49 protein-coding genes and 1 tRNA gene (1 of these 50 cut by a window edge) are annotated in these 48277 nt (G+C 63.4%); 17 read left to right on the top strand and 33 right to left on the bottom strand.

Annotated elements, in window-relative coordinates; genetic code table 11:
* The 5 genes from J3474_RS03795 to J3474_RS03815 all read left to right on the top strand — a co-directional run.
* On the top strand, positions 1-292 hold the final stretch of the coding sequence (locus tag J3474_RS03795; RefSeq protein ID WP_207093143.1) for a DUF2163 domain-containing protein. It extends 533 nt beyond the left edge of the window; the window shows 292 of its 825 coding nt (coding positions 534-825); its start codon lies off the left edge, out of view; the stop codon is at positions 290-292.
* The gene (locus tag J3474_RS03800; protein ID WP_207093144.1) at positions 289-696 is read left to right on the top strand and encodes a hypothetical protein; all 408 of its coding nucleotides are present in this window, start codon (positions 289-291) and stop codon (positions 694-696) included. The genes J3474_RS03795 and J3474_RS03800 overlap by 4 nt, the downstream gene beginning before the upstream one ends.
* Positions 697-705: 9 nt before the next feature.
* Entirely contained in the window at positions 706-2901 is a 2196-nt protein-coding gene (locus J3474_RS03805) for a phage tail protein (RefSeq protein ID WP_207093145.1), read from the top strand.
* Positions 2902-2924: 23 nt separating this feature from the next.
* Positions 2925-3383, top strand: a complete 459-nt coding sequence (locus tag J3474_RS03810; RefSeq protein ID WP_207093146.1) for a DUF2793 domain-containing protein — start codon at positions 2925-2927, stop codon at positions 3381-3383.
* Between the two features lie 192 nt (positions 3384-3575).
* On the top strand, positions 3576-4583 hold the full coding sequence (locus J3474_RS03815) for an OmpA family protein (protein WP_207093147.1): 1008 nt from the start codon (positions 3576-3578) through the stop codon (positions 4581-4583).
* 162 nt (positions 4584-4745) lie between these two features.
* Here J3474_RS03815 and queC read toward each other — a convergent pair whose 3' ends face one another.
* The 6 genes from queC to J3474_RS22945 all read right to left on the bottom strand — a co-directional run bounded on the left by queC (position 4746) and on the right by J3474_RS22945 (position 9930).
* Positions 4746-5441 carry a 7-cyano-7-deazaguanine synthase QueC gene (gene queC / locus J3474_RS03820; RefSeq protein WP_013834433.1) on the bottom strand — a complete coding sequence of 232 codons (696 nt, stop codon included), beginning with the start codon at positions 5439-5441 and terminating at the stop codon, positions 4746-4748.
* A gap of 39 nt (positions 5442-5480) precedes the next feature.
* The gene (locus tag J3474_RS03825; RefSeq protein WP_013834434.1) at positions 5481-5882 is read right to left on the bottom strand and encodes a hypothetical protein; all 402 of its coding nucleotides are present in this window, start codon (positions 5880-5882) and stop codon (positions 5481-5483) included.
* 115 nt (positions 5883-5997) lie between these two features.
* Positions 5998-6888, bottom strand: a complete 891-nt coding sequence (locus J3474_RS03830; RefSeq protein ID WP_242528178.1) for an Hsp33 family molecular chaperone HslO — start codon at positions 6886-6888, stop codon at positions 5998-6000.
* A gap of 17 nt (positions 6889-6905) precedes the next feature.
* Positions 6906-7832 (bottom strand): ornithine carbamoyltransferase, encoded by a 927-nt coding sequence (gene argF, locus J3474_RS03835; RefSeq protein WP_207093149.1) that lies wholly within the window; start codon positions 7830-7832, stop codon positions 6906-6908.
* A complete protein-coding gene (locus J3474_RS03840; RefSeq protein WP_207093150.1) occupies positions 7832-9022 on the bottom strand; it encodes an aspartate aminotransferase family protein in 1191 nt (396 codons plus the stop codon). The genes argF and J3474_RS03840 overlap by 1 nt, the downstream gene beginning before the upstream one ends.
* A 140-nt stretch (positions 9023-9162) precedes the next feature.
* The gene (locus J3474_RS22945; RefSeq protein WP_207093151.1) at positions 9163-9930 is read right to left on the bottom strand and encodes a cold-shock protein; all 768 of its coding nucleotides are present in this window, start codon (positions 9928-9930) and stop codon (positions 9163-9165) included.
* A gap of 300 nt (positions 9931-10230) precedes the next feature.
* Here J3474_RS22945 and J3474_RS03850 point away from each other — a divergent pair, with 300 nt between their 5' ends.
* A complete protein-coding gene (locus J3474_RS03850) occupies positions 10231-10659 on the top strand; it encodes a TIGR01244 family sulfur transferase (RefSeq protein WP_013834439.1) in 429 nt (142 codons plus the stop codon).
* 21 nt (positions 10660-10680) lie between these two features.
* Here the strand turns inward: J3474_RS03850 and J3474_RS03855 are convergent, their stop codons facing one another.
* The 14 genes from J3474_RS03855 to hisN form a co-directional block, all read right to left on the bottom strand.
* Positions 10681-11019 (bottom strand): P-II family nitrogen regulator, encoded by a 339-nt coding sequence (locus J3474_RS03855; protein ID WP_007012850.1) that lies wholly within the window; start codon positions 11017-11019, stop codon positions 10681-10683.
* Positions 11020-11242: 223 nt separating this feature from the next.
* On the bottom strand, positions 11243-12565 hold the full coding sequence (locus tag J3474_RS03860; protein WP_013834440.1) for an ammonium transporter: 1323 nt from the start codon (positions 12563-12565) through the stop codon (positions 11243-11245).
* Between the two features lie 29 nt (positions 12566-12594).
* Positions 12595-12933, bottom strand: coding sequence for a P-II family nitrogen regulator (locus J3474_RS03865; protein ID WP_007012848.1), 339 nt, complete (start codon positions 12931-12933; stop codon positions 12595-12597).
* Positions 12934-13084: 151 nt separating this feature from the next.
* Positions 13085-13789 carry an endonuclease/exonuclease/phosphatase family protein gene (locus J3474_RS03870; protein ID WP_013834441.1) on the bottom strand — a complete coding sequence of 235 codons (705 nt, stop codon included), beginning with the start codon at positions 13787-13789 and terminating at the stop codon, positions 13085-13087.
* A 132-nt stretch (positions 13790-13921) separates the two neighbouring features.
* Positions 13922-15460 (bottom strand): peptide chain release factor 3, encoded by a 1539-nt coding sequence (locus J3474_RS03875; RefSeq protein ID WP_207093152.1) that lies wholly within the window; start codon positions 15458-15460, stop codon positions 13922-13924.
* 47 nt (positions 15461-15507) lie between these two features.
* Entirely contained in the window at positions 15508-16257 is a 750-nt protein-coding gene (locus tag J3474_RS03880) for an SDR family NAD(P)-dependent oxidoreductase (protein ID WP_207093153.1), read from the bottom strand.
* A gap of 11 nt (positions 16258-16268) precedes the next feature.
* Entirely contained in the window at positions 16269-17159 is an 891-nt protein-coding gene (locus J3474_RS03885) for an aldose 1-epimerase family protein (RefSeq protein WP_207093154.1), read from the bottom strand.
* 23 nt (positions 17160-17182) lie between these two features.
* Positions 17183-19597 carry a phenylalanine--tRNA ligase subunit beta gene (pheT, locus tag J3474_RS03890; RefSeq protein ID WP_207093155.1) on the bottom strand — a complete coding sequence of 805 codons (2415 nt, stop codon included), beginning with the start codon at positions 19595-19597 and terminating at the stop codon, positions 17183-17185.
* Positions 19598-19614: 17 nt separating this feature from the next.
* Positions 19615-20712 carry a phenylalanine--tRNA ligase subunit alpha gene (gene pheS / locus J3474_RS03895; protein WP_207093156.1) on the bottom strand — a complete coding sequence of 366 codons (1098 nt, stop codon included), beginning with the start codon at positions 20710-20712 and terminating at the stop codon, positions 19615-19617.
* A 106-nt stretch (positions 20713-20818) separates the two neighbouring features.
* Positions 20819-21688, bottom strand: coding sequence for an AraC family transcriptional regulator (locus J3474_RS03900; RefSeq protein WP_242528179.1), 870 nt, complete (start codon positions 21686-21688; stop codon positions 20819-20821).
* Between the two features lie 172 nt (positions 21689-21860).
* A complete protein-coding gene (gene rplT / locus J3474_RS03905; RefSeq protein WP_207093158.1) occupies positions 21861-22220 on the bottom strand; it encodes a 50S ribosomal protein L20 in 360 nt (119 codons plus the stop codon).
* A gap of 13 nt (positions 22221-22233) precedes the next feature.
* Entirely contained in the window at positions 22234-22437 is a 204-nt protein-coding gene (gene rpmI, locus J3474_RS03910) for a 50S ribosomal protein L35 (protein WP_007012839.1), read from the bottom strand.
* Between the two features lie 165 nt (positions 22438-22602).
* Positions 22603-23037: a gamma-glutamylcyclotransferase family protein gene (locus J3474_RS03915; RefSeq protein WP_242528180.1), complete on the bottom strand. Its 435-nt coding sequence runs from the start codon at positions 23035-23037 to the stop codon at positions 22603-22605.
* Between the two features lie 19 nt (positions 23038-23056).
* Positions 23057-23839, bottom strand: a complete 783-nt coding sequence (gene hisN / locus J3474_RS03920; protein ID WP_013834448.1) for a histidinol-phosphatase — start codon at positions 23837-23839, stop codon at positions 23057-23059.
* Positions 23840-24012: 173 nt separating this feature from the next.
* Here hisN and J3474_RS03925 point away from each other — a divergent pair, with 173 nt between their 5' ends.
* Positions 24013-24957, top strand: a complete 945-nt coding sequence (locus tag J3474_RS03925; RefSeq protein WP_013834449.1) for a helix-turn-helix domain-containing protein — start codon at positions 24013-24015, stop codon at positions 24955-24957.
* Between the two features lie 60 nt (positions 24958-25017).
* Here the strand turns inward: J3474_RS03925 and J3474_RS03930 are convergent, their stop codons facing one another.
* Positions 25018-25953, bottom strand: coding sequence for a ribose-phosphate pyrophosphokinase (locus J3474_RS03930; RefSeq protein ID WP_007012835.1), 936 nt, complete (start codon positions 25951-25953; stop codon positions 25018-25020).
* Positions 25954-26124: 171 nt separating this feature from the next.
* On the bottom strand, positions 26125-27105 hold the full coding sequence (gene glpX / locus J3474_RS03935; RefSeq protein WP_013834450.1) for a class II fructose-bisphosphatase: 981 nt from the start codon (positions 27103-27105) through the stop codon (positions 26125-26127).
* Between the two features lie 126 nt (positions 27106-27231).
* Here glpX and J3474_RS03940 point away from each other — a divergent pair, with 126 nt between their 5' ends.
* Positions 27232-27594, top strand: a complete 363-nt coding sequence (locus tag J3474_RS03940; protein ID WP_148275060.1) for a hypothetical protein — start codon at positions 27232-27234, stop codon at positions 27592-27594.
* 58 nt (positions 27595-27652) lie between these two features.
* Here J3474_RS03940 and J3474_RS03945 read toward each other — a convergent pair whose 3' ends face one another.
* Together J3474_RS03945 and J3474_RS03950 are read right to left on the bottom strand one after the other, a co-directional pair.
* Positions 27653-28960, bottom strand: coding sequence for a homoserine dehydrogenase (locus J3474_RS03945; protein WP_013834452.1), 1308 nt, complete (start codon positions 28958-28960; stop codon positions 27653-27655).
* 140 nt (positions 28961-29100) lie between these two features.
* Positions 29101-29955 carry a hypothetical protein gene (locus tag J3474_RS03950; protein ID WP_207093159.1) on the bottom strand — a complete coding sequence of 285 codons (855 nt, stop codon included), beginning with the start codon at positions 29953-29955 and terminating at the stop codon, positions 29101-29103.
* Between the two features lie 343 nt (positions 29956-30298).
* Here J3474_RS03950 and J3474_RS03955 point away from each other — a divergent pair, with 343 nt between their 5' ends.
* The 4 genes from J3474_RS03955 (at position 30299) to J3474_RS03970 (ending at position 32901) form a co-directional block, all read left to right on the top strand.
* The gene (locus tag J3474_RS03955; RefSeq protein WP_013834454.1) at positions 30299-30949 is read left to right on the top strand and encodes an energy transducer TonB; all 651 of its coding nucleotides are present in this window, start codon (positions 30299-30301) and stop codon (positions 30947-30949) included.
* Positions 30950-31017: 68 nt separating this feature from the next.
* On the top strand, positions 31018-31788 hold the full coding sequence (locus tag J3474_RS03960) for a MotA/TolQ/ExbB proton channel family protein (RefSeq protein ID WP_013834455.1): 771 nt from the start codon (positions 31018-31020) through the stop codon (positions 31786-31788).
* Between the two features lie 115 nt (positions 31789-31903).
* Positions 31904-32437 carry a biopolymer transporter ExbD gene (locus J3474_RS03965; RefSeq protein ID WP_173364740.1) on the top strand — a complete coding sequence of 178 codons (534 nt, stop codon included), beginning with the start codon at positions 31904-31906 and terminating at the stop codon, positions 32435-32437.
* A gap of 29 nt (positions 32438-32466) precedes the next feature.
* On the top strand, positions 32467-32901 hold the full coding sequence (locus J3474_RS03970; protein ID WP_007012827.1) for a biopolymer transporter ExbD: 435 nt from the start codon (positions 32467-32469) through the stop codon (positions 32899-32901).
* Positions 32902-33018: 117 nt separating this feature from the next.
* Here J3474_RS03970 and J3474_RS03975 read toward each other — a convergent pair whose 3' ends face one another.
* On the bottom strand, positions 33019-35472 hold the full coding sequence (locus J3474_RS03975; protein ID WP_207093160.1) for a ligase-associated DNA damage response DEXH box helicase: 2454 nt from the start codon (positions 35470-35472) through the stop codon (positions 33019-33021).
* Positions 35473-35623: 151 nt separating this feature from the next.
* Between J3474_RS03975 and J3474_RS03980 the strand changes: the two genes are divergently transcribed.
* Positions 35624-36895: an MgtC/SapB family protein gene (locus J3474_RS03980; RefSeq protein ID WP_207093161.1), complete on the top strand. Its 1272-nt coding sequence runs from the start codon at positions 35624-35626 to the stop codon at positions 36893-36895.
* Between the two features lie 66 nt (positions 36896-36961).
* On the opposite strand, the gene pgmG is transcribed toward J3474_RS03980, so the two are convergent.
* Genes pgmG through J3474_RS03995 form a run of 3 tightly spaced genes read right to left on the bottom strand, consistent with a single transcriptional unit; the run spans position 36962 to position 39452 of the window.
* On the bottom strand, positions 36962-38353 hold the full coding sequence (gene pgmG, locus J3474_RS03985; protein WP_207093162.1) for a phosphoglucomutase/phosphomannomutase PgmG: 1392 nt from the start codon (positions 38351-38353) through the stop codon (positions 36962-36964).
* On the bottom strand, positions 38350-38643 hold the full coding sequence (locus J3474_RS03990; RefSeq protein ID WP_207093163.1) for a J domain-containing protein: 294 nt from the start codon (positions 38641-38643) through the stop codon (positions 38350-38352). Before J3474_RS03990 ends, pgmG begins: the two co-directional genes overlap by 4 nt.
* Positions 38640-39452 carry a division plane positioning ATPase MipZ gene (locus J3474_RS03995; protein ID WP_013834460.1) on the bottom strand — a complete coding sequence of 271 codons (813 nt, stop codon included), beginning with the start codon at positions 39450-39452 and terminating at the stop codon, positions 38640-38642. Before J3474_RS03995 ends, J3474_RS03990 begins: the two co-directional genes overlap by 4 nt.
* Before the next feature lie 140 nt (positions 39453-39592).
* Here J3474_RS03995 and panC point away from each other — a divergent pair, with 140 nt between their 5' ends.
* Positions 39593-40450, top strand: a complete 858-nt coding sequence (gene panC, locus J3474_RS04000; protein WP_207093164.1) for a pantoate--beta-alanine ligase — start codon at positions 39593-39595, stop codon at positions 40448-40450.
* A gap of 121 nt (positions 40451-40571) precedes the next feature.
* Positions 40572-41342: a CsgG/HfaB family protein gene (locus J3474_RS04005; protein ID WP_013834462.1), complete on the top strand. Its 771-nt coding sequence runs from the start codon at positions 40572-40574 to the stop codon at positions 41340-41342.
* Here J3474_RS04005 and J3474_RS04010 read toward each other — a convergent pair.
* Positions 41336-41566 carry a hypothetical protein gene (locus tag J3474_RS04010; RefSeq protein ID WP_207093165.1) on the bottom strand — a complete coding sequence of 77 codons (231 nt, stop codon included), beginning with the start codon at positions 41564-41566 and terminating at the stop codon, positions 41336-41338. The genes J3474_RS04005 and J3474_RS04010 overlap by 7 nt on opposite strands.
* A 327-nt stretch (positions 41567-41893) precedes the next feature.
* Between J3474_RS04010 and J3474_RS04015 the strand changes: the two genes are divergently transcribed.
* Positions 41894-43216 (top strand): FAD-binding oxidoreductase, encoded by a 1323-nt coding sequence (locus J3474_RS04015; RefSeq protein ID WP_207093166.1) that lies wholly within the window; start codon positions 41894-41896, stop codon positions 43214-43216.
* 376 nt (positions 43217-43592) lie between these two features.
* Here the strand turns inward: J3474_RS04015 and J3474_RS04020 are convergent, their stop codons facing one another.
* From J3474_RS04020 to J3474_RS04030, 3 genes are all read right to left on the bottom strand, one after another.
* Positions 43593-44798, bottom strand: a complete 1206-nt coding sequence (locus J3474_RS04020) for a DUF1624 domain-containing protein (RefSeq protein ID WP_207093176.1) — start codon at positions 44796-44798, stop codon at positions 43593-43595.
* A 225-nt stretch (positions 44799-45023) separates the two neighbouring features.
* Positions 45024-45422: a RidA family protein gene (locus J3474_RS04025; protein ID WP_207093167.1), complete on the bottom strand. Its 399-nt coding sequence runs from the start codon at positions 45420-45422 to the stop codon at positions 45024-45026.
* Entirely contained in the window at positions 45422-46603 is a 1182-nt protein-coding gene (locus J3474_RS04030) for a DSD1 family PLP-dependent enzyme (protein ID WP_242528181.1), read from the bottom strand. The genes J3474_RS04025 and J3474_RS04030 overlap by 1 nt, the downstream gene beginning before the upstream one ends.
* A gap of 341 nt (positions 46604-46944) precedes the next feature.
* Here J3474_RS04030 and J3474_RS04035 point away from each other — a divergent pair, with 341 nt between their 5' ends.
* Positions 46945-47856: a LysR family transcriptional regulator gene (locus J3474_RS04035; RefSeq protein WP_207093168.1), complete on the top strand. Its 912-nt coding sequence runs from the start codon at positions 46945-46947 to the stop codon at positions 47854-47856.
* A gap of 213 nt (positions 47857-48069) precedes the next feature.
* Here J3474_RS04035 and J3474_RS04040 read toward each other — a convergent pair.
* Positions 48070-48146: transfer RNA gene (locus J3474_RS04040), tRNA-Met, on the bottom strand.
* Positions 48147-48277: the final 131 nt, after the last annotated feature.

Raw genomic sequence — 48277 nt, forward strand, 5'->3', positions numbered from 1 at the left:
CGAGACGGACGTCGATGCCGCGCTCTATGTTGGCGGCGAACTGCGCTGGGTCGACGGCCCCCGGGCCGGGATCGCGATGACGATCATGTCGGCAGACCCGGCGGGCGGCCTCGTGCTCGATGCGCCACTGGACGAAGCGACCCCGCCCGGCAGCGCAGCGGTGCTGCGGGAAGGCTGCGACCGCACGCTGGAAACATGCGCGGCCCGCTTCGGCAATGCCGTCAACTTCCGCGGCGAGCCGTTCCTGCCCGGCAACGACATGCTCACGCGCTATCCCTCCCCCATACAATGACCGGCGATGAACTGGCGCGTGCCGCTCTGGAACTGGTCGGCACGCACTGGAAACTGCATGGGCGCGATCCTCGCCACGGCCTGGATTGCGTCGGCGTCCTCGCAGTCGCTGCGGCATCTTGCGGTCAACGGGGCCCGCTTCCCAACGGCTACTCCCTGCGAGCGCGCAGGATACCCGGCCTTGACGGCATCGCACGGCAGCTCTCGCTTCGACCGGCAGGCGGGTCCTGCCTGCCCGGTGACGTCCTGCTGCTGAGGCCCGGTCCCTGCCAGCATCATCTGGCCATAGCCATCGGCCCGGACCGCTTCGTCCACGCCCACGGCGGTCTGCGCAAGGTCGTCTGCGGCGCATTGCCCGAAGGCTGGGCGACACTCGGGCATTGGCGCCCAAATTCTTGCGACTGAGGACATGATATGGCGACGCTAATATTCAGCACTGTCGGCACGGCATTTGGCGGCCCGATCGGCGGAATGATCGGCAGCCTCGTCGGCCAGGGCGTCGACACCGCGATCTTCGGTTCCGATCGCCGCGAAGGACCGAGACTGCAGGAACTGCAGGTCACGGCCTCGACATACGGTCAGCCGCTCCCGCGCCATTTCGGCGCCATGCGGGTGGCCGGTTCGATCATCTGGGCCACCGACCTCATCGAACACAGCGAGACACAGGGCGGCGGCAAGGGGGCCCCCGCCGTCACGACATACAGCTATACCGCCAATCTGGCCGTGGCCCTCGCCAGTCGCCCGATCCTGGGCATCGGGCGCATCTGGGCGGATGGCAAGCTGCTTCGCGGCGCCGAGGGCGATCTGAAAGTCGGTGGCACCATGCGGCTGTATACCGGTGAGGGCGACCAGCCGCCTGATCCGCTCATCGCCGCCAGCGAAGGCGCTTCGCTTTGCCCGGCCTATCGCGGCCTCGCTTACGTAGTGTTCGAAGACCTCGATCTTTCCGAATATTACAATCGTCTTCCCGCCATGACCTTCGAGGTCCTTGCCGACGAGAGTTTCAATCTTCAGGACGTGGTCGGTGAACTGGTCGATGCCATCGACGCGCAGGTCCCGCTCGACGGCATTACCGGCTACACCGCTGACGGTCCGGTGGCGCAAAGCATCGAGACGTTCGATCTCGTGATCCCGCTGAGCGTCTCGGGAAACGGCGAAGCCCTTGCGATCAGTCATGAGAGCCGCGGGGAAAGCCCGGTGCCGTTGCCGGCCGCCGCGATCTCTGTCGAGGATGGCGATTTCGGAGGGCCTCTGGGCTTTGCCCGCCATCGCCTGCCGGCATCGCAGCATCCGGTGCGATGCCTGCGCTATTTCGATGCGGCGCGGGACTACCTGCCTGGAATACAGTACGCGTCCGGCTCGCCTCCGCCGGGGCAACCGCGCAGCATCGAACTTCCAGCAGCACTGGATGCGGAAAAGGCGCGGACCCTGATCGAGAGAGCCTCGCGCCGGATCGACTGGACACGCGAACGCATGGCCTGGCGCTCCTGCGAACTCGATCCTGCCATCGTGCCGGGATCGACCGTTTCGGTACCCGGCGTGGCGGGGGCATGGCGCGTGGCCGAATGGGAATGGCGTGCAAGCGGCGTCGAACTCTCGCTGGAGCGCCTGCCACCGCCAGGTGCGATCGGCACCCCCGGTCTGAAGGCCGACAGTGGCCGCGCGAACTTGCCCGCGGACCTCCCGACGGCATCGACGGAATTGGTCGCTTTCGAACTCCCGCTGGGCACGGCGAACGGCAATGCGGACACACCCCATGCCTTTGCGGCCGTATCGGCGGGTTCGTCGAACTGGAGCGGGGCTGCGCTTTATGCCGACAGGGGCGATGGCGAGATGCTGCCGCTCGGTCCCAGTGGACGGACGCGCAGCACGATCGGGACGGCCGCCACGAGACTGGAACCTGGGCACCCTCTGCTGTTCGATCGGGAGCGCAGCGTAGAAGTCACTCTCGTCGATCCGGCAATGTCCCTCAGTCCCGCCTCGCTCCGGCAGATGGCACAAGGTGCGAATCTGGCCCTGCTCGGCGAGGAAATCGTCCAATTCGCCAAGGCCCTGCCGCTTGGAGAAGGCCGATGGGAATTGAGCGGATTCCTGCGAGGGCGGGGCGGAACCGAAAGGGCCATGGCCGATCATGCGGTCGGCGAAAGATTCGTCCTGCTCGATTCCCGACTTGTCGCGCTCGACGCCTCGACGCTCGGCGCAAGCGATAGTCGGCAGGTTCTCGCCATCGGCCGCGGCGACAGCGAACCGGCCCCAGCCTCGATTCTGCTCGCCGGCATCACGCTGCGGCCTCTTGCACCGGTTCATCCGCGCCACGCGATCCGAAGCGATGGGAGCCTGCATCTCGCGTGGACACGCCGCGCGCGCGGCGCATGGCCCTGGCAGGACGGCGTCGATGTCCCGCTAGTCGAGGAAGCCGAGCGTTATCTCGTCACCCTCGGCCCCCTCGATGCTCCAGCCGCGAGCTGGCACACCCAGACGCCAGAACTCGCGATCGCGCCCAACGTGCTGGCGCAGCTGTCCGCCGCCTACCCGGCGCAACCGCTCCACGTTCGCCAGCAAGGCACGCATGCCCTGTCCGCGCCGCTGCTTCTGCGCCCTGTTTCCTGATCCGTGATGCAAAGGACCTCCAGATGAGCGATCCCGTTATATTCGAAAGCAACAGCCCGCGTTTGGCCCTGCCCCTGCTGTATTCCGGACAGGCCGGGAAAGAGATCCTCGTCAACGAGGCCTTTGCGCGGATCGATGCTGCCGTGCACTGCACAATTCTAGGGGAAAACCCAGAGCCGCCCGAAAATCCTGCCGAAGGAGACAGCTGGCTGGTCAGCGCCGATTCCCAAGGCGAATGGGCAGGCCACGAACACGAGATTGCCTCAAGGCAGGGAGGTAACTGGATCTTTCTCCAACCGCCCGACGGCATGCGGATCTTTGATCGGTCCAGCGGGCAGGAACGGCTATTTTTCGGTTTCTGGAGAAAAGGTTCCCTTGTTGAGGAACCAGTTGGAGGTTCGATCGTTGATGTGGAGGCTCGGGCCTCGATCAATGAGATAATCGCGGTCCTGCAAGCCTTGGGTATCTCTCCCTCGGCGTAACCGGAAACGATGAACAGGGGTTCAGCAGGTGATTTTCAACGCTCAGTACAGCGTCGTCGCACAGCGCCAACCCCCCGAAAACGCGACATTTCTGCAACAGTCGCCGTCATTGTGCGCTTGCACCCGGTTTGTTGAAGGGTTAGACACTCCACCCACTCGGTGGCTCCAAATCTCTATCAGTAGGGGAAACGTATGAGGAAACTCGTCATTGGACTGGCGCTGGCTTCTACAGCTATCGCCACGCCCGCGTTCGCGCGCGACGACAGCTGGTATCTGGAACTCGACTTCGGCGGCATGATCGTCGAAGACGCTGACTTCGATATTGATGGCGTCAACAACGCTGCAACTCTTGACACGCACACCGGTTATGACGGCGGTGCAGCAATCGGTTACGATTTCGGTGGCTTCCGCCTCGAAACCGAAGCCAGCTATCGTCGTGCAGAAAACGACACAGTGAGCGACATTGACCTGGGTACGTTCAGCGACCGCGGTCACAGCTCGATGCTCTCGTTCATGGTCAATGGCCTGCTCGACTTCGGCCCCGATGACGGCATCCAGGGCTTCGTCGGCGGTGGCGTCGGCGTCGGTCGCGTCGACTATCGCTTCGAAGGCGTCGGCAGCGACTCCGACACCGGCTTCGCCTGGCAGGCACTCGCAGGTGTTCGCGCTCCGATCACCAAGCATTGGGACGCAGGCCTCAAGTACCGCTTCATGAACGTCGACAACGTCGATGTGGTTCTGGGCGGTAGCGATGCCAGCACCCGCTGGCGCTCGCACTCGCTGATGGCGACCCTGGGCTACAACTTCGGTGGCGAAGAAGCGGCTCCGCCGCCCCCGCCGCCGGTGGTCTGCAACAAGGGCCCGTACATCGTGTTCTTCGACTGGGACAAGTCGGACATCACGCCGGAAGCCGCGACCATTCTCGACAGCGCTGTCAGTGCCTATGGCAACTGCGACAACGTGCCGATCATGCTCGCCGGTTACACCGACCGTTCGGGTACCGTGAAGTACAACATGGGCCTCTCCGAGCGTCGTAACGCTTCGGTCCGTTCGTACCTCACCAGCCACGGCATCCCCGACGGTGCGATCTCGAGCGAAGCGTTCGGTGAAGCCAACCCGCGCGTTCCCACCGCAGACGGTGTGCGCGAGCTGCAGAACCGCCGCGTCGAGATCACTTACGGTCCGGGCTCGGGCATGTAAGCGAACCGGCAACGGTGACAAGATCGGGGGGACGGAGCAATCCGTCCCCCTTTTCTTTTGCCCCAAACAGGCCACCGCTTTGCCTACCGGTCACGCACACATGAAACGGGCGTGACCTTGCGATCACGCCCGTTGGTTCATTACCGCTGACTGTTGACGGCTTTACGCCGCGTAGTCGGTATTATCCACCAGGCCCGCCTGCTCGAAGCCCGCTTTGCGCAGGCGGCAGCTATCGCACAGGCCACATGCCCGGCCATCAGGCTGCGGATCGTAGCAGGACCAGCTCATCCCGGCATCGAGGCCAAGCCGATGTGCCTCGCTCGCGATTTCCGCCTTGCTCATGTACTGCAACGGCGCATGGATGGTGAAAGCGTTGCCCTGCGCACCCACCTTGGTCGCGAGGGTAGCGATATTTTCGAAGGCCGCTATGAATTCCGGCCGGCAGTCGGGATATCCCGAATAATCGAGCGCATTCACGCCAATGTAGATGTCCTTGGCGCCGACCGTCTCGGCCCAGGCCAGCGTCAGCGACAGGAAGACGAGATTGCGCGCGGGAACATATGTCACCGGGATATCCGGGCCGACGCCGTCCTTGGGTACATCGATATCGTCGGTCAACGCCGACCCGCCGAATCGGCGCAAATCCAACGGCAAGACGACATGGCGCTCCGCACGAAGTTCCTCCGCAATCCTGCGCGCCGCATCAATCTCGCGGCGATGCCGCTGGTTGTAGTCAATGGTCAGCGCATTGACGGCGAAACCGGCCTCCTTGGCCAGACCGGCCGAGACCATGGAATCGAGCCCACCGGAAAGCAGGACAACGGCTTGCCGGGGCTGGTTGGAAGAATGATCCTGCATGGCGCCCGCGCTAGGCCTGCATTACCGCGTTGACAACCTTCAGCTGCGGCAATTGCCAATACGCCGCGCCTCGGCCGCGTAGACGAAGGGCCTGCCATTCACGATACCCTGGGTGTCGATCTGGACGAGGCTGTCGGTCTCACGCCGGATATGCGTACGACCGTAGCCTTGCCCACGACAGGTATACTGAACCGTCACCTCATTGGGCGTGTCCTCGACGACCACGGAACTGCAATTCAGCCCCGGATGGCGCAATTGGATCAATTTGCGACCACTATCGAGGCAAATGTTGCTTTGCCCGGCACCGTCCCTCTGGCGCAGCTCCCAGTCGCCGCTCTCGAGATGATCGAGCATCGACAGGGAGTTTCGCTCCCCGTAAGCCGGCAGGGCCACGGCAAGCGAGGCACCACCAAACAGCATTGCCAACGCAAGTTTGCTCATCTTTCCAGTCGTCATCCTTGAGGCATGACTACAAGAGTCTTCGCCAATTCAGTCATTCCGTGTCAATATCGGCAATCCGGACATGAAAAACAAGGACCCGGCAGCCAAGCCGCCGTTAAACCGGGATTTGCAATACTTTCGAACAGAAGGCGCAGTCGACCGGAATCGTCCCGTCGTCATCGCGCATCTCCGCCAGTTCTTTTTCCTCGAAGCGGGAAAGAATCGACTGGTAATGTTCGACCGTACAACGGCAACCGCGTCGGAGATGGCCGAGTTGCTCGACGCGAACTTCGCTTTCCTCATGGAACAGGCGCCAGACGAGCTGCTCGAGATTGAGGACTGGATCGACCAGCTCCTCAGGCTTGGTGCTGCCTGCCATAATCGAAACATGGGCCCAGTCGGGATGATCTTCCTGGGCATGGAGCCGTGCCTTGCCCTCTTCCCCTTCGGGAAGGTGCTGGACCAGCAGGCCACCGGCCACGCAGCGCGGATCATTCGACCGAACGGCCACGCGGATCAGCGTCGGCACCTGCTCGGACTGCGCGAAATACGATTCACAGGCCTGTGCAAGGGATTCCCCCTCAAGCGGAACCACGCCCTGGTACCGCTCCTTGGTGACGGCCAGATCGAACGTAATGGCGAAATAGCCCTTGCCGAAGAGCGCTTCCAGCGACGTCTCATCTTCACTGAGCTGCGCCAGCAGATCGTCGTCATGACGAACATAGCCGCGAATTTCACCGTCTCGGTAATCGCAGACAAGCAGGTCGATCGGGCCGCCGTCTGCCTGTGCCTGGACCGTCAGCTGCGACCCGTTCTCCTTGAGGAGCGAGCCCATGAGTGCTGTCAGTACCAGCGCCTCGGCTAGCAGGTGCTTGACCTTCTTGGGATAGTCGTGAGCCGAAAGGACCGTCTCGAGTGCAGGACCAAGACGCACGAGGCGCCCGCGGGCGTGCCGATCGGGAACCGTGAAAGCGAGGACCCGGTCGAAACCAGTTTCCTCGTTCACGATCAGATAGTCCTCGCTCACAGCTTGCCCAACGCCCACAACAGGACCGACTTCTGAGCATGAAGGCGGTTCTCCGCCTCATCCCAAACGGCAGACTGCGGTCCGTCGATCACTTCGTTGGTCACTTCCTCCTCGCGGTGCGCGGGCAGGCAGTGCAGGAACATCGCACGAGGATCCGCCCGCGCCATGAGCGCGGTGTTGACCTGATAGGGCTGCATCGCCGCAACGTGCTTCTCCCCGCCCGGCTGGCCCATCGACACCCAGGTATCGGTTACGACGACTTGCGCACCCTTGACCGCTTCGGTCGGGTCCTGGGTGAGAATCACCTCTCCACCGGCAGCGCGCGCCTGCTCGATGAAGCCGGCGTTCGGCTCGTAGCCGGCAGGCCCGCCGATACGCACGGTGAACTTCATCTGCCCCGCCGCCTCGATCAGCGAATTGGCGACATTGTTGCCGTCCCCGAGCCACGCGACCTGAAGACCGGGCAGCGCGAACCCGCGTTCGACGACGGTCAGCAGGTCCGCGACGATCTGGCACGGGTGCGACAGGTCGGTCAGGCCGTTGATCACCGGAACCTCGGCATAATGCGCCAGCTCCTCGATCTTGGCGTGATCGTCGGTACGGATCATGATCGCGTCGACCATGCGGCTGAGCACGCGTGCGGTGTCGGCCACAGTCTCGCCGCGGCCGAGTTGCGTGCTTCCTGCCTCCATGATGAGCGCGCTGCCGCCAAGCTGGCGCATCGCCATGTCGAAGGATACGCGGGTGCGGGTCGAATTCTTCTCGAAGATCATCGCCAGAACGTGGCCTGCCAAGGGCCCGTCCGCATCGACGCGAGCCTTGGGCCAATCCTTGCGCGCCGCCTTGCGATCGATTGCATCGTTCAGCATCGCGGCGAGCGTGTCACCGCCTGCATCCGACAGGCTCAGGAAATGCCGGGTCATCAGGATACCTCTTCGGGATTGTAGCTGGCCGCTGCGGCGGACAGCTTTTCCATGAATTCGTCGATGTGGCTGTCATCGATCACGAGCGGCGGCAGCACGCGCACCACGTTGTCGCCGGCCGAAACTGCCAGCACCTGGTGATTGTCGCGCATGTGCGCCACGAAGGGACGTGGCTCGACCTTCATCTTGAGCCCGATGAACAGGCCGCGACCACGGACCAATTCGAAGAGATCCGGATAGTTGCCGATGAACTGTTCGAGACGCGCCTTCAGTCGCTCACCCGTCGCGCGCACGCCTTCAAGGAACTCATCGTCGGCGATCACGTCGAGCACTGCACCAATCGCGGCCATTGCGAAAGGGTTGCCGCCGTAGGTCGAACCGTGTGTTCCTGCGACCATGCCGCGGGCAGCCTTTTCGGTGGCAAGGCAGGCGCCAACCGGGAAGCCGCCGCCGATGCCCTTGGCCGTCGCCATGATGTCCGGCTCGATACCGTACTGTTCGTAGGCATAGAGCGTGCCCGAACGGCCCACACCGCTCTGGACTTCGTCGAGTACGAGCATGAGGTCATGTTCGTCGCAAAGCTGACGCAGGCCCTGCAGGAAAGCCTCGTCGGCGATGCGGATGCCGCCTTCGCCCTGGATCGGCTCTACCAGGAATCCGGCCGTGTTCGGCCCGATCGCGGCTTTTGCGGCTTCAAGATCGTTGAAATCGACGTACTTGAAGCCGGGCAGCAGGGGCAGAAAACCCTTGTGCATCTTTTCCTGGCTGGACGCGCTGATCGTCGCCATCGTGCGGCCGTGGAAGGCATTGTTGAAGGTGATGAGTTCATATTTCCCATCGTTGCCGACCGACTGGTGATAGGCACGCGCCGTCTTTATCGCGCATTCGACCGCCTCGGCGCCCGAATTGGTGAAGAACACCGTATCGGCGAAGGTCAGGTCCACCAGCCGCTGCGCAATGGCTTCGCCCTGGGGGCTGCCATAGAGGTTCGAGACATGCATCAGCGTCTCTGCCTGCTTCTGCAGCGCTCCGATCAGGCCCTTGTGCGAATGACCGAGGGCATTGACCGCGATGCCGCTGGCGAAATCGAGGAATCGCCGACCATCTTCGCTGATCAGATGGCAGTGTTCGCCGCGAACGGGCCGAACTCCGCACCGGGGGTATACGGGCATCAGCGGGGTGATCGACATGTCGGTAATCCTCGAAACGGAACAATGAGACGAAATGGTGAATCGCAAACGACAAATGGCGGCCCTATCCGGACCGCCATCTGCGCGCTTTTATGCTGTTGCAATGCCCCGGTCAAACGACCGGGATCAAAGCAGGCTGATCAACCCTGAAGCGGCGACAGGTTGACCGCCGAGTACTTGCCTCGTCGATCGACCTCAATGTCGAACTCCACGCGATCGCCCTCGTTCAGGGCGCTGAGGCCCGAACGTTCGACAGCGCTGATGTGAACGAAAGCATCGGGCTGCCCATCGTCACGAGTGATGAAGCCGAAACCCTTCATCGAGTTGAAGAACTTCACCGTGCCGGTGGCCTTCTCGCCGGTAAGCTGACGTTGCGGCGCAACTTCACGCTTCTGGACGGGAATGACGTCACCGACGACCACGAGGTCGCTGGCCGAAACCTTACCGCCGCGATCGACGAGCTGGAATTCCAGCTGCTGTCCCTCGGCCAGGCCTTCAAGACCCGCGCGTTCGACCGCGCTGATGTGTACGAACACATCGTCGCCGCCTTCATCCCGCTGGATGAAGCCGAAGCCCTTTGCCGAGTTGAAAAACTTTACGACGCCGCGGCCCTGTCCAACGACTTGGGCCGGCATGCCACCGCCACGAGGAGCGCCACCGCCGCCACCGCCGCCGAAGCCGCGACCACCGCCGCCGCCACCGAAGCCGCCGCGCTGGCCACCGCCACCACGGTCGTCGCCGCCGCCGCCGCCGAAGCGATCACCGCCTCCGCCGAAACGGTCGCCACCACCGAAGCGATCACCGCCTCCAAATCGATCCTGTCCGGCGAAGAACGGATCGAAATCGTCCTCTCCAAACCGATCCCGCTTGTCGCGTCCCCTTCCGCGACGACCTCTGTCAAAACCCATCTTTACGAACGTACCTTCGATGCGCCCCACAAGCATTCACTCGGACGCGTGGACGATCCGCGCCGAACGTCAGAAAACTTACCGGACATGCGCCCGGATCTTTTCTGCGGTCACGGTTCATACACTAGTCTCAAGCCCATGGCGAACAGAATTACGTACCTTTTTCGTTGAACTGCGCGGAATTGGACCATCCGGATCGTCGATTTGGCTTGCCAGTTGCTTCAAGAGCGCCTCTTGATCGCGCCGCCCTGAAGGTGCCATGCGTCTTCGCCGAGGCCGCCAATTCGGAGAAACACGATCATGTTCCGCCAGATTACCGACACCGTTTTTGCCAGCCCGCAGATTGGCCTCGACGCCATTGCGACCGCAAAAGAGATGGGAATCGTGCGGATTATCAACAATCGCCCCGAAGGTGAGAGCGACGATCAAACCTCGGGAGCGGAGATCGAAGCTGCCGCGAAAGCCGCCGGAATGGACTATGTCTCGATCCCCGTAACGCACGCCGGTTTCAGCGAAGCCCAGGTCGACGCGATGTACGATGCACTGGAGAATGCGGGCGGCCCGGTGCTGGCCTATTGCCGTTCGGGAACCCGTTCGACCCTGCTCTGGGCCCTCGCGCGGGCAAAGGCAGGCGACAATCCGACCGTCATTGCCTCCAAGGCGGCGGCCGCAGGCTATGACGTATCTCCGATTCGCCAGCTGATTGAAATGCTCGCTGCGCAGAGCTGAACCGGCCGACCGGGCGCGCGATCAGAGCGCCAGTTCGCCCTGCTCTCCGGTCCGGATGCGCCGGGCATCGGCAAGCTCGTAAACGAAGATCTTGCCGTCGCCGATCTCGTCATTGCACGCGGTGCGGCGAATGACTTCCACGATCGATTCGGCAAGGCCGTCCGGAACCGCGATCTCGAGCTTGATCTTGGGCAACATGGCCGAGGTATATTCCGCGCCGCGGTAAACCTCGGTCTGCCCTCTCTGGCGCCCGAAACCGCTGACCTCGGAAACCGTCATGCCGGAAATCCCGGCCGATCCGAGTGCGTCCTTCACTTCCGTGAACTTGAAGGGTTTGATGATAGCCGTGATGTATTTCATCGCGCACCCCGCCCGCTAGCGCGTTTGTTCCGGCCCGTGCCGAAACCGCGATGCAGCATCCCACATTGCAGCCGCGAAACATAGGAAAATGGCGAGAGCATGAAAAATGGGCCGGAGCGGCTGGCTCCGGCCCTTACAGTTTGTGTTCGCAGGAGGAACACCGTTAGGCGGCGACGGATGGGAGGAGAGGAGGAAGTACCCGCCGCCGCCAAACTCTAGGAACTTAGTTGTAGGCGCGCTCGCCGTGCTCGCCGATGTCGAGGCCTTCCTGCTCGACTTCGGGAGTGACGCGCAGGCCGGTGATCAGCTTGGCGATGAAGATCGCGATGACGGTGCCGACGGCGGCCCATGCGATCGAGACGAGAACCGCCTGGATCTGGATCCACACCTGGGCGCCCATCGCGGTCGAACCGTCGCCCGGTCCGCCAAGGCCCGGCTGATAGACAAAGCCCGTGCCGATGGCGCCGACGATGCCGCCGATGCCGTGGACGCCGAAAGCGTCGAGCGAGTCATCGTAGCCGAGGGCCGGCTTCACCTTCGAAACCATGATGAAGCAGATGATCGAAGCGATGGCGCCAAGCACGATCGCGCCGAACGGGCCCGAGTTGCCAGCCGCCGGGGTGACGGCGACGAGGCCAGCGACGATGCCCGAGCAGAAACCCAGTGCCGAACCCTTGTGACCCGAGAAACGCTCGGCAAGCATCCAGAACAGGCCGGCCGAAGCGGTGGCGACGAAAGTGTTGATCATGGCGAGACCGGCGGTGCCGTCAGCCTCGAGTTCGGAACCGGCGTTGAAGCCGAACCAACCCACCCACAGCAGGCCGGTGCCGACCATGGTCAGCGTCAGCGAGTGCGGCGGCATCGGTTCGCTCGGGTAGCCCTTGCGCTTGCCGAGGATCAGCGCGGCAACGAGAGCCGAGACACCGGCGTTGATGTGAACGACCGTACCACCGGCGAAGTCGAGAGCGCCCATCTCGAAGAGAAGGCCGCCGCCCGCCCACACCATGTGCGCGATCGGGAAATAGACGATGGTGAGCCACACAGCGGTGAAAGCCATCACTGCCGAGAACTTCATGCGCTCAACCGTAGCGCCCAGGACGAGGGCGGCGGTGATCGCGGCGAAGGTCATCTGGAAGCAGATGAAGACGTATTCGCTGATGACTTCATCAGAGAACGTGGCGGCCGTGCTGTCCGGCGTGGTCTTCGCCAGGAACGCGTTGCCCCAGCTGAAGAAGGCGTTGCCTTCGGGGCCGAAAGCGGTCGAGTAACCATAGACCACCCAGATGATCATGGCGAGCGCAGCCGCCGCGCCGATCTGGGTCATGGTCGAAAGCATGTTCTTCGAGCGGGTCAGGCCGCCGTAGAACAGGGCAAGGCCGGGCAGGATCATGAGCAGGACCAGGACGGTCGAGGTCATCATCCAGGCATTGTTACCGGGATTGGGCACCGGAGCGGCCGCAGCGGCGGCTTCCTGGGCCCAGGCGGGCATGGCAGCGAACATGGACGCACCGAGTACGCCAGCGCCGCAAATCATCTTGCGGATCATCGTGGATTCCCTCCTGTCGGAAGCGCCTGTCAAAGCGCGGTGTCGCCGGATTCGCCGGTGCGGATGCGCACAGCCGCAGCAAGGTCGAGGACAAAGATCTTGCCGTCGCCGATTGCTTCGGTGCTTGCTACCTGCTGGATCGTTTCCACGATCTTGGCGGCCAGATCGTCGGTCGCGGCGACCTCGATCTTCACCTTCGGCAACATGTTGGTCGAATACTCGGCCCCACGATAGATTTCCGTCTGGCCCTTCTGGCGCCCGAATCCCTTCACTTCGGACACGGTCATGCCTGCGACACCGATCGCACCCAGCGCTTCTCGAACTTCGTCGAGTTTGAAGGGCTTGATGATGGCTATGATGAACTTCATGCCTATCCCCTGTCTGCCACCGGCCCAGCGCCGGCTGCAGACATGATAAGCAAGCAGCGTGCCAATTTACGGAATGGCAAGATTCAAGGCGGACTCGAACGCGCCTGCCTCAAGTCAGGCACAGGTCAACGCCCGATTCCTGAGCAGTTGCCTATTTTTTAGGCAACTCTAGCGAGGCATGGACGGGCAAGTGGTCCGAACCGACCGCCGAAAGCGGACTGTGATGGACCTTCGCTTCGTGCACTTGCCATTGTCGCGACACGATAATGCGATCCAATCGGGCAATCGGCCTGCGTGCAGGGAAGCTTTGCCCTGGTGCCAGGACCCGCCAACTCGCGTCGAATTCGCGAAAACAGCCGCCGTGGACGGCCCATTCGTTGAGATCGCCCATCAGGACCGTGGGGCAATCGTGATCGCACTCGGCCACGTGGGTGAGGACGCTGCGGACCTGGTGACGCCGGCGCAGCCCTGAAAGGTCGAGATGCATCCCCACGACCCGGAACCGCTGCCCTTCCACCATGAGATCGGCCCGCACCGCCCCGCGCGGCTCCAGGACCGGCAAGGGTACGGGCGCCGCTTCGACAATGTCTATGCCCTTGCGCACGAGGATCGCGTTCCCGTGCCAGCCCAGACTGTCGGGTTTCATCGACATCGGGACCGGACGATAATCCGTTGCATCGTGGATCGCGTCGAGGGGCAGCGCTGTCATCCGCCTGCCGAAGCGGCGGTCGACTTCCTGCAGAGCCACGATATCGGCATCGACTTCGCGCAGGATCCGCAGGATGCGCTCATGGTCGCGCCGGCGATCGAGACCGACCGCCTTGTGGATGTTGTAGCTGGCGAACCTGATCTTCACGCGCGAAACCGCTCCTGCCGGCCCCGACCGGGCCGCCCTTGCAGCAGAGTATCTCCGACGATCCGGAGCTGCCAAGGTCTGTACAGGATCAATCCGCGAGAGAGGGGCAGAGTTCCCTGCTCAGCGGCCAGATCAACGCTCCTTGGTAGCGCTGAAGGTCAGATCGGGATTGCGTTCCTGCTGATAGCTGACGTCCCAGGCGGACTTGGCCATGAACACCGGATCGCCGTCGCGGTCCTTGGCGAGGTTCATCTTGTTGAAATCCGTAAAGTCCCGGAGCGCCTTGTCGTCGCCCTTGATCCAGCGCGCCGTATCGAAGGGCGAAGCCTCGAGCACCGCCTCGACCTTGTACTCGGCCTCCAGCCGCGAGATCAGCACGTCGAGCTGGAGCTGGCCGACGACGCCGACGATCCACTGCGAGCCGATCTCCGGATAGAAGACCTGGATCACGCCCTCTTCGGAGAGGTCGTCGAGCGCCTTGCGCAGCTGCTTGGTCTTGGTCGGATCCCTGAGCGCGACGCGCCGCAGGATTTCGGGCGCGAAGTTGGGCAGGCCGGTGAAGCGGATCTGGTTCTTCTCGGACAGGGTATCGCCGACGCGCAAGGTGCCGTGGTTGGGGATTCCGATGATATCGCCAGGCTCGGCGCTGTCCGCGATCTCGCGGTCTTGCGCGAAGAAGAGGATCGGCGAGTGCACCGCGATCGGCTTGCCCAGCCCCGACGGCGTCAGCTTCATCCCGCGCTTGAAGGTGCCCGAGACCAGCCGCATGAAGGCGATGCGGTCGCGGTGCATCGGGTCCATGTTGGCCTGGACCTTGAAGATGAAGCCAGTGACTTCCTTGTGCTCGGGATCGACCGGCCCTGCCTCGGTCGGCTGCGGGCGCGGCGGCGGCGCGAAGTTGGCGATCGCCTCGATCAGTTCGACCACGCCGAAGTTCTTGAGCGCGGAACCGAAGAACACCGGAGTCAGGTCGCCCCCGCGATAGGCCTCGATGTCGAATTCGGGATAGCCGGCCTGGGCCAGCTCGATTTCCTCCGCGACTTCCTCGGGCAGTTCGACGTTTTCGTCGACCTTGCCGAGGAATTCCTTGCTGCCGCCTTCCGGACGGCTGACCTTGCCGCTCTTGAGATCGAGAATGCCCTGGAAGAGGCCACCCATGCCGACCGGCCACGACATCGGGCAGACATCGAGCGCAAGCATGTCGGCCACTTCGTCGAGCAGGTCGAAACAGGCCCGGCCTTCGCGGTCGACCTTGTTGACGAAAGTGATGATCGGCACCGACCGCAGACGACAGACCTCGAACAGCTTGCGGGTCTGCGGCTCGATGCCCTTGGCCGCGTCAATGACCATGATCGCCGAATCGACCGCGGTGAGCGTGCGGTAGGTGTCCTCGGAGAAGTCCTCGTGGCCCGGCGTGTCGAGCAGGTTGAACGTGATCGTGTTGCCATCGGCATCGGTACGCTCGAAAGTCATTACCGAGCTGGTCACCGAGATGCCGCGCTGCTGTTCGATCTTCATCCAGTCCGAGCGCGCGCGGCGCGCCTGGCCGCGCGCCTTGACCTGTCCGGCAAGGTGAATCGCCCCGCCCTGAAGCAGGAGCTTCTCGGTCAGGGTCGTCTTGCCCGCGTCAGGATGCGAGATAATGGCGAAGGTGCGGCGCGATGCAGTCATGGGCGCGCCTTTAGTGGGGCGCGCGCCTTACCGCAACTTTCGCGCGCCTATCCTTCGCGGGCAACCTGGAAACCGGCGAAGGACTGGTTGACCGGCATGAGCTCAAGAGCATTGATATTGACGTGCGGCGGCTGGCTGGCGACCCACAGCACGACATCGGCGATATCCGCCCCCGTCAATGGGTTCACCCCGGCATAGAGGCGGTCAGAGGCCTCCCTGTCGCCGCCGGTGCGGATGACGGTAAACTCGGTCTCGACCATGCCCGGCTCGATCGAGGTCACGCGCACGCCGGTGCCCGACAGGTCCGAGCGCAGGCCCAGCGAGAACTGGCGCACGAAGGCCTTGGTTCCGCCATAGACGTTGCCGCCGGTGTAGGGGTAGGTCGCCGCAACCGAGGAAAGGTTCACGATCGCCGCCTTGCGTTCGATCAGCGCCGGCAAGAGCTTGTGGGTGAGCGAGACCAGCGACGTCACGTTGGTCTCGATCATCGTCTTCCATTCGGCGAGATCGGACTTTTGCGCCGGCTGGGTGCCGAGCGCGAGCCCGGCATTGTTCACGAGGCAATCGATCTGCGCAAAATCTTCGGGAAGCGCGGCCAATGCAGCGTCGCGGGCTGCTTCATCGCGCACGTCGAATACGCAAGGATGGACCTTGTCCGCCCCCAGATCGCTTGCCAGAGCCTCGAGCCGCTCCGCCCGGCGGCCGGTAGCCACCACGCGCCAACCCGCTTTCACGAAAGCGCAGGCACAGGCTTCGCCGATACCGGACGTGGCACCGGTGACGAGAACGGTCTTCATATTGATCTCCTTCAATCGGCCGTCAGGACGGTCACGTCCATGCGGAACGAACGGCTGGCGCCGGGTTCGAGTTCGACGATCCCCGGCTTCCTGCGGAACTCTCCGGCGAATCCCACCGGATCGGCATGGCCCTGCCAGGGCTCGATGCACAAGTAGCGTGCGCCGGGTTTCTGCCAGATGCCCAGCATCGGCGTATCGGGAAAGGCGATGGCAAGCTGCGAGCCGCCGGGCGTCCCGAAAGTCAGCGAACGGCTCGTCGGCGCGTCCCAGATTATCGCATCCGGCTCGAACAGCGCGGCATCGAGTTCCAGATGATGCCCCTCGACCGGGGATTCGAAGACTTCGGAAAGCAGCAGGCCGCTTGGCGGATCGATTCGCCGGATCGGCTGCGGCTCGGGCTCGGCGAAGGCAATGACGTGATCGGCCTTTTCCGACCCGCCGGGCAGCGGCCAGGCAAAGGCGGGATGATAGCCGAAGCTGAAAGGCAACTGCGCTTCGCCGGTGTTGCGGACCGTCGCCGTCATGTGCAGCGTCATGCCCTCCAGGCGGAACTCCACCTCCAGCGCGAAGGCGAAGGGATAGACCGCGCGCGTCGCCTCACTGTCCGTCAGCCGAAAGCAGGCGCGGCTCTCTTCTGCTGCGATTGTTTCGAACAGGGAATTGCGGGCAAAGCCGTGCTTGGGCAGTGCGTATTCCAGCCCCTCGAGCAGGTACCTGTCACCATTGAGCGCGCCGACGATGGGGAACAGCAGCGGAGCATGGCCGCCCCAGAATGCCGGATCGGCATCGGTCATGAACTCGCGCCCGAGGGCATCGGTCAGCGACCACAACTCGGCCCCGAAAGGGTTGATCCGGGCAGTCAGATCGCCGGAACCGATAGTCAGCAATTCCACTTCCGGCACCGGCGATCTCCTGTCCGTGTCTGTCAGCCGCGAAGAACGGCCCCGAGCTTGGCGGCCGCGGCGGTTACCTTGTCGGCAATCGCCTTGAGGTCTTCTTCCTTGTAACTCTTCTCCTGCGGCTGGAGCGTTACTTCAAGGGCCAGCGACTTCTGTCCCTCGGGAACGCCCGTGCCGCGGAAATCGTCGAAGAGCCGGGCCGAGACGATGTTGGCCTTGTCCGCACCCTGCACCAGCCGCACGAGATCGCCTGCGGGCGTTTCGGCCGGCACGAGGAAGGCGAAGTCGCGCGTGATCGCCTGGAGCGCAGGCGGCGCATACTTGATGCGGGCGAAACTGGCCGCGCCCTTCTTCGCCGGGATGGCGTCGAGATAGATCTCAGCCAGGGCCACCGGCCCGTCGATGTCGAACTGCTTAGCTACCCGGGGATGGATCATGCCGAACCGGGCCAGCACGTTCTTGGGCCCAAGCCGCAGCGTGGCCGATTGGCCGGGATGGAACTGCGGCCCGGCCTCACCCATGACCTGGAGCTTGTCGGCAGGGGCACCTGCTTCGGCAAGCAGGGCCAGCACTTCGCCCTTGGCGTCGAAGGCGTCGAAGGCAGTCGCCTTGCCCGATGCCCAGCCGCGCGGCGTCTTCTCGCCTGCAAGCACCACGCCGAGGGTCAGGCGCTCGTCGCTCATGCCCGCCTTGCCGCGCAGATAGCGGCGGCCAATCTCGAACAGGCGCAGACTGGCGGCGCCGCGGTCCAGATTGCGGCGAGCGGCGGAAAGCAGGCCCGGCAGCAGCGAAGGGCGCATGACTTTCATGTCCTCGCTGATCGGGTTGGACAAGGTCCAAAGGGGGCCCTCGCCATCGGCAAAGGCTGCCGCTTCCGCTTCGGGAAGGAACGACCAGGTCACCGCCTCATGCATCCCGCGCGCTGCGGCAGCGCGGCGAACGCGGCGTTCGAGCTTCTGCATGGCCGTGGCGGTCGGCAGGGCGACACCGTCGGCACGCGGCAGGGCCACGCTCTCCACCTTGTCGAGCCCGTGAATGCGCACCACTTCCTCGACGATGTCGGGCGCGCCGTCGATATCCGGACGCCAGCCCGGGACAGTCACGGCCCAGGCCTTGTCGAAATTCGCTTCCTCGACGACCACCGAGAAGCCCAGCGCCTCGAGGATTCGCTGCTGCTCCTCCGGCTTCACCACAACGCCGCCGAGCTGCTCGGTCAGGCCAGGCTCGAAATGGACGATCCTGGGCGTAGCCGGCGCCGCACCGGCGCGAACCACGTGCGAAGCCTCACCGCCGCAGATCATCTGGATCAACGTCGTCAGGTAATCGAGACCGGTATCGAGGAACTGCGGATCGATGCCGCGCTCGAAGCGGCTGCGCGCATCCGAGGTGAGATTGAGCTTGCGCCCCGTCTTGGCGATGCGGACCGGATCGAAATAGGCGATCTCGAGCAGGACGTCGGTCGTCTCGTCCGAACAGCCCGAATGCTCGCCGCCCATGATGCCGGCAATGTCATGCACGCCGCTGTCGTCGGCGATCACGGTCATCTCGCCATCGAGCGTGTAGCTCTTCTCGTTCAGCGCAACGACGGTCTCTCCATCGCGGGCGCGGCGGGCGACCACGGGACCGGAAAGCCTGGCCAGATCGTAGGCATGGGCCGGGCGGCCGTGGCCAAGCATGAGATAATTGGTGATGTCGACCAGCGCCGAAATCGGACGCTGACCTGCCGAGAGCAGCTGGTCCTGCAGCCACTGCGGTGACGGGCCGTTCTTCACGCCCTTGATGACGCGGCCGTAGAAGGCTGGACAGCCTTCCGGATCGTCGGTGCGGATCTCGACCGGGCACGGGAACGTGCCTTCGACAGGCTCCACCTTCATCGGCTTGAGCGTGCCGAGACCGGCCGCGGCCAGATCGCGGGCAATGCCGAAGAGGCCCATGCAGTCGGGCCGGTTGGGCGTGATCGCCACTTCGATGATCGGGCTGGCGCCGTGATAGGCGGCGAAATCGGTGCCGACCGGCGCATCTTCGGGCAGTTCGATGATGCCGTCGTGGTCATCGCCCAGCTCCAGCTCGCGCGTGGAGCACATCATCCCGTTCGATTCGACGCCGCGCACGGCGGCAACCTTGAGCACCATGCCGTTGGCCGGAACCGTCGCGCCGGGCAGGCCCAGTACGCCGACGAGGCCGGCCCGCGCATTGGGCGCGCCGCAGACCACCTGAAGCGGATCGCCGTCTCCGGTATCGACCGTGAGCACCTGCAGCTTGTCTGCATCGGGATGACGCGCAGCGGTCAGGACCCTGGCGACGCGGAAGCCGGCGAGCCTGGCGGCCGGGTCTTCGATGGCTTCGACTTCAAGGCCGATGGCATTGAGCGTTGCCGCCACTTCCTCGACGGTCGCTTCGGTTTCGATGTAGCGCTTGAGCCAGGCGAGCGAGAATTTCATGTGTTCTTTCCTTCCGCTCAGGCCGGCGTACCGACGCCGCCCGAGAGGGTCGGCACGTCGAGGGCGGAGAATCCGTAGTGAGAGAGCCAGCGAACGTCGCCATCGAAGAAGGCGCGCAAGTCGTCCATGCCGTATTTCAGCATGGCAAGTCGATCGACGCCGGTACCGAAGGCAAAGCCTTGCCATTCGTCGGGATCGAGCCCACCGGCCTCGATGACGCGGCGATTGATCATGCCCGAACCGAGCACTTCCATCCAGGCGTGCCCCGGCGCATCGCCCGATCCGCCCACGACGCGGCGGCCGCCTTCATAGGCATAGCCCACGTCGACTTCGACCGAAGGCTCAGTGAAGGGGAAGTAGCTGGGACGCAGGCGCAGGACGATGTCGTCACGCTCGAAGAAGGCCTTGAGGAAAGTTTCGAGCGTCCACTTGAGGTGTCCCAGGTGGATGCCCTTGTCGATCACGAGGCCTTCGATCTGGTGGAACATGGGCGTATGGGTGGCATCGCTGTCCGAGCGATAGACACGGCCCGGCGCGATCACCCGCAGCGGCGCACCTTGTGCGATCATCGAACGGATCTGCACCGGCGAAGTATGCGTGCGCAGCAGCATCTCGCGCCCGTCCTCGTTGTGATCGGGGAAATAGAAAGTGTCGTGCATCGCACGCGCCGGATGGCTCTCGGGCATGTTGAGCGCGGTGAAGTTGTGCCAGTCGTCCTCGATTTCGGGGCCAGTGGCAACGGCAAAGCCCATGTCGGCGAAGACTTCGGCCAGTTCGTCCATGACCTGCGAAACCGGGTGCACCGATCCGCGCGGCTGGTCGGGCGCGGGCAGCGAGAGATCGATGGTCTCCGAAGCGAGGCGGGCGTCGAGGGCGGCGGTTTCGAGCGCTTCCTTGCGCGAGGTCAACGCCTCGGTCACGCTTTCGCGCAAGCCGTGGATCTTGGGACCTTCGGTCTTGCGTTCATCCGGGCTCATCTTGCCCAGGGTCTTGAGCAGGCCGGAGATCGAGCCCTGCTTGCCCAGAAACTCGACGCGCAGCGCCTCCAGCGTATCGAGATCGGATGCCCCCGCTATCCGCGAGAGCGCCTCCTGGCCGGTTGCTGCGTAGTCCACGTGTCGTCTGCCTGCTGCGTTGCTGGTATCGAGCCGCGGTCCTTAGGCAGGTCAGCCGCGAATCGCAACGAAAGAGCAGGATAGCGCGGCGCGAAGGCGCAATTCTTCACAAGTCGGGCTTGATCCCGTGCCAGCTCGCACCTTCCTTCAACTCGCGTGCGACTTCGCGGGCATAGCGCGTGCGTTCACGGATGACCGGCTCGACGACCGGCTTGGACAATTGCCCGTATTCCGAGGGGGTCATGCCCATGAATTCCCGGAAGTCGCGCACGAACTGCGCCTGGTCATGATAGGCCGCGTCCATTGCCCCCATCCACTTCAGGGTCGGGTCGACGGTGAAGTCGGTAAGGCTGCGCAGGAAACGCTGCCGGCGCAGCAAGGTCTTGGGGGAGAAGCCGAAGGCCCGTTGGCACAGGCGCTCCAGCGTGCGGCGGCTGACGCCCGACCGCTCTACCAGCTCCGGCACCGTATCGATCTCCGGATCATACAGCGCCTCATAGACTTCGGCGATGCTGCGGGCAGAAGGGTCGCGAAGCGGCTCGAGCCCGTCGAAAAAGCCGGTGAGGCGGTCAAGTTCGCCTTGCCTGTCCGGCTCGGGACCGAACAGTGCTTCGGCCAGGGGCCTGAACTTTGCGAATGCGGGATCGGTCATGCCATCGGCCAGCCGATTGGCATATTCGTGCGCGGGTGCCCCGACCAGCAGGGCCCAGCCAAGCGGATGAAGCAGGACGCCCCACTGGCGAATGGTCCCCGTCCGCAGGTACGCCTCCTGCGTGCGCGGCCCGGAGACGGAGAAAGTCGCCTTGCCCAGGGCCTGTCCGCCGCGCGTGGCGCCGCCGACCAGCGGCACGTGATTGAAGCGCAGGGTGGCCCAGTCAGGGAACATGAAATCTTCGATGAAGCCGTCCCCTTCGACTTCGATCTCGATGAGGAACACACCCGCGAAATAGCGCTGCAACCTCGGAGAGGTACTCATGTATTCCGCAGTTACCTTGCAGGACGGGGGCATCCTTTCAAGCTCCTCGCTGAACCGGCAAACCTAAAGCAAAGATGTCAACACGCAAGAAAATGGGCGCGGATTCATGCATCCACGCCCATTATCCAAATCTCGGTCCGGGCCAATGGCCCGGGTGGAAAGCGATTTCCGATCAGGCCGGAAGCGCTTCCTTCGCCTGCTTGATCACCGCCGAGAAAACCGAGCCCTCGTTCATGGCGAGGTCGGCCATCGACTTGCGGTCGAGTTCGATACCGGCGAGCTTGGCGCCGTGAATGAACTGCGAGTAGGTCAGGCCTTCGGCGCGGACGGCAGCGTTGATACGCTGGATCCAGAGCGCGCGGAAAGTCCGCTTCTTAACCTTGCGGTCGCGATAGGCGTACTGGCCGGCCTTTTCGACGGCCTGGCGAGCGACGCGGATCGTATTCTTGCGGCGACCGCGGTAGCCCTTGGCCTGGTCCAGAATACGCTTGTGCTTGGCGCGGGTGGTAACACCCCTCTTGATACGGCTCATCGGTCAGTACTCCTCAGTTGAGCCCGTAGGGCGCCCACTTCTTGATCGTCTTGGCATCGGCGTCGGAAATGACCTCGGTGCCGCGATTCTGGCGGATGTACTTGCCGTTATGGCTGATCAGGCGGTGACGCTTGCCGGCAACGCCGTGCTTCACCTTGCCGGTGGCGGTGAGCTTGAAGCGCTTCTTGACGCCGCTCTTCGTCTTCAACTTGGGCATTTTCGACTCCTTTTCAGGGACACGTCGCACCAGCCGTGGCAGCCCTTCATGGCCAGACCAGCACGCCGAATCCCCGTCGCGGAGATTCGACCGTGTCGATTGAAGGTCGCGCCCTTAGTGGGAAGATCGCGGCAAGGCAAGCGCGAAGACGCCGCCGAGTGGTGCTCAGGCCCCGCCACGCAACGTGGTGAAGGCACTCAACCGGCTTTCCTCCAACCACGCAAGGTAATCGCCGCCAGCTATCGGGCGGGCATGAACAGGAAGCGATATCCGCCAGAGATAGACCTGTGCCGCGACCCGCGCGCCATTGCCGAGACGCACCGGCAGTGCGGCGCGGCGGTACTCGGCGCCTTCATAGCGGTCGAGCAGCGAAAGTTCACCGGGCGCAAGTTCGAGCTCACACAAGGTACCGCGCACGCGCTGCGCCGAGGCAGCCGGGACCAGCGCGGGAAACCAGCCGTTGCTGCCGCGGATCGCATGGATCTGTCCCGGGAGGCTCGCTACTGCGCTGGCATGGCAGCGCGCGGCGATCCACGCGCCCATTCGGGTTCCCGCTTGGGGTTGAAGCGTGCCGTAAACGAAGAGCCTCAGCCGCGTCACTTTCGCGCGCCGCAACCGATCAGTGATGGCAGGCCATGGCCTCGACCACGTCTTCCAGCCGCGCCGGATCGCCAATGGCCAGGACATGGCCTTCGGACTGCGCATGGAGCGGTTCACCGTTCCAGTCGCACATCGTTCCGCCTGCACCTTCGACCACAGGCACAAGTGCAGCCCAGTCGTGCAGCTTGAGTCCGGCCTCGCAGACGAGATCGATCTGCCCAGAGGCAAGAAGGCCGTAGTTGTAGCAGTCACCACCCATCATCATGCGCTTGTGATCGGTACGGGCGGCCAGCGCCATGAAGTGCTCGCCCTGGTGGTCATCGAAGTACTGGGGGCCGGTCGTGGCAAGCATGGCATCGGAAAGTTCCCGGCACGGACGCGTGCGCACCTCGCGACCGTTGAAAGTCGTCGCCAGCCCGCTTGCACCGACCCAGCGTTCGCGCAGGATCGGCTGGTCGATCACCCCGAGAACAGGCCAGCCGTCGACCAACAGCGCGATCAGGGTGCCAAAGATCGGGCGCCCCGCGATAAACGAGACTGTGCCATCAATCGGGTCGAGCACCCAGGTCCGGCCCGAGGACCCGGCTTCGGTGCCGAATTCCTCGCCGACGATCTCGTCGCGTGGCACTTCCGCCTTGAGGATCCGGCGCATGGCCTCTTCGGCGGCGCGGTCGGCCACCGTAACCGGCGAGGCATCGGCCTTGCGCTCGGCATCGAGCCTGGAGCGGAAATGCGGACGGATGGCATCTCCGGCGGCATCTGCCAGCCGCAGGGCAAGGGCGAGGTCCTGATCGATCTTCATGGACATCCTGTGCCCGCAGCTTTCCGGACTGGTCAAGCGACAATGTCTTAACTTCAGCACCTGTAAGAAAATTGCAGGTCGGTTAGAAGGAATGTATAGATTTCCTCCATTGCGGGACTTGGAGCAGCATCGTATTTCATGGTTAAGGGGTTTTAACTTAACGAAAGAGGGGCATGCATCGCAAGAAACGTCCGGCCGTGGATACATCCATAGCGCCGGAACAGGGGGTGACCAGCGGAGGCCAGCCCCTTTCCTATAACCGAGCTCCCGCGCCGGACCTGGCTCCGTGGGTGGGTCGTCTCTATGTGACAAAAGTTACGGCTCCCGAGGACTATCAGTTGTCCTGCGGGCTGTTCAACGACACCGCTTGCGTGCGAATCCAGCTTGCCGGCGACTGGAAGGCGGTGACGGCTACCGGCCCCGAACAATACGGCAAGGCCGCACTGTTCTTCGGCCCTCAGTCCCGGCGCATGCCCGTCACGGTGACCGGCAGCTTCACGAGCGTCGGCCTGATCCTGCGCCCGGGCGCCTGCCTCACGCTGCAGGGCCTTCACGTCCGCGAGTTCGTGGACCGCCTGGTCCTGACCGACGAGGTCAAAACGCCCTCGGCCAAGATCCTCTCCCGCATCGACCCCGACGGGAGCCCTGAAGACTGGCTGCAGCAACTGGAAGAGATGGTCCGGCAACGGATCGAGCAGATCGATGCGAAGCAGCCCGACCCTATCATTTCCCGATTCGAGGAACTGGCGTTCAGCAACCCCAACATCGCAGTCGCGCAGGCAGCGCGCGATTGCGGTGTCGAGCGCCGCAAGCTTGAACGCATGGTCAGCCGCGACTTCGGCATGTCACCCAAGCAAGTGCTGCGGCGCGCCCGCGCGCTCGACATGGCCAGCCATTTGCGCGGGGTGGCGGACCGGAACGAAGGCGACGAGATCGCGCTGCGCTATTACGACGAGAGCCACCTCATCCACGAGTTCACCGAACTGTTCGGAATGTCGCCCCGCCAGTTCCAGAGCACGCCGCAGCCGATCCTGACCCTGGCGCTGGAATCGCGACAGGCTCGCAGGCTGGAAGCGCTAAAGCGGCTCCAACCCGGAGAAGACAGGCCCTGGGCCTGACCGGACTGCGCCGCTTCCGCAGCGCCAGCCCTTCATCATGCGATCACAAGCGGATCGGCCTCAGTCGAAGAGGCTGGAAACCGAGCTTTCGTCGGCGATACGGCGAATCGCCTCACCGATCAGCGGGGCGATGGTCAGGATGCGGATGCGATCCGATTCGCGCGCTGCATCGGTAGCCTGGATCGAATCGGTGATTACCAGTTCCTTGAGCGCGGAATTGTTCACGCGCGAAACCGCCGCGCCCGAAAGCACGCCGTGGGTAATGTAGGCCGTCACGCTGACCGCGCCCTCGTCCATCAGCGCCTGCGCCGCATTGCACAGAGTGCCGCCCGAATCGATGATGTCGTCGATCAGGATGCAGGCGCGGCCCTTGACGTCGCCGATGATGTTCATGACTTCCGACTGGCCCGGACGATCGCGGCGCTTGTCGACTATGGCCAGCGGCGCATTGTCGAGACGCTTGGCCAGCGCGCGGGCGCGAACCACGCCGCCGACGTCGGGCGAGACCACCATAAGCGACTGGTCGCCGTAGCGGGCCTGGATGTCGGCCGCCATGACCGGCGCTGCGAAGAGGTTGTCGGTCGGGATATCGAAGAAGCCCTGGATCTGCCCGGCGTGCAGGTCGACCGAGAGAACGCGGTCGGCCCCGGCCTCGGTGATCAGATTGGCAACGAGCTTCGCCGAGATCGGCGTGCGAGGTCCCGGCTTACGGTCCTGGCGGGCATAGCCGAAGTAGGGAACGACCGCGGTAATCCGCTTGGCCGAAGCACGGCGCAGCGCATCGATGCCGATCAGCAGTTCCATCAGATTGTCGTTAGCCGGAAAGCTCGTCGGCTGGACGACGAAGACGTCTTCGCCGCGCACGTTCTCATGGATTTCGACGAAGATTTCCTCGTCGGCGAAACGCCGGACGCTGGCATCGGTTAGCGGCAACTCCAGATAGCCCGCGATAGCGCGTGCAAGCGGAAGGTTGCTGTTGCCGGACATGATCTTCATCGCGAATCCCCGAGACGGCCGATAGTTTTTGGGCTGATGGCGCAGGCCTCTAGCCATGCGTCATGCGATTGCAATAGAGCGCGGCAGGTTTTTCTCCCCCGCCACAAGCAGCAAGGCCGGACCCGCGCCAACGGACCCGGCCTAACTGCCTGAATCGTCTGGACGACGCGATCAGTGGCGGTGTTCGCCCTTGATCCAGCGAACCGTCCCTGAACTTGCGCGCATGACGACGCTTTCAGTGGTCATCTTGCCGCCCTTGAGGCGCTTCACACCATCGAGCAGCGACCCGCTGGTCACGCCGGTCGCCGCGAAGATGCAATCCCCCTTGGCCAGTTCGCCGAGCGTGTAGATCTTGTTCAGGTCCTCGATACCCCACTTGCGCGCACGCGCCCGCTCATCGTCGTTGCGGAACAGCAGGCGGCCCTGCATCTGCCCACCCACGCAGCGAAGCGCAGCGGCGGCGAGGACGCCCTCGGGCGCGCCGCCCGAGCCCATGTAAACGTCGATGGTGGTCGTCTCGTCGGTAACCGCGATCACGCCGGCAACGTCGCCATCGGGAATGAGCTGGATGCCGCAGCCGATGGCGCGCAGCTCCTCGATCAGGTCTGCATGGCGAGGACGGTCGAGCACGCACACGATGATCTCGTGCGGATCGACGCCCTTTGCCGCAGCGATCGACTTGATGTTCTCGGTCGGCGTCTTGTCGAGGTCGATCACGCCCTCGGGATAGCCCGGCCCCACGGCAAGCTTTTCCATGTAGACATCCGGCGCGTTGAGCAGGCCGCCTTCTTCGGCGGCAGCCAGGACGGCCAGCGCATTCGGTCCGGCCTTGGCCGTGATCGTGGTGCCCTCAAGCGGATCGAGGGCGATGTCGATCTTCGGCCCACGATCTGGAGCGCCGCCGACCTTCTCGCCGATGAATAGCATGGGAGCCTCGTCACGCTCTCCCTCGCCGATCACGACAGTCCCGTCGATATAAAGTTCGTCAAAAGCCTTGCGCATGGCCTCAACGGCGGCATGATCGGCGGCTTTCTCATCACCGCGACCAATGAGTTCGGAAGCGGCAATGGCTGCCGCCTCAGTAACGCGCACCATTTCGAGAACGAGAACGCGATCGAGAACTTTACTTGCAGGAGTTTTCTTGTCGGACATGTTCACTCCGGATTAATCCGAGGAGGAAAGGTTCGGCCCGCTTAGACAGAGGAATTGAAATTGTCGAGAAGTTGGCCGTTCGTTTTCGTGCTGTTTGCATGTGCACCCATCCCGGCAACTGCACAGGTGAGCGAAGCCGACCGGGAACTGGCGGAAAGAATGATGGCACGCGGCCGGATAACGCAGGACAAGCTGACCAATCGCTGCTCGACGCCGGAACGACGCGGCGACATCGTCGTCTGCGCTCCCAAGCAGGACGAGTTTCGCATGCCGTCCACCGCCGACAGCGATCCCAATTCCAAGGAAGCGCTCGACGATGGGCAGCTTCGCGCGCCCGATGTTGCCGGGAACGGCATCTTCAAGGGCAAGGCGACGATGGGTTTCGGCAGCGTAACCCAGCCCTATATCATCGATCTTTCGTCGATCCCGAAGGCCCCGGAAGGCTCCGACGCTGACAAGATCGCCAAGGGCGAAATGCGCGCCAACTGAAGACATGACGAAGAATCGGCGCGCTAGACTGCGCCCGAAACCCCGATCCGCCGCGCAATCAGTTGGCGATGATCTGCATTACCAGCGGCTGGCCCGCCAGGCTGTCCGAGCCATCGAGAATGCGCATTGCCTCGGTAACGGCCGACTCCGGACCTTCATGGGTGACAACGGCGATGATCACTTCGCCGGCGTCGTCCGACGGCGCCTTCTGGATCAGGCTCTCGATCGAGACGCCGGCATCGCGCATGGCGGCGGTGATCTCGGCAAGCACGCCCGGACGGTCATGGACGATGAAGCGCAGGTAGGATCGGCCGAACCGATGGCCGGTCGGCGCCGGTGCAATGTCCTCAAGCTCGCTTGCGGGCATCGAGAAAGCCGCGCCCTTTTCGCCGCGGGCGATGTCGATAATGTCGGCAACCACGGCGCTGGCCGTCGGTCCGTCGCCAGCACCGGCCCCCTGGAACAGCAGGCGCCCCATGAAATTGCCTTCGGCGACGACGGCATTGGTAGCCCCGTCGACATGCGCGAGCGGGTGGTCGATCGGGACCAGATGCGGCCGCACCCTCTGGAACAGGCCGACCCCGCCATCGAGCCGGTCGATCTCGGCCATGCCGATCAGGCGGATGACGTAACCCAGCGAGCGGGCCTGCTCGATGTCAGCAGCCTTGACCGGCGAAACGCCCATGGTTTCGACGGCATCGAAACGCAGGCGCGAACCGAAGGCGATGGCGGCGAGGATCGACAGCTTGTGCGCGGCGTCGATGCCTTCGATGTCGAAGGTCGGATCGGCCTCGGCATAACCCAGGCGCTGCGCTTCCTCGAGAACGTCGGTGAAATCGCGGCCCGTATCCTCCATCGTGGAGAGGATGTAATTGCAGGTTCCGTTGAGAATGCCATAGACGCGCTCGATCTTGTTCGCAGCGGCGCCTTCGCTCAGGCCCTTGATCACCGGAATACCGCCCGCGACCGCGGCTTCGAACTTGAGGGCGACGCCGGCACCCTCTGCCGCCGAGGCCAGCTCAAGGCCGTGGTGCGCGATCATCGCCTTGTTGGCGGTGACCAACCCCTTGCCATTGCCGATCGCCTTGCGAGCGAGGGACAGCGCCGGACCATCGGAGCCGCCGACCAGTTCCACGACGACATCGACGTCCTCGCGCGCGGCAAGCGCGGCCGGATCGTCTTCCCAGGTGTACTGCGTCAGGTCGACGCCGCGATCCTTGGTACGGTCGCGCGCGCTCACCGCGGCAATGCGAATCGGACGCCCTGCACGGCGGGCAATGAGCTCCGCATTGGTCTCGATGAGACGGACGACGCCGGTACCGACGGTACCCAGACCTGCAAGCGCGATATTGAGCGGTTCTACCATGGACTTCCCTTTCGGGAGCGCGCCCTAGGCGAGGCGGGGCGGAATTGCCAGTACCTTCCCGCTACTATGCTCAATCTTGGCCTACCCGCAACCTTGGCGCAGACAGACGATACCTGCGCCATTCGGAAGCGGCGGCGCCCTCAGCCGCCCTGACCCAGCGTGCGGCGGCACACCCCCAATTCGCCCAGCACCATGCGGTAATCGGATTCGGCCTGGCGCCGGGCCGCGAAACCTTCGGATACGTTGGCCTTCGGCGGCAGGGTGTTGGGCAGGAAGCAGGCGAGGCGGTACCATTCGAGCGTATCGCGCCTGGGCGGATTGCCGACATCGGCGATCAGTTCGGAAAAGGAAGCTCCCCAGATCGGCGGCTGCCCCGGCTCATGGCGCACGGTGATCGACGCTGCGGAACCGTCCTTGGTCGACAGGAATATCTGGGTTTCCCCCTGCCCGGCCAGCGTTCCGGGCACGTACAGGATCTCGCGGACCCCGGCCACCTTCGCCGGAGCATCCGGCGAGACGAGAGCCTGGAGCACCCGGCGCACTTCGGCGTCGGCCTGCGGCGTCCAGAGCTGTTGCGCCTCGGGCGCGACAAGCTGGATCTCGCCGGGCCGCCCCTCTACCGCACGTGCGAAAAGAAGGACGTCCTGCTTCTTCAGATTGGGAGCCTTGCCACGCGCATCGAGCGGCAGGTCGACGAGATAGGCAACCGATTCGCCGAGCGGCGTCGAGCCGGTCAGCAAAGCCTTGGTATCGGCCTGAACGTAGAAACGGGCCAGGCCGGGCTTGAGGCCGGGAGCCCTTTCGTCGGCCACCCGCACCATCTTTCGAATCTGCGCGTGGATCACCAGACCTGACGAATCAGCTAGGTCGGCGATGTCGGCGTAAGTCACGCCGGCAGGCGCAGCTGCGCTTTCCTGCGCGATCGCGGGAAGAGCTTGCGAAGCGAGCAATATCCCTGCGACGCCAGTCGCAAGTACGCGCAATTTGGATGACATGAGACGATATCTCCGTAGAAAGAACGGCCTGTATAGGCTTGTCGATTGACAGGCTCAAAATCGCTTGGCGATAATTTCATCTGAATGGGGCTGAATTGACGGTTAACCTCTGCCACGCTCATAAGACATTGCGTAGGGGGGGCTTCACCGCTAAGGAAGCTCGCAAAACGGGGCAAAAATAAAAAATAGCCCCTCGGCCCGGACCCCCGTTGCACCGTCTGCGGGTTAAGGGTTGTCAGCCGTCAGGGTGGGTAATTTAAGTTTCGTCATGGGTTTCGCAACTGCGAAGGCCATGGTCGCCCTTGGATTCGTCCGGGGCTTGGTAATGGAGTGATGCGTCTGAATGGCTTACGCTGACCAGCAAATGAGCGGTAATAAGATTACCGCGCTTGTCATTGTCGCGCTGATCCACGTCTTCGTCGGCTATGCGCTAGTCACGGGCCTCGCCTACGAGGCGGCGAAGAAGGTCATCAACAAGGTGACCACCGTGGACATCAAGGAAGAGAAACCCAAGGAGGAAGAGCCGCCACCGCCGCCTCCGAAACAGGAAAATGTGCCGCCGCCGCCCATTGTGGCGCCGCCGCCGCCGATCAACATCGCTCCGGCCCCGCCGCCGGTGCAGACTGTGATCACCCCGCCGCCGCCGCCGCCGGTGGTCATCCAGACCGCAGCGCCGCCGCCGCCGCCGCCGCCATCCAAGTCCAAGGGCGCCACGCCCAAGGGCATGAACAGCTGGGCAGCCCGCATTCAGGCCAACTATCCGACCCGCGCCGCTCGTGAAGAGCGTGAAGGTCGCGTTGGCGTGCGAGTGTCCATCAACGCGGACGGCAGGGTGTCCTCCTGCTCGGTCACGAGCTCGAGTGGCAGCCCGGACCTGGACGAAGCAGCATGTGACGGCATGACCCGTTACGCTCGTTTCAACCCGGCCCTCGACACCGCGGGTAATCCGACGACGGATACGTATTCGACCGCGATCGTCTACAAGCTCAACTAACTCCTGTACGGCAGGGTCCCATGCGGACCCAGGCCAACTCCTGCATTCTTCTTGAGAGGTAAAATCGCATGCTTATCGTTGACATCCTCGCCGCTGCCGGCGAAGCCGCCGCGCCTCAGAACAAATTCGGTTTCGCAGAAGCCCTCGAGCAGGGCGGCTTCATCGCCTACGCGACCGTGATCATTCTCGGCATTATGTCCTTCGGTTCGTTCTACATCCTGTTCACCAAGTGGTTCGAACAGTCGAAGATCCTGCGCCAGTTCAACACTGTCCGCACCAGCTTCTGGAAGGCCCCCACCCTGCGTGAAGGCGCCGCCAAGCTCGAAAAGAACAGCGCATGGCGCCAGCTCGTCGACGACGGCATCGCCGCTGAAGACCAGCACGCCAAGATGACCGATTCGCTCGAAGCCCACGACTGGCTGCACGGCTCGCTCGCTCGCTCGGAATCGACCATCAACGCACGTCTCGCTTCGGGTCTGCCGTTCCTCGCCACCGTCGGCGCAACTGCACCGTTCATCGGTCTGTTCGGTACCGTCGTCGGCATCTACCGCGCTCTGATTGCCATCGGCATCGCCGGTTCGGCCTCGATCGACAAGGTCGCCGGTCCGGTCGGTGAAGCTCTGATCATGACCGCGCTGGGTCTGCTCGTCGCCGTTCCCGCCGTTCTCGCCTACAACTACCTGCAGAGCCGCAACAAGCGCATTGCGGAAATGCTGACCGGCTTCTCGAACGACGTTCTCGCGAACATCAACTCGAAGGGTGCCGTCAAGCCCGCCATGGCCACTGCTCCGGCGAAGGCTGCTCCGGCCAAGCCGGCCGCCGCTCCGGCCAAGTCGTAAGACGCTAGGAACGCGGCAGGTACTCAAGCTGCCGCGTTTTCGGGGCCCAAGGCGACGGAGCGATGCATGCGTGTCCGTCGCCTCCCCAGGGCAACGCTAGGATTAGGATAAGACTATGGCGATATCCACGGGCGGAGGCGGTGCAGACTCACCGATGTCCGACATCAACACGACGCCGCTCGTCGACGTCATGCTGGTGCTTCTGATCATCTTCCTGATCGCGGTTCCGGTCGCGATCCAGACGATCGAAAAACTGCACATTCCGATCATCAAGTCGGTCGAATCGAAGGACAAGGTCGAGAACCTGCTCCTCACCGTTTCGACCACCGACGATGGCGGACGCAGCGCTGGTGAACCCGGGTACACGGGCGCGTCGCGCAATGGCGAGTGCCGCGTCTACTTCAACAATATCACACCGGTCACTGCGGAAGAACTGCGCGACCGTGCCTTCAAGCGCCTCGACTCGATCGTGAAGCGCGAAGGCGGCGCCGAGGCCCTGATGAAGAATCCGGACCTCATCCCGCAGGTGCACATCCGCGGCGACGTGAACGCCCCGTGGCGTTGCATTGCCGGTGCGATCTACAACGTCCAGATCTCGGGCTACCCGACGGTCGGGTTCATCTCGAACCCCGTCGACCCGAACGCCTGACGTTCGTACAGGAACAGGAGTAACACCCCATGGCAATGTCAGGCGGCAAGGATGATGGCGCCCCGATGATGGAAATGAACACGACGCCGTTGATCGACGTCATGCTCGTGCTCCTCATCATGTTCATCATCACCATCCCGGTTGCGACCCACTCGATCGACATCGATCTGCCGGTCGCGACTCCCCCGGACTCGACGCCTCCGCCGGTCGACCCGGTCCGCAACAAGGTCGTCCTCACCTCGGACGACAAGATCATGTGGAACGGCAACCAGATCGACGGCGCGACCCTGCAGCGCCTGCTCGTGGATACGACCAACATCGATCCCGAGCCGGAACTGCAGTTCCAGCCGGAGCCGCAGGCCAGCTACGATCTCTCGGCCAAGGTGCTGCAGGTGATCAAGGCTTCGAAGGTTTCGAAGTTCGGCTTCGTCGGCAACGAACAGTACGCTGAATTCGGCAAGTAAGTCGAAACCGGCGGATCCCTCAAGGATCACGGAAAGGGGCGGAGAGATCCGCCCCTTTTTTCATGCGCGCAAGAAACGTCCCGGCATCGGCGACACGCCCATCTATTCATCCCCCATCTATTCATCGAGCGCCGGATCGAGCCGCATGGCAAGCGAGGCCAGGCTCTCCGCTTCATGCAGGAGTTCGTCATCCGCCGCGCCCGAGGGCAGGCTCTCGCGCCCGATCATCGAGAGCACGGGAACCGACAGGGGGCTGATCCGGTCGAGCCGGATATGATCGATCTCTCGCGCCGCCCGGTCGAGAACGTCCGCCACGCGCGCCACGTCGGTCATGCGTGAGCGGGCATCGGCCCAGGCAGCCTCGATCAGCAGGTGGTCGGGCTCGTACTTGCGCAGGACGTCGTAGATAAGATCGGTCGAGAAGGTCACCTGTCGCCCCGACTTGCGCTTGCCAGGATGTTGCCGCTCGACGAGGCCGGAGATGACCGCGACTTCGCGGAAGGCGCGGCGCAACAGGTAGGACTGCTGAACCCAATCGACGAATTCGTCCGTAAGGATGTCCGGTGAAAGCAGCACCGCCGGATCTTCCACCGGCTTTAGGCCCCAGATCGACAGTGCGTAGTCCGTCGCGACAAACCCGAGAGGGCCGAGCCCGCGATCCTCCATGCGCCGCGTCACCAGCATCCCGAGCGACTGGTTCGCCGGCCAGCCTTCGAAAGTATAGTACGTCGTGTAGGCCAATCCGCGATGGGGGAAGCTCTCGACCAGAAGACGTCCTGGAGCCGGCAGGTGCGAACGCCAGTCCTGCACTTCGAGCCATTCGCGCACGTCATCGGGAAAGCGCGCCCAGCCCGCGCGGTCTGCCAGCATCTCACGGACCCGATCCGCCAGATGGGTCGAAATCGGCATGCGCTGGCCCATGTAACTGGGGATCGTCGCCGAACGCTTCGCCGCCCGGACGACAAGGTCGAGATCCTTGAGCGATTCCACTTCGAGATCCATCCCGGCAAAGCGGAAGGTATCGCCCGGCTCCAGGCTCGCGCCGAAGCCCTCCTCCACCTTGCCCAGCGAGCGCCCGTTGCGGAAGCGCACATCCAGCATCTCGGCATCGACGATGATCCCGGCGTTGAGCCGGTGGCGCGCCGCGTGCTCGGGATGGGTCAACCGCCAGGTGCCGTCCCGGTCCTTCAAGATCCGGCGAAAGCGGTCGTAGGAGCGCAGTGCGTAGCCCCCGGTCGCCACGAAATCGAGCACCCGGGCGAAGATCCCCTCGTCGACCCATGCATAGGCCTGGGTGGAGCGTACTTCGGACAGGACGTCTTCCTCCCGAAACGGACCGGAACAGGCAATGGCCATGACGTGCTGGGCCAGGACGTCCAACCCGCCCGGACGGAACCCCTCGCCATCGCGCCGGCCTTCACGCACCGCCTCCTGCGCGGCGAATGCCTCGAAGAACTCGAAGCGGTTGCCCGGGACCAGTATGGCCTCGCTCGGGCTGTCGAGACGGTGGTTGGCCCTGCCGATGCGCTGCAGCAGCCGAGAGGAGCCCTTGGGCGCCCCCATCTGGACGACAAGGTCGATATCGCCCCAATCGATGCCGAGGTCGAGACTGGCCGTGCAGACGAGCGCCCGCAACTCGCCCCGCGCCATCGCGCCCTCGACCTTGCGACGTGCCTCCTTCGACAGGGAACCGTGATGGATGCCGATGGGCAGCTTGTCCTCGTTGGCATCCCAGAGGCACTGGAAGATGTACTCGGCAAGGAACCGCGTGTTGGTGAACACCAGCGTCGTGCGGTGGCCGCGGATCTTTTCGTAGAGCTGGTCGATCGCCCATGTCGCCGCATGCCCGCTCCAGGGAATGCGCTCGTCGCGCGGGAGCAGGATCGAAACATCGGGTTCGGCCCCGGCTTCGCCCGCGACAAGCGCGACCGTATCGATGTCGCCCCAGGGTGCCAGCCAGCCGCGATAGGCATCCGGATCCGCCAGGGTCGCCGAAAGCGCCGCGCGCTGCATCGCGGGCGCCAGTGCCTGCAGCCGCGCGAGCGAGAGCGCCAGCAGATCGCCGCGCTTGCCCGTGGCGAAGGCGTGCACCTCGTCGATCACCACCCGCTGCAGGGTCGAGAACAGCTCCGGCGCCTCGGGGTAGCTCAACAGCAGCGAAAGCGATTCCGGTGTCGTCAGCAGGACATGCGGCGGGCGGGCGCGCTGGCGGGCCTTGCGGTCCGAAGGCGTATCGCCGCTGCGGGTCTCGATCCGGATCGGCAGACCGATTTCCTCAACCGGGGTGACAAGGTTGCGCTGCACGTCGTGTGCCAGCGCCTTGAGCGGAGAGACGTAGAGCGTGTGGAGACCCTCTGCAGGCTTCATCCCTCCCAACCGCGACGGGCAGAAGGCCGCCAGCGTCGGCAGAAACCCTGCAAGGGTCTTGCCGGCCCCGGTATCGGCCACGAGCAGCGAATGGCGCCCCTCGCCCGCAGCCGCAAGCATGTCGGCCTGATGGCGCCGGACGCGCCAGCCGCGAGCTTGGAACCATTGCGCAATCTCGGGCGGGACTCCCGCTTGCTCACTCATTCCTGGTCTGTCCCGGCACGGCTCATCGTGTCTGCAGCATAGCGTTCCCCACTGGAAATGCAGCGGGAACTCTCCCGGTTCCGGCATGTCCCTCTTGCGACACCTTCCGCGATCTTCGAAGAAGGCCGAAGCGACGCCCCGGGGAGGTGTAATGATAGCGATTGCCGACACCGATCACCTGACCGCCGCCGGTGTCGGTCTCGCACTGGGGTTGCTTGTGGGCCTGCAGCGCGGCTGGGCCCTGCGCGACCGTCCGGAAGGCTCGCGCTTCGCCGGGATCCGCACTTTCGCTCTCATCGGCCTGGGTGGCAGCCTCGCGGGCCTGCTTTATGCCAATGCCAAGGGTCCGGCCACGACGCTGCTGGTGGCGATCTGCGCGCTGGTGATCCTCGGGTACGAGCGAGCGACGCGCAACTCGCAGCGGATCGACGGCACCTCCGGCGTGGTCGCCCTGCTCACGCTCGCCTGCGGTTTTCTCGTAGGTACCGGAGAGGAACTGCTGGGCATCGTCATCGCGGTCGTGATGGTCCTCATCCTGGCCATGCGTACCCAGTTGCACGGCTGGATCGAGCGCCTGAGCGAAAAGGAGATGCTCTCCATCGCGCGCTTCGCGCTGATTGCACTCGTCATTCTTCCGCTGCTGCCGGACAAGTCGTTCGGCCCCTACGACGCATGGAACCCGCGCAAACTCTGGCTCGTCGTCGTGCTCGTCTCGGGCTTCTCCTTCGCGGGCTATTTCGCCGCACGCATCCTCGGGCCAACCCGCGGCATTCTCGCGACCGCGGCAGCCGGTTCGTTCGTTTCGTCAACGGCCGTCACCGCCTCGCTCGCCAACAAGCTGAAGGAAGGCACGCAGGGAACCATGATCGTGGCCGCCGGGATCTCGCTGGCGTCCGTGGTCATGTTCATACGCGTGCTCGCGCTCGTGAGTGTGCTGGCACCGCCGGCGCTGACCGAGCTGGCCCAAATCGTGGCCCCCGGCATGGCTGTCAGCCTCGCCCTGACCTTGTGGTACCTACGGCAATCGGCGCAGGAAAAGCGCGAAAAGGGCGGCCACGAAGTGGAGATGCGCAACCCTTTCGACATCGGGCCTGCCCTGCTCCTGACCGCGCTGGTCATGGCCCTGACGGTGGCGGCGCAATGGGTGCTCCAGCACTACGGCGACCGGGAACTGGCCATCGTCCTCGCATTGTCGGGGGCGCTGGACGTGGATTCCGCAATCATCACCCTGGGCAACCTGCCCGCAGGCACATTGGCACCGAGGACTGCAGGGCTTGTCCTTGCCGTACCGGTCGTCCTCAACACCCTGTTCAAGGCCTTCGTCGCCAGCAGCGTCGGGGGCTGGCACAAGGGCAAGCACGGCACTTTGCCCCTAATCGCCTGCGCCGTTCCGGTAACGGTAACCGCCCTGCTCATGATCTGACCTTGCAAGGTCCTGCAGGCTTGCAGTGCCTCGGCATCTTTCGAGAGGCGCAGGGGTGGATGCGCTTCAATTCCCCCGCGAAAGACCCGACATGGCAAGCTGTGCGTCGACCTCGGCGATGAGCCGCTCCAGCCCTTGCGCCGTCCCGCTTTCGGCGCGGGCGACCAGCACGTCCTGCGTGTTGGACGCCCGCAGCAGCCACCAGCCGTCCGGTGTCCTGACCCGTACACCATCGATCGCGACGAAATCCGCCCCCGCTTCGGCGAGGCGGCGGCGCACTTCCTCGACCGCCGCGAACTTGCGGCTCTCCTTGACATGGAAGCGCAGTTCGGGCGTGTTGAGCAGTCCCGGCATGGCGCCGCGCAATTCGGTGATCGAGCGCCCCAGCCGCACCGAAGCGGCCATCAACCGGACCGCGGCATAGAGTGCATCGTCGTAGCCATAGAAGTCATGCGCGAAAAAGACATGGCCGCTCATCTCTCCGGCCAGCGGTGCTCCCGTCTCGGCCATTTTCGCCTTCATCAGCGAATGCCCGGTCTTCCACATCAGCGGCTCACCGCCATGCCCGGCAATCGCGTCAAACAGGGCCTGCGACGCCTTGACGTCAGCGATGACGGTCGCCCCGGGCACCATGCGCAGCAGGTCTTCGGCAAAGATCATGAGCAGTTGGTCGCCCCAGATCGTCCGTCCCATGCCATCGACGACGCCGATGCGGTCGGCATCGCCGTCGAAGGCGATCCCGAAATCGAGGCCCTCGGCAGCGACCAGCGCCTTGAGGTCGACCAGATTGGCTTCCTCGGTCGGGTCGGGATGGTGGTTGGGAAAGGTGCCATCGACAGCAGTGAAGAGCAGGAAATGCTGCCCCGGCAAGCGCGCCGCCAGCTTTTCCAGCGCCGGCCCGGCAGCGCCGTTTCCGGCATCCCAGCCGATCCGCAGCGCGGACAGCGCCTCCCTGGGCACTTCGCCCAGTCCCTCGACGATGCGGGCGACGTAGGCATCGAGGACTTCGCGCAGCTCGACACTGCCTGCGCCTTCGTCCCAGTCCCCCGCCTTCGCCATGGCGCCGAGGCGGGCGATATCCGCACCGAAGAACGGCTTGCCTGCCAGCACCATCTTGAAGCCGTTGTGCCCGGGCGGGTTGTGGCTGCCGGTGATCTGGATGCCTGCGTCGATGTCCGCCCCTGTGGCTTCGGCAAAGTAGAGCATCGGCGTCGGCCCCAGGCCGATCTGCACGACATCCGCGCCGCTGCCCACGAGCCCCTCGACCAGCGCGGCCTCCAGCATCGGCGAACTGGTCCGACCGTCAAGCCCCACCGCGACCTTGCGCCCCCCGCAGCGACGCACGAGCGTGCCGAAGCTGCGACCGATGGCGCGGGCATCGTCGGGGCCCAGCGTCTCGCCGACCACCCCGCGAATGTCGTACTCGCGCAGGATCGTCGGGTCGAAGCGATGGCTCATGGCTGGGGGGTACTGTCCTGCGGCAGGTTGGCCAGCAGGATATCGCGCGCTTCGTTGGCTTCGTGGACCTTTTCGCTCGACCCGCCCCGATCAGGGTGCACTTGCGCGATCAGCCGCCGGTGCGCTTCGAGGATATCCTTGCGGCTGGCGCCTTCCGACACGCCCAGCAGGGCCCGGGCCCGCGCGCGCGGGAAGGCCTTGCCGCTGCGCTTGCGCGATTCCCATGGCCAGCGCCCGAAAGCCAGTTTCCAGACGATGCAGGCCAGCACTGCCAGCCACAGGAACTTCATGCCTGAGACGCGAGCTCGAGTTCGCCCTTGTCGCGGGCCGGCACCGGCAGATTCAGGCCGGCGACGAGGCTGCGCAGCTCCTGCCGGGCGACGAGATGGCTGGTGCCCAGTTCGCCCAGGTGCCCCTTGTCGAGCAGGGTCAGGCCCGAGGGAAACAGCTCACGGTAGATGACGCGTTCCGAAAGGCCGCTGGCGATGCGGAAGCCCACGCGCTTGGACAATTCCTTCAGGGCCTCGTCGAGACGGCGCATGTTGCGCGCCTCGACGTGCTGGACGCGGTTGCGCACCACCACCCAGTCCAACTCGCGCCGACCATCCTGGATCGTCTTCAATCCGCGCTTCTTGCGCGTTTCCCACATGAGCTCTGCATAGAAGGACAACTTCTTCACGCGGAAGCTCTCGCTCTCGACCTGGCCGATGAGGTCGAAATCGACGAAGCTGTCGTTCAGCGGGGTGACGAGCGTGTCCGCGGTCGTCGCCACGTGGCGGGCGAAGACATCGTCACGGCCGGGCGTATCGAAGATCAGGAAGTCGTAGCCCTCGGCGATTTCCTCGGAAAGCGCGTCGAGTTCGTTCACGTCGTCGCCATCGTAAACCGCAAAACGCGCGCCGGGCAGCGCGATCTCGCGTCGCTGTTCGGTTTCCACGCGGTTTTCCAGATAGCGGAACAGGGTGCGCTGGCGCGGATCGAGATCGATCGCGGCCACTTTCGCACCCTGATAGGCAAGGCCGATGGCTACGTGGACGGCGGTAGTGGACTTGCCGGTACCGCCCTTTTCGTTGGCGAAGACGATGCGATGCGCTGTCACGAGACCTGTGTTCGCTTTCCCTGTTGATGCGGGCTATTCACCCGGCCACCAAGTCAAATACATTGCCGCCCCCGGCGCGCTGCGGCTAATGGCCGGCGCGCCAGCCGGTCAAGGGCATCATATCGGAGCAGCCGTCAGCAATGCAAACCGTCCACAGACTTGATCCACTACGCCGTGCAGTCGACGCTCTGCGCACGCGTGGATCGCTCGCCCTCGTTCCGACCATGGGAGCGCTTCATGAAGGCCATCTGACACTCGTTCGCGAGGCCAAGTCCCGGGCGGACCATGTCGCGGTCTCGATCTTCGTCAACCCGCTGCAATTCAGCGCAGGTGAGGATCTCGATGCATATCCCCGCCAGTTGGAGCGCGATTCGGCACTGTTGCAGGCCGAAGGCGTTGACTTGCTGTGGGCGCCCACCGTCGATGCCATGTACCCGGACGGCTTTGCCAGCAACATCTCGGTCTCGGGCGTGAGCGAAGGCTTCTGCGGCGCCTCGCGCCCCGGCCACTTCGATGGCGTCGCAACCGTCGTGTGCAAGCTGTTCAACCAGGTCCGGCCCGATTTCGCCCTGTTCGGCGCCAAGGACTGGCAGCAGCTGGCCGTCATCCGCCGCATGGCCCGGGACCTCGACCTCACCCTGCCCCTGGCCGACAACATCATCGGCGTGGAGACCGTGCGCGAGGCGGATGGTCTCGCGATGTCCTCGCGCAATGCGTACCTCACCCCCGAGCAGCGCGGGCAGGCCGCCACCCTGCCCTCGGCGATGAAGACTGCCATCGCGGCCGTCGAATCAGGCGAAACCATCGCCGCCGCCCTCGCGCAACTGGAGGCCACGCTACTGGCCGGCGGGTTCTCTTCCATCGACTATGCCCGGATCGCCGATGCCGACACCCTCATTCCGCTCGACGCGCGCAGCCAGAGGCCGATGCGCCTGCTGGTCGCGGCAAGGATCGGCAAGGCGCGATTGATAGACAACATGGCGATTCAACCACAGTAATGTGACAAAAAACACTGAAAACAACTGTTGTTGACTTTGAAATCCTGACTAAACTTGTTCGAGCCCGGGAAGTGGGCTGATGGCGAATCCAGTTTATCGCCCGTCAGGAGGGATGGATTTCATGAAAAAGCTTGCCTGCGCACTTGGCGCAATCGCAGTCGCTGCCTTGCCGCATGTTGCAACGGCGGCCGACAAGTCTTCGGCCCGCAAGCAGCAGGAACAGGGAACCCGCGACATTCCGCGCTGCACCAAGAATCTGGGCACCGTCGGAATTGTGGAGCCCGAAAACCAGTGGTGGCGCGAACTGAGCCTGGGCAGCCCCGAGGCCATCCTGCGCGTCTTCGTCCAGCGCTCGGGCTGCTTTACACTCGTCAATCGCGGCCGTTCGCTGCAGAGCAGCGCCATGGAACGCGCCCTGGCCGAACAGGGCGAGCTGCAAAGGGGCTCGAACATCGGCAAGGGCCAGATCAAGGCAGCCGACTATTTCCTGCAGCCTGACATCGTCAGCACCAATTCCAACTCGGGCGGCGGCGGCGTCGGCGGCATCCTTGGCAGTGTCGGCGGCGGCCTGTTCGGTCGCGGCTTCGGCGCGGTGGCGGGCGGTCTCAACGTGAAGAAGGGCGAGGCGAACGTGACGCTTTCCATCGTCAATTCGCGCACGACGGTCGAGGAGGCGCTGACCGAGGGCTATGCCCGCAAGTCCGACATCAGCTTCGGTGGCGGCGGCCTGTTCGGCGGCAACACTTTCGGCGGCGTTGCCGGTGGCGGCTACCAGAACACGAAGATCGGCCAGATCATCGTGCTTGCCTACCTCGATGCATACACGAAGCTCGTGACCCAACTCGGCGGCCTTCCCGCAGACGCGGCTGAAGCTGCACCGCTGGCTCACTGACAAGGACAGGCAAAGGCGGCCGTCCCGCGATCACGCGCGGTCGGCCGCTGGCCCGAACCCTTTTCCCCTGCAACGCCAAAGCCATGGGTGACAGACGTCACGCCCTGTGCCTTTCGCCGCCGGAATTCGCGGATCAGGTCCGGCATCTGCGCCTGCCTCGTCACGTCGAGCGCAATCGTGGGCTCGTCCGCGCTTCGGATCGTCGGCTCCGATACTGGCGCCATCGGCCAGTTTGGCACGCTGTCGCTGCCCTCCGGAAAGCCGAAGTTGCAAAGCGGTTGCAAAGGGGCAGCTGATGGGAAAGCTGGAGCTTCTGGTTGCGGCTGTCTTGGGCTTGGTCATGGTAGCACGGCTTGCTGCCGCCCGAAGGAACGGCAGCAAGCTGTCTGGTTGCGACACATCATTGGAACACAATTGAAAACGCCATGAGAACGCGAGCGCAAATCGCGCGAAATATGCCAATTTTCGCGTAGGGTTCGACATAATTTGCCGAACGAGCGATGGGATAATCCGCTCGATTGGATTGAACAATCGGTCGAGGGCCAGAGATAATGTCACCATACGTCGAACGCATATCCAGCGACGAGCGCCTGCCCGAAACCGCCGATGTGGTCATCGTGGGCGGCGGTATCGTCGGTGTATCGGCGGCATATTTTCTTGCCCGGCAGGGCCATTCGGTCGCGTTGATCGAAAAGGGCCATATTGCGTGCGAACAGTCGAGCCGTAACTGGGGTTGGTGCCGTCAGCAAAATCGCGATCACCGCGAATTGCCCCTCTCCTCGGTTTCGATGCGCCTGTGGGACGAATTCTCGAAAGAACTCGACCACGACGTCGGTTTTCAGCGCTGCGGCCTTTTCTACGCGACCGATAACGAAGCCCAACTGGCCGAATGGGCGAAATGGCAGCCCTACGGGCTTGAGAACGGCGTCGAGACGCAAATGCTCAGCGCCGCGGAAATCGCTCGGCATATTCCCGAAGGCTCGCGCAAGTGGATCGGTGGCGTTTCCTCACCCAACGACGGCAAGGCAGAACCGGCGCTTGCTGCCCCCGCGATCGCGCTCGGTGCGCGCGCCCACGGCGCGACAATTCACCAAGGATGTGCCGCCCGCTCACTCGAGATTACGAACGGCCGGGTTGTCGGCGTGAATACGGAACAGGGCCTGATCAAGGCCGATGCGGTCCTGTGTGCGGCCGGCGCCTGGGCCTCGCGGTTCCTTCGCCCGCACGGTATCAACTTCCCGCAAGCCGGCGTGCGACAGACGGCCATACGCACGAAACCCATGAACGACGTTGGAGGGTGTCTTTATGCCCCCGACTTCGCGATGACGCGACGGCTCGATGGTAGCTACACTCTGGCGATCAGCGGTAAGGCAACGATCGACCTGACGCCGCAAGGCATCCGTTATTCCCGCGAGTTCCTGCCTCAGTTCAAGCGTCGCCTCAAGAACGTCAGGCTGGCAATCGGGCCCTCCTTCGTGACCGGCCCGGAATCCCTTTTCTCGCTGCTCAGGAACGATGAAACGCTTTTCGAAAGAACCCGCGTTCTCGATCCCAATCCGCAGCAATGGCTCGTACGCAGGATCCTGGCCAACGTCGCCCGTGCGTTTCCTCAGTTTGCCGGTATCGAATTGGCCGGAGCATGGGGCGCGCTTGTCGACTGTTCTCCCGATGCGGTGCCTGTCATTTCGAAAACGGATAAAGTTGAAGGGCTTGTCCTGGCCGCGGGCTGTTCGGGCCATGGTTTTGGCATGGGGCCGGGGATTGGCCTGCTCGCCTCGCAATTGCTGGTGAACGACACCCCATGTGTGGACGCCGCGCCATTTCGCCTGTCGCGTCTCGTGGACGGTTCCCCGCTCGAAATCGGCGGACTTTAACGACAAACCGGGCAGGAGCGCGCTCCTGCCCGGTTCCACTACAAGACTGCGCCAAACCGGCTCCCTCCGTCAGTCAGCCTGCCGGAAATTGGCAGGTCGATCACGTCAGCGGAGCGGGGTCCCAGCGCCGATCTCCAGCGCTCGCACATCGGTCCAGATTGGATCGTCTCCTGCGGGAGACACGGCATCGGCAAGCGTATCGAGATCCACGGTGGCCAGTCATTCGGCAACTGCGGTCAGACATATCGCCTTGTGAGAATATGGAATTCGAAGTGATCCGCTGAACTGGGCCAGCATGCGGGTGGCCGTGCCATGGACATGCCCCGAGCCGCCCGTAAACTGGTGCGCGCCCCGTATCGGGGCGCGCCTTGAACTATCAGAAATATTTCAGCCAGGTAATGTCGCGGCGACGGCGCTTGAGTCGGGCATACCACACGGTCGGGATATATAGCGGTACGATCATCAAGGCGTACCACAGCAGGACCCAGTGGTAGTTATCGAACATATAGTAGTTGCCGTTGTTCGGGCCCCAGATCGCCAGAGCGCTGTGATACAGCACGCGCAGTACTGTCAGGTGCAGCAGGTAGAAGAACATCGGCGCCGCACCGAATACCGCTAGCGCCTCCACCAGCCTGGAATCGTTGATCTTCTCGAACAGGACCAGCAGGAGCGCCCCTCCGCCAAGCGTCGGCAGGAGAAAGAGCAGGGACGGCGGATACTTCGTCATCGAGATGAAGCTGATCGCGGTGCGCAGGAAATCGCCTTCGACAACGAACCAGGGCTTGTCGCCGTAGACGTTCAGCATGCGCAGCACGATGAAACCGGCGATCATTCCGAAGCCGAGGATGAGCAGATTACGCTGCCGCCTCTCCGTCCCGAAATCGGGGCGGAACCAGTTGCCGATGGCATAGCCCAGCGAGATGACGCCCAGCCACGGCAAGAGGGGATAGGTCGTCTTGGCGGCGAAGCCGAATGGCAGCGCGATCACGTCGCGCTGGTACAGGATCGCCCAAAGCGGGAACCAGGGATTCTCGGGCGTCAGCCGGACCGGATCGAGGAGATTATGGAAGCATACGATGATCAAGCCGAACGCGATCAGTGCCGGGCGCGGCAGACGCATCAGTACTGACAGGGCAATCATGCTCAGACCGATCGCCCAGATGACCTGAAGCCAGAACGTGGGCTGCGGTACGATCCCCCAGTACAACGGGGAAAGGTAGAACAATTCGATGGCGACGAGAAGAAGGCCGCGCTTGAGCAGGTACGACGAGGTTTCCTCGACCGTATGGTTCATGCTGAAGAGATAGACGCCAAGCCCCGTAAGCGCGACGAAGATGGGTGCGCAAAAACTGACTGCAAAACGCGCAAATCCAATCGCTGGAATCACGGTTGCCGCATTGATCGGATCGCTCACGGCGTAGTTGACGAACCACGTTTCGCGCAGGTGGTCCAAAAGCATCAGAACCATGACAAAGCCGCGCAGGGCATCGATATTGGCCAGACGCGATTTGACTTTGACAGCTTGCTGGCCTGCTGCCGAGGCTTCGACCAAATGTGGTGACAGTGATGCGCTACTCGCCATGATACCAACCCGTTTCAGTGTTGAGCCAACTTGCTTCATGCTGGCTCAACACGCATCGATAAAGTTGGCAAGTTTGCGCCGGATCTGGCCGATTGTTTCAAATTCAGGACACTCCAGAGCAGTAAGTGTCGCAATCGCGATGCAAGTGACCTGGCCCGGGCTGACTGCCGGACCCGGTCCGAGAACCAGGCTGATGCGCCTGCCGCTATCGCTCACCCGTCAAAATCAGGCATCATCATCGAGTGTGGCGACCGCGTCGATCTCGACGAGAAACCCGTAATGCAGCTCCGGAACCGGCACGACGGTCCGGGCGGGGCGCGCATCGCCAAGCAATTCGCCGTAAATGCGGTTGAATTCCGGCCAGTTCGCCACGCCGACAATGTAGGCGGTAACCCGCGAAAGGTCCGCTGGCGAACCGCCTGCCGCTTCAAGTATGGCAAGCATGTTCGCGATTGCCTGACGAGCCTGCGCGGCGAAGCTCGTATCAGCTAGAGGTGCCTTGTCCGCGCGGATCGGCAATTGGCCCGAAATGTAAAGCGTCGCCCCCGACCGAACGGCCTGAGAATAAGCGCCGGCGGGGGCGGGTGCCTTGTCCGTTTCAATGACCTGCTGTTTATTGTCCATTACCAGCCTCCGAAGCGCTTCCATTCATTCACGACGACGTTGTCGCTCCCGCGCACAACGCGATACGATCCATGCTGCGCTCCTGTCGCGCATGCATGATTGGGGTGGATACGGACCCGGTCGCCAATCTTCAGGTCGGGCAAAGCAGCGTTCGAGCCGGGGCGCACCGTGACTATCCCGTGTTCCTGGTTCGCATCGGCCAGGATCAGATCTTCGTAGGGGCGACCGGTGCTGTCGCACACGATCCCGTAACCTTGATCGACCTCCTGCTTGGATGTCCCGCGATCGCGAGACATCGCCATCCAGCCCGCATCGACAAGGATCCAGCCCTTTTCATGCTGGTGACCGATCACCGTCCCCAGCACGGAAAGTGCGATGTCATCGATCCGGCAAACGCCGATGCCCGCCATGACCAGATCGAAAAAGACGAAAACCCCGGCACGCACTTCCGTCACGCCATCAAGATTCTCGGCATAATGGGCTGTGGGCGTAGAGCCGAGACTGACCACCGGGCATGCATGGCCGGCATCCCGCAAGATTGCAGCAGCGCAGACGACGGCCAGGCGTTCGTTCTCGGCGCAGACACGGAGCGCCTCGGCCCCGCGCGCATCGTAGCTTGCGCCTGCATGGGTGAGGACGCCGCGAAGCTCCCCGCCCTTCGTCAAGGCGTCAGCAATGTCGATAAGGAGTTTTGCGTCGTCCGGCAGCACACCCGAACGATGCCCATCGCAATCTATCTCGATCAGGGCTGGGATGGCCATTCCGGCATCGACCGATGCAGAAGCGACCGCCTGAGCTTGCTCGACCGTGTCCAGCACCACTGCGAGGTCGCATCCCTTGCGGCGCAATTCGATGACTTTTTCAAGTTTCCCCGGTGCGATGCCAACCGCGTAAATAATGTCGGTTACCCCTGCCGAGGCGAAAAATTCCGCCTCGCGCAAAGTGGATACCGTGGCCGGGCCTTGCGGCGAGGACATCACCTCCCGCGCAACTTCGATCGACTTGGCCGTCTTGAGGTGTGGGCGCAGTATTACGCCGAACTTCGCAAGCCGTGCGCGCAGGCGCGCCACGTTTCGCTCCATGCGTTCGGCATCGAGGATCAAGCAGGGAGTTTCCAGATCGTCGAGTGTCATTTGGTCAGGTAAATCCCGACCGGCTTCGAAAACTTGTGCTTCGCTCATGGGCTTTCTCCGCGTGCGATTGAAAATTGGCTCAGGAATTGGCGCTAGCCATGACCGGACGAGGCGCAGCCTCGTGATGAGGCAAAGGACCGGTCAGAAAATCTCCGCTTCGCGAGCGGAATAGATCCCTGCAATGGAGCGACCCGTTGCGACCGGCGGTCGTCCATTCGCTACCGATTGAGTGCATGTCACACGCCACTATGGTCATTGCAGCTTCTGCCTTCGCAAGAATCGGACCGGCGCATCTGGAAGATCCATCGTATCGTGCGTTGCGGATAATGATACGAATGCGTAAACTATGCAATTAATGAAAATTGTATTTTAGATAAAGATCTGGATTAATGCTGACGCACGAGGATCTCCTCTTCTTCCAACTCCTCGCAACCTCGACCTCCCTGGCCGAGGCAGCGCGCCGTCTCCACGTAACGCCTCCGGCAGTGACCCAGCGCCTGCGCGCACTGGAAGCTCGGGTGGGTGTCAAACTGGTTGAGCGGAACCCCCGGGGACTTCGCCTCACCGACGAAGGCGAACTGATCGCGACCGAAGGTGTGAACATCGCTCACGCTCTGGAAGATCTGTCAGAGCGGTTGTCCAAACGAACCGAGCAGGTACGGGGCAACCTTCGGGTGGCCGCTCCCTACGGGTTTGGAAGACAATACGTTGCCGCAGTCATCCAGTCATTCGCCGCGATCCATCCTGGCGTAACAGTGAAGCTGGACCTGTCCGAGAACCCCGTGAAGCAAATGTCGGAAGGCTGCGACCTTATCGTGCATATAGGCGCCTTGCCCGAGAGCGACAGGCTGATAACCACCCTTGCTCCAAATCGGCGTATCCTGTGCGCTGCGCCAGCATATATAGCCGCAAATGGGCCACTGCGTCATCCAAGAGACCTTTCAGCGCATAGATGTCTCGCACTTCGTGAGAACAATGAAGACGTGACACTCTGGCGCTTTTCCAGAATTAGTTCTGACAGCGTCACGGTTCGGATCAAGCCCGTGATGTCGAGCAATGACGGCGAGATCGTTCGGCAGTGGGCTCTTGCAGGAATGGGCGTAATGGTCCGCAGCGAGTGGGACGTGGTTGGCGACCTTGACGCAGGAAACTTGCAGGAAATACTCCCGGACTGGGCGCCGCCCAGCGCAGATGTTGTTGCCCTCCTGCATGCACGGCACGGGAGGAGTCGGCGAACCAACGCTTTCCTGCAATGTTTGCGTGAAAGTCTCTCCCCGGTACCGTGGAGAGTATCGAAGTGATGGGGGGAAGCGCGCCAGAGTTCCAATAGGCTTCGGTGTGAGAACACGAACACCTCGCCGCGCGCGAGGCGATTGGCTCGAGGAACACGATCCGCACGCTGATCGAGGCAGTGGTAGTCCATGGCGTTGAGAGCCGCGGTGGCAAGCATGGCCGCGGGCTGCAAACGACAAAGCCCCCGGCGCGTGGGCGCTGGGGGCTTTGTCGTAGATGGTTGGTTGCGGGGGTAGGATTTGAACCTACGACCTTCAGGTTATGAGCCTGACGAGCTACCGGGCTGCTCCACCCCGCGTCAATGATGTTGCCTCAATTACCGGCACCGGCATTCGCCGGTTTGGCTATCCTTGCATAAGCTCGGACGGCCGTTCGGCCTTGCGAAGCCCTTGGCTTCGGTTCGGCGTAATTTCCACGTGTCTCAGGTTA

It is taken from the genome of Novosphingobium sp. PY1 (genome assembly GCF_017312445.1).
In the GTDB taxonomy this organism is placed as follows: domain Bacteria; phylum Pseudomonadota; class Alphaproteobacteria; order Sphingomonadales; family Sphingomonadaceae; genus Novosphingobium.

What these genes read in the sequence shown, in the direction of transcription:
- J3474_RS03800 (WP_207093144.1), top strand. Translation starts at nt 289, where the DNA reads ATGACCGGCGATGAACTGGCGCGTGCCGCTCTGGAACTGGTCGGCACG.
- J3474_RS03805 (WP_207093145.1), top strand. Translation starts at nt 706, where the DNA reads ATGGCGACGCTAATATTCAGCACTGTCGGCACGGCATTTGGCGGCCCG.
- J3474_RS03810 (WP_207093146.1), top strand. Translation starts at nt 2,925, where the DNA reads ATGAGCGATCCCGTTATATTCGAAAGCAACAGCCCGCGTTTGGCCCTG.
- J3474_RS03815 (WP_207093147.1), top strand. Translation starts at nt 3,576, where the DNA reads ATGAGGAAACTCGTCATTGGACTGGCGCTGGCTTCTACAGCTATCGCC.
- queC (WP_013834433.1), bottom strand. Translation starts at nt 5,441, where the DNA reads ATGCAGGATCATTCTTCCAACCAGCCCCGGCAAGCCGTTGTCCTGCTT.
- J3474_RS03825 (WP_013834434.1), bottom strand. Translation starts at nt 5,882, where the DNA reads ATGAGCAAACTTGCGTTGGCAATGCTGTTTGGTGGTGCCTCGCTTGCC.
- argF (WP_207093149.1), bottom strand. Translation starts at nt 7,832, where the DNA reads ATGACCCGGCATTTCCTGAGCCTGTCGGATGCAGGCGGTGACACGCTC.
- J3474_RS03840 (WP_207093150.1), bottom strand. Translation starts at nt 9,022, where the DNA reads ATGTCGATCACCCCGCTGATGCCCGTATACCCCCGGTGCGGAGTTCGG.
- J3474_RS22945 (WP_207093151.1), bottom strand. Translation starts at nt 9,930, where the DNA reads ATGGGTTTTGACAGAGGTCGTCGCGGAAGGGGACGCGACAAGCGGGAT.
- J3474_RS03850 (WP_013834439.1), top strand. Translation starts at nt 10,231, where the DNA reads ATGTTCCGCCAGATTACCGACACCGTTTTTGCCAGCCCGCAGATTGGC.
- J3474_RS03855 (WP_007012850.1), bottom strand. Translation starts at nt 11,019, where the DNA reads ATGAAATACATCACGGCTATCATCAAACCCTTCAAGTTCACGGAAGTG.
- J3474_RS03860 (WP_013834440.1), bottom strand. Translation starts at nt 12,565, where the DNA reads ATGATCCGCAAGATGATTTGCGGCGCTGGCGTACTCGGTGCGTCCATG.
- J3474_RS03865 (WP_007012848.1), bottom strand. Translation starts at nt 12,933, where the DNA reads ATGAAGTTCATCATAGCCATCATCAAGCCCTTCAAACTCGACGAAGTT.
- J3474_RS03875 (WP_207093152.1), bottom strand. Translation starts at nt 15,460, where the DNA reads ATGACTGCATCGCGCCGCACCTTCGCCATTATCTCGCATCCTGACGCG.
- J3474_RS03880 (WP_207093153.1), bottom strand. Translation starts at nt 16,257, where the DNA reads ATGAAGACCGTTCTCGTCACCGGTGCCACGTCCGGTATCGGCGAAGCC.
- pheT (WP_207093155.1), bottom strand. Translation starts at nt 19,597, where the DNA reads ATGAAATTCTCGCTCGCCTGGCTCAAGCGCTACATCGAAACCGAAGCG.
- J3474_RS03900 (WP_242528179.1), bottom strand. Translation starts at nt 21,688, where the DNA reads ATGAGTACCTCTCCGAGGTTGCAGCGCTATTTCGCGGGTGTGTTCCTC.
- rplT (WP_207093158.1), bottom strand. Translation starts at nt 22,220, where the DNA reads ATGAGCCGTATCAAGAGGGGTGTTACCACCCGCGCCAAGCACAAGCGT.
- rpmI (WP_007012839.1), bottom strand. Translation starts at nt 22,437, where the DNA reads ATGCCCAAGTTGAAGACGAAGAGCGGCGTCAAGAAGCGCTTCAAGCTC.
- hisN (WP_013834448.1), bottom strand. Translation starts at nt 23,839, where the DNA reads ATGAAGATCGATCAGGACCTCGCCCTTGCCCTGCGGCTGGCAGATGCC.
- J3474_RS03925 (WP_013834449.1), top strand. Translation starts at nt 24,013, where the DNA reads ATGCATCGCAAGAAACGTCCGGCCGTGGATACATCCATAGCGCCGGAA.
- J3474_RS03930 (WP_007012835.1), bottom strand. Translation starts at nt 25,953, where the DNA reads ATGAAGATCATGTCCGGCAACAGCAACCTTCCGCTTGCACGCGCTATC.
- glpX (WP_013834450.1), bottom strand. Translation starts at nt 27,105, where the DNA reads ATGTCCGACAAGAAAACTCCTGCAAGTAAAGTTCTCGATCGCGTTCTC.
- J3474_RS03945 (WP_013834452.1), bottom strand. Translation starts at nt 28,960, where the DNA reads ATGGTAGAACCGCTCAATATCGCGCTTGCAGGTCTGGGTACCGTCGGT.
- J3474_RS03950 (WP_207093159.1), bottom strand. Translation starts at nt 29,955, where the DNA reads ATGTCATCCAAATTGCGCGTACTTGCGACTGGCGTCGCAGGGATATTG.
- J3474_RS03955 (WP_013834454.1), top strand. Translation starts at nt 30,299, where the DNA reads ATGGCTTACGCTGACCAGCAAATGAGCGGTAATAAGATTACCGCGCTT.
- J3474_RS03960 (WP_013834455.1), top strand. Translation starts at nt 31,018, where the DNA reads ATGCTTATCGTTGACATCCTCGCCGCTGCCGGCGAAGCCGCCGCGCCT.
- J3474_RS03965 (WP_173364740.1), top strand. Translation starts at nt 31,904, where the DNA reads ATGGCGATATCCACGGGCGGAGGCGGTGCAGACTCACCGATGTCCGAC.
- J3474_RS03970 (WP_007012827.1), top strand. Translation starts at nt 32,467, where the DNA reads ATGGCAATGTCAGGCGGCAAGGATGATGGCGCCCCGATGATGGAAATG.
- J3474_RS03975 (WP_207093160.1), bottom strand. Translation starts at nt 35,472, where the DNA reads ATGAGTGAGCAAGCGGGAGTCCCGCCCGAGATTGCGCAATGGTTCCAA.
- J3474_RS03980 (WP_207093161.1), top strand. Translation starts at nt 35,624, where the DNA reads ATGATAGCGATTGCCGACACCGATCACCTGACCGCCGCCGGTGTCGGT.
- pgmG (WP_207093162.1), bottom strand. Translation starts at nt 38,353, where the DNA reads ATGAGCCATCGCTTCGACCCGACGATCCTGCGCGAGTACGACATTCGC.
- J3474_RS03990 (WP_207093163.1), bottom strand. Translation starts at nt 38,643, where the DNA reads ATGAAGTTCCTGTGGCTGGCAGTGCTGGCCTGCATCGTCTGGAAACTG.
- panC (WP_207093164.1), top strand. Translation starts at nt 39,593, where the DNA reads ATGCAAACCGTCCACAGACTTGATCCACTACGCCGTGCAGTCGACGCT.
- J3474_RS04005 (WP_013834462.1), top strand. Translation starts at nt 40,572, where the DNA reads ATGAAAAAGCTTGCCTGCGCACTTGGCGCAATCGCAGTCGCTGCCTTG.
- J3474_RS04010 (WP_207093165.1), bottom strand. Translation starts at nt 41,566, where the DNA reads ATGGCGCCAGTATCGGAGCCGACGATCCGAAGCGCGGACGAGCCCACG.
- J3474_RS04015 (WP_207093166.1), top strand. Translation starts at nt 41,894, where the DNA reads ATGTCACCATACGTCGAACGCATATCCAGCGACGAGCGCCTGCCCGAA.
- J3474_RS04020 (WP_207093176.1), bottom strand. Translation starts at nt 44,798, where the DNA reads ATGGCGAGTAGCGCATCACTGTCACCACATTTGGTCGAAGCCTCGGCA.
- J3474_RS04025 (WP_207093167.1), bottom strand. Translation starts at nt 45,422, where the DNA reads ATGGACAATAAACAGCAGGTCATTGAAACGGACAAGGCACCCGCCCCC.
- J3474_RS04030 (WP_242528181.1), bottom strand. Translation starts at nt 46,603, where the DNA reads ATGAGCGAAGCACAAGTTTTCGAAGCCGGTCGGGATTTACCTGACCAA.
- J3474_RS04035 (WP_207093168.1), top strand. Translation starts at nt 46,945, where the DNA reads ATGCTGACGCACGAGGATCTCCTCTTCTTCCAACTCCTCGCAACCTCG.